The sequence below is a fragment of the Shewanella gelidimarina genome, assembly GCF_023283945.1.
Lineage (GTDB): Bacteria > Pseudomonadota > Gammaproteobacteria > Enterobacterales > Shewanellaceae > Shewanella > Shewanella gelidimarina.
In genome coordinates this window covers 288,357-346,027 of sequence record NZ_JAKIKW010000002.1, presented here as the reverse complement: position 1 = coordinate 346,027, position 57,671 = coordinate 288,357, and the positions used below count along the sequence as shown (strand labels likewise).

Annotated in this window: 48 protein-coding genes and 4 tRNA genes (2 of these 52 cut by a window edge); 26 read left to right on the top strand and 26 right to left on the bottom strand. The window is 42.1% G+C overall.

The window, feature by feature from the left end:
• Together L2729_RS03405 and L2729_RS03400 are read left to right on the top strand one after the other, a co-directional pair.
• Nucleotides 1-129 carry the 3' end of an RsmB/NOP family class I SAM-dependent RNA methyltransferase gene (locus L2729_RS03405; RefSeq protein ID WP_248986981.1) on the top strand. 1,224 nt of this gene lie to the left of the window's left edge, so 129 of the gene's 1,353 nt are visible here — the last part of the coding sequence; the start codon falls outside the window, past its left edge; it ends in the stop codon at nucleotides 127-129.
• A gap of 190 nt (nucleotides 130-319) precedes the next feature.
• On the top strand, nucleotides 320-547 hold the full coding sequence (locus L2729_RS03400) for a hypothetical protein (protein WP_248986980.1): 228 nt from the start codon (nucleotides 320-322) through the stop codon (nucleotides 545-547).
• A 72-nt stretch (nucleotides 548-619) separates the two neighbouring features.
• Here the strand turns inward: L2729_RS03400 and L2729_RS03395 are convergent, their stop codons facing one another.
• On the bottom strand, nucleotides 620-2,305 hold the full coding sequence (locus L2729_RS03395) for a 7TM diverse intracellular signaling domain-containing protein (protein WP_248986979.1): 1,686 nt from the start codon (nucleotides 2,303-2,305) through the stop codon (nucleotides 620-622).
• 228 nt (nucleotides 2,306-2,533) lie between these two features.
• Complete coding sequence (locus tag L2729_RS03390) at nucleotides 2,534-3,073, bottom strand: YfaZ family outer membrane protein (RefSeq protein ID WP_248986978.1); 540 nt, start codon at nucleotides 3,071-3,073, stop codon at nucleotides 2,534-2,536.
• 407 nt (nucleotides 3,074-3,480) lie between these two features.
• On the opposite strand from L2729_RS03390, the gene L2729_RS03385 reads away from it, so the two are divergent.
• Entirely contained in the window at nucleotides 3,481-4,566 is a 1,086-nt protein-coding gene (locus L2729_RS03385) for a DUF4382 domain-containing protein (RefSeq protein ID WP_248986977.1), read from the top strand.
• 201 nt (nucleotides 4,567-4,767) lie between these two features.
• A complete protein-coding gene (locus L2729_RS03380) occupies nucleotides 4,768-5,250 on the top strand; it encodes a glutathione peroxidase (RefSeq protein ID WP_248986976.1) in 483 nt (160 codons plus the stop codon).
• A gap of 2,421 nt (nucleotides 5,251-7,671) precedes the next feature.
• Here L2729_RS03380 and L2729_RS03375 read toward each other — a convergent pair.
• Complete coding sequence (locus L2729_RS03375; protein ID WP_248986975.1) at nucleotides 7,672-9,462, bottom strand: M1 family metallopeptidase; 1,791 nt, start codon at nucleotides 9,460-9,462, stop codon at nucleotides 7,672-7,674.
• A gap of 138 nt (nucleotides 9,463-9,600) precedes the next feature.
• On the opposite strand from L2729_RS03375, the gene L2729_RS03370 reads away from it, so the two are divergent.
• Nucleotides 9,601-10,485, top strand: a complete 885-nt coding sequence (locus L2729_RS03370) for a collagenase (protein WP_248986974.1) — start codon at nucleotides 9,601-9,603, stop codon at nucleotides 10,483-10,485.
• Between the two features lie 77 nt (nucleotides 10,486-10,562).
• Here the strand turns inward: L2729_RS03370 and L2729_RS03365 are convergent, their stop codons facing one another.
• The 4 genes from L2729_RS03365 to L2729_RS03350 all read right to left on the bottom strand — a co-directional run bounded on the left by L2729_RS03365 (nucleotide 10,563) and on the right by L2729_RS03350 (nucleotide 14,930).
• The gene (locus L2729_RS03365; protein ID WP_248986973.1) at nucleotides 10,563-11,534 is read right to left on the bottom strand and encodes a PstS family phosphate ABC transporter substrate-binding protein; all 972 of its coding nucleotides are present in this window, start codon (nucleotides 11,532-11,534) and stop codon (nucleotides 10,563-10,565) included.
• 180 nt (nucleotides 11,535-11,714) lie between these two features.
• A complete protein-coding gene (gene phoR / locus L2729_RS03360; protein WP_248986972.1) occupies nucleotides 11,715-13,037 on the bottom strand; it encodes a phosphate regulon sensor histidine kinase PhoR in 1,323 nt (440 codons plus the stop codon).
• Nucleotides 13,038-13,106: 69 nt separating this feature from the next.
• Nucleotides 13,107-13,796 carry a phosphate regulon transcriptional regulator PhoB gene (phoB, locus tag L2729_RS03355; RefSeq protein ID WP_101090388.1) on the bottom strand — a complete coding sequence of 230 codons (690 nt, stop codon included), beginning with the start codon at nucleotides 13,794-13,796 and terminating at the stop codon, nucleotides 13,107-13,109.
• Nucleotides 13,797-13,979: 183 nt separating this feature from the next.
• Complete coding sequence (locus L2729_RS03350; protein WP_248986971.1) at nucleotides 13,980-14,930, bottom strand: porin; 951 nt, start codon at nucleotides 14,928-14,930, stop codon at nucleotides 13,980-13,982.
• A gap of 290 nt (nucleotides 14,931-15,220) precedes the next feature.
• Here L2729_RS03350 and rdgC point away from each other — a divergent pair, with 290 nt between their 5' ends.
• Entirely contained in the window at nucleotides 15,221-16,132 is a 912-nt protein-coding gene (rdgC, locus tag L2729_RS03345; protein WP_248986970.1) for a recombination-associated protein RdgC, read from the top strand.
• Nucleotides 16,133-16,202: 70 nt separating this feature from the next.
• Here rdgC and L2729_RS03340 read toward each other — a convergent pair whose 3' ends face one another.
• Entirely contained in the window at nucleotides 16,203-18,008 is a 1,806-nt protein-coding gene (locus L2729_RS03340; RefSeq protein WP_248986969.1) for a M61 family metallopeptidase, read from the bottom strand.
• A gap of 129 nt (nucleotides 18,009-18,137) precedes the next feature.
• Between L2729_RS03340 and L2729_RS03335 the strand changes: the two genes are divergently transcribed.
• The 5 genes from L2729_RS03335 to L2729_RS03315 all read left to right on the top strand — a co-directional run bounded on the left by L2729_RS03335 (nucleotide 18,138) and on the right by L2729_RS03315 (nucleotide 24,673).
• Nucleotides 18,138-20,306 carry a tetratricopeptide repeat protein gene (locus tag L2729_RS03335; RefSeq protein ID WP_248986968.1) on the top strand — a complete coding sequence of 723 codons (2,169 nt, stop codon included), beginning with the start codon at nucleotides 18,138-18,140 and terminating at the stop codon, nucleotides 20,304-20,306.
• A gap of 118 nt (nucleotides 20,307-20,424) precedes the next feature.
• Nucleotides 20,425-21,981 (top strand): GGDEF domain-containing protein, encoded by a 1,557-nt coding sequence (locus L2729_RS03330; protein WP_248986967.1) that lies wholly within the window; start codon nucleotides 20,425-20,427, stop codon nucleotides 21,979-21,981.
• Between the two features lie 77 nt (nucleotides 21,982-22,058).
• Nucleotides 22,059-23,411: a nucleotide 5'-monophosphate nucleosidase PpnN gene (gene ppnN / locus L2729_RS03325; protein ID WP_248986966.1), complete on the top strand. Its 1,353-nt coding sequence runs from the start codon at nucleotides 22,059-22,061 to the stop codon at nucleotides 23,409-23,411.
• Nucleotides 23,408-24,172, top strand: coding sequence for a flap endonuclease Xni (xni, locus tag L2729_RS03320; RefSeq protein WP_248986965.1), 765 nt, complete (start codon nucleotides 23,408-23,410; stop codon nucleotides 24,170-24,172). Before ppnN ends, xni begins: the two co-directional genes overlap by 4 nt.
• A gap of 111 nt (nucleotides 24,173-24,283) precedes the next feature.
• Nucleotides 24,284-24,673: a DUF3192 domain-containing protein gene (locus tag L2729_RS03315; protein WP_248986964.1), complete on the top strand. Its 390-nt coding sequence runs from the start codon at nucleotides 24,284-24,286 to the stop codon at nucleotides 24,671-24,673.
• A 91-nt stretch (nucleotides 24,674-24,764) separates the two neighbouring features.
• Here the strand turns inward: L2729_RS03315 and hemH are convergent, their stop codons facing one another.
• The 3 genes from hemH to L2729_RS03300 all read right to left on the bottom strand — a co-directional run bounded on the left by hemH (nucleotide 24,765) and on the right by L2729_RS03300 (nucleotide 28,448).
• Nucleotides 24,765-25,778 (bottom strand): ferrochelatase, encoded by a 1,014-nt coding sequence (hemH, locus tag L2729_RS03310; RefSeq protein ID WP_248986963.1) that lies wholly within the window; start codon nucleotides 25,776-25,778, stop codon nucleotides 24,765-24,767.
• Between the two features lie 505 nt (nucleotides 25,779-26,283).
• Nucleotides 26,284-27,396, bottom strand: a complete 1,113-nt coding sequence (locus L2729_RS03305) for a PilT/PilU family type 4a pilus ATPase (RefSeq protein WP_248986962.1) — start codon at nucleotides 27,394-27,396, stop codon at nucleotides 26,284-26,286.
• Nucleotides 27,397-27,410: 14 nt separating this feature from the next.
• Nucleotides 27,411-28,448: a type IV pilus twitching motility protein PilT gene (locus L2729_RS03300; RefSeq protein ID WP_248986961.1), complete on the bottom strand. Its 1,038-nt coding sequence runs from the start codon at nucleotides 28,446-28,448 to the stop codon at nucleotides 27,411-27,413.
• Nucleotides 28,449-28,483: 35 nt separating this feature from the next.
• Between L2729_RS03300 and L2729_RS03295 the strand changes: the two genes are divergently transcribed.
• From L2729_RS03295 to L2729_RS03260, 8 genes are all read left to right on the top strand, one after another.
• Nucleotides 28,484-29,188 (top strand): YggS family pyridoxal phosphate-dependent enzyme, encoded by a 705-nt coding sequence (locus L2729_RS03295; RefSeq protein ID WP_248986960.1) that lies wholly within the window; start codon nucleotides 28,484-28,486, stop codon nucleotides 29,186-29,188.
• 140 nt (nucleotides 29,189-29,328) lie between these two features.
• Nucleotides 29,329-30,147: a pyrroline-5-carboxylate reductase gene (gene proC, locus L2729_RS03290; protein WP_248986959.1), complete on the top strand. Its 819-nt coding sequence runs from the start codon at nucleotides 29,329-29,331 to the stop codon at nucleotides 30,145-30,147.
• A gap of 35 nt (nucleotides 30,148-30,182) precedes the next feature.
• Nucleotides 30,183-30,731, top strand: a complete 549-nt coding sequence (locus L2729_RS03285) for a YggT family protein (RefSeq protein WP_248986958.1) — start codon at nucleotides 30,183-30,185, stop codon at nucleotides 30,729-30,731.
• Nucleotides 30,731-31,018, top strand: a complete 288-nt coding sequence (gene yggU, locus L2729_RS03280; protein ID WP_248986957.1) for a DUF167 family protein YggU — start codon at nucleotides 30,731-30,733, stop codon at nucleotides 31,016-31,018. Before L2729_RS03285 ends, yggU begins: the two co-directional genes overlap by 1 nt.
• A gap of 83 nt (nucleotides 31,019-31,101) precedes the next feature.
• The gene (locus L2729_RS03275) at nucleotides 31,102-31,536 is read left to right on the top strand and encodes a DUF4426 domain-containing protein (protein ID WP_248986956.1); all 435 of its coding nucleotides are present in this window, start codon (nucleotides 31,102-31,104) and stop codon (nucleotides 31,534-31,536) included.
• A 755-nt stretch (nucleotides 31,537-32,291) separates the two neighbouring features.
• Nucleotides 32,292-32,891 carry an RdgB/HAM1 family non-canonical purine NTP pyrophosphatase gene (gene rdgB / locus L2729_RS03270; RefSeq protein ID WP_248986955.1) on the top strand — a complete coding sequence of 200 codons (600 nt, stop codon included), beginning with the start codon at nucleotides 32,292-32,294 and terminating at the stop codon, nucleotides 32,889-32,891.
• Nucleotides 32,891-34,027 carry a radical SAM family heme chaperone HemW gene (gene hemW / locus L2729_RS03265; protein ID WP_248986954.1) on the top strand — a complete coding sequence of 379 codons (1,137 nt, stop codon included), beginning with the start codon at nucleotides 32,891-32,893 and terminating at the stop codon, nucleotides 34,025-34,027. Before rdgB ends, hemW begins: the two co-directional genes overlap by 1 nt.
• Before the next feature lie 125 nt (nucleotides 34,028-34,152).
• On the top strand, nucleotides 34,153-35,997 hold the full coding sequence (locus L2729_RS03260; protein ID WP_248986953.1) for a DUF885 domain-containing protein: 1,845 nt from the start codon (nucleotides 34,153-34,155) through the stop codon (nucleotides 35,995-35,997).
• A gap of 855 nt (nucleotides 35,998-36,852) precedes the next feature.
• Here the strand turns inward: L2729_RS03260 and L2729_RS03255 are convergent.
• The 5 genes from L2729_RS03255 to trmB form a co-directional block, all read right to left on the bottom strand.
• Nucleotides 36,853-37,794 carry a LysR family transcriptional regulator gene (locus L2729_RS03255; RefSeq protein WP_248986952.1) on the bottom strand — a complete coding sequence of 314 codons (942 nt, stop codon included), beginning with the start codon at nucleotides 37,792-37,794 and terminating at the stop codon, nucleotides 36,853-36,855.
• A gap of 443 nt (nucleotides 37,795-38,237) precedes the next feature.
• Nucleotides 38,238-39,059, bottom strand: a complete 822-nt coding sequence (locus L2729_RS03250) for a YggN family protein (protein ID WP_248986951.1) — start codon at nucleotides 39,057-39,059, stop codon at nucleotides 38,238-38,240.
• Nucleotides 39,060-39,261: 202 nt separating this feature from the next.
• Nucleotides 39,262-40,176, bottom strand: a complete 915-nt coding sequence (gene glsB / locus L2729_RS03245) for a glutaminase B (protein WP_248986950.1) — start codon at nucleotides 40,174-40,176, stop codon at nucleotides 39,262-39,264.
• Entirely contained in the window at nucleotides 40,176-40,502 is a 327-nt protein-coding gene (locus tag L2729_RS03240; protein ID WP_248986949.1) for a 50S ribosome-binding protein YggL, read from the bottom strand. Before L2729_RS03240 ends, glsB begins: the two co-directional genes overlap by 1 nt.
• A gap of 55 nt (nucleotides 40,503-40,557) precedes the next feature.
• Nucleotides 40,558-41,271: a tRNA (guanosine(46)-N7)-methyltransferase TrmB gene (gene trmB, locus L2729_RS03235; RefSeq protein ID WP_248986948.1), complete on the bottom strand. Its 714-nt coding sequence runs from the start codon at nucleotides 41,269-41,271 to the stop codon at nucleotides 40,558-40,560.
• A gap of 266 nt (nucleotides 41,272-41,537) precedes the next feature.
• Between trmB and mutY the strand changes: the two genes are divergently transcribed.
• Nucleotides 41,538-42,602 carry an A/G-specific adenine glycosylase gene (gene mutY / locus L2729_RS03230; protein ID WP_248986947.1) on the top strand — a complete coding sequence of 355 codons (1,065 nt, stop codon included), beginning with the start codon at nucleotides 41,538-41,540 and terminating at the stop codon, nucleotides 42,600-42,602.
• Between the two features lie 2 nt (nucleotides 42,603-42,604).
• Nucleotides 42,605-42,883, top strand: coding sequence for an oxidative damage protection protein (locus tag L2729_RS03225; RefSeq protein WP_248986946.1), 279 nt, complete (start codon nucleotides 42,605-42,607; stop codon nucleotides 42,881-42,883).
• A gap of 59 nt (nucleotides 42,884-42,942) precedes the next feature.
• On the opposite strand, the gene L2729_RS03220 is transcribed toward L2729_RS03225, so the two are convergent.
• Both L2729_RS03220 and L2729_RS03215 read right to left on the bottom strand, forming a co-directional pair.
• The gene (locus L2729_RS03220; RefSeq protein ID WP_248986945.1) at nucleotides 42,943-43,518 is read right to left on the bottom strand and encodes a YceI family protein; all 576 of its coding nucleotides are present in this window, start codon (nucleotides 43,516-43,518) and stop codon (nucleotides 42,943-42,945) included.
• A gap of 22 nt (nucleotides 43,519-43,540) precedes the next feature.
• On the bottom strand, nucleotides 43,541-44,092 hold the full coding sequence (locus tag L2729_RS03215) for a cytochrome b (RefSeq protein ID WP_248986944.1): 552 nt from the start codon (nucleotides 44,090-44,092) through the stop codon (nucleotides 43,541-43,543).
• Between the two features lie 379 nt (nucleotides 44,093-44,471).
• Here L2729_RS03215 and L2729_RS03210 point away from each other — a divergent pair.
• The 4 genes from L2729_RS03210 to L2729_RS03195 all read left to right on the top strand — a co-directional run bounded on the left by L2729_RS03210 (nucleotide 44,472) and on the right by L2729_RS03195 (nucleotide 45,353).
• Nucleotides 44,472-44,547: transfer RNA gene (locus L2729_RS03210), tRNA-Phe, on the top strand.
• Between the two features lie 52 nt (nucleotides 44,548-44,599).
• Nucleotides 44,600-44,675: transfer RNA gene (locus L2729_RS03205), tRNA-Thr, on the top strand.
• A gap of 474 nt (nucleotides 44,676-45,149) precedes the next feature.
• Nucleotides 45,150-45,225: transfer RNA gene (locus tag L2729_RS03200), tRNA-Phe, on the top strand.
• Between the two features lie 52 nt (nucleotides 45,226-45,277).
• Nucleotides 45,278-45,353 (top strand) — tRNA-Thr (locus L2729_RS03195).
• 863 nt (nucleotides 45,354-46,216) lie between these two features.
• On the opposite strand, the gene L2729_RS03190 is transcribed toward L2729_RS03195, so the two are convergent.
• The 7 genes from L2729_RS03190 to L2729_RS03160 form a co-directional block, all read right to left on the bottom strand.
• Nucleotides 46,217-47,530 (bottom strand): sugar MFS transporter, encoded by a 1,314-nt coding sequence (locus L2729_RS03190; RefSeq protein WP_248986943.1) that lies wholly within the window; start codon nucleotides 47,528-47,530, stop codon nucleotides 46,217-46,219.
• A gap of 262 nt (nucleotides 47,531-47,792) precedes the next feature.
• The gene (nagX, locus tag L2729_RS03185; protein WP_428848218.1) at nucleotides 47,793-48,947 is read right to left on the bottom strand and encodes a transmembrane glucosamine N-acetyltransferase NagX; all 1,155 of its coding nucleotides are present in this window, start codon (nucleotides 48,945-48,947) and stop codon (nucleotides 47,793-47,795) included.
• 104 nt (nucleotides 48,948-49,051) lie between these two features.
• Complete coding sequence (nagA, locus tag L2729_RS03180) at nucleotides 49,052-50,188, bottom strand: N-acetylglucosamine-6-phosphate deacetylase (protein WP_248986941.1); 1,137 nt, start codon at nucleotides 50,186-50,188, stop codon at nucleotides 49,052-49,054.
• A gap of 53 nt (nucleotides 50,189-50,241) precedes the next feature.
• Nucleotides 50,242-51,144 (bottom strand): N-acetylglucosamine kinase, encoded by a 903-nt coding sequence (gene nagK, locus L2729_RS03175; protein ID WP_248986940.1) that lies wholly within the window; start codon nucleotides 51,142-51,144, stop codon nucleotides 50,242-50,244.
• A gap of 223 nt (nucleotides 51,145-51,367) precedes the next feature.
• Nucleotides 51,368-54,031 carry a family 20 glycosylhydrolase gene (locus L2729_RS03170; RefSeq protein ID WP_248986939.1) on the bottom strand — a complete coding sequence of 888 codons (2,664 nt, stop codon included), beginning with the start codon at nucleotides 54,029-54,031 and terminating at the stop codon, nucleotides 51,368-51,370.
• A gap of 134 nt (nucleotides 54,032-54,165) precedes the next feature.
• Complete coding sequence (locus tag L2729_RS03165; RefSeq protein ID WP_248986938.1) at nucleotides 54,166-54,348, bottom strand: hypothetical protein; 183 nt, start codon at nucleotides 54,346-54,348, stop codon at nucleotides 54,166-54,168.
• 203 nt (nucleotides 54,349-54,551) lie between these two features.
• On the bottom strand, nucleotides 54,552-55,046 hold the full coding sequence (locus L2729_RS03160) for a hypothetical protein (protein ID WP_248986937.1): 495 nt from the start codon (nucleotides 55,044-55,046) through the stop codon (nucleotides 54,552-54,554).
• A gap of 1,221 nt (nucleotides 55,047-56,267) precedes the next feature.
• Here L2729_RS03160 and L2729_RS03155 point away from each other — a divergent pair.
• Nucleotides 56,268-56,990: a SapC family protein gene (locus L2729_RS03155; RefSeq protein WP_248986936.1), complete on the top strand. Its 723-nt coding sequence runs from the start codon at nucleotides 56,268-56,270 to the stop codon at nucleotides 56,988-56,990.
• Between the two features lie 64 nt (nucleotides 56,991-57,054).
• Here L2729_RS03155 and L2729_RS03150 read toward each other — a convergent pair whose 3' ends face one another.
• On the bottom strand, nucleotides 57,055-57,671 hold the final stretch of the coding sequence (locus L2729_RS03150) for a tryptophan halogenase family protein (RefSeq protein WP_248986935.1). Its footprint extends 910 nt past the window's final position; only the last 617 of its 1,527 coding nucleotides appear in the window; the start codon falls outside the window, past its right edge; its stop codon occupies nucleotides 57,055-57,057.

Here is a 57,671-nt window from a genome sequence, read left to right as displayed (position 1 = left end):
CACCCACAGTTTGCATTGCAGCAACTGAGTCACCCGTTTACAGGGCAACCAGCAGAAATGCTCACAGTATGGCCGCAAGATGCAGACACTGATGGTATGTTCGTGGCTAAAATGTGCCGAAAAAGCTAATTCGATATTAACCACCATTTAGATAAAAACGCCGTGCAATGCACGGCGTTTTTTTGCTTCAACCTCATTTCTTAACTTCCTAGCCGCTTTGTCATTCTGTTGTCATGTTCTGTTTTTATTATCCAGGGGTAAGCCAGCAAAGTTCAATGTGCAAAACGCACGAATAATCGAAAATGTTAGGATTAAGGCGATGAGAAATACATACGAGTTTGATCAACATGTAGAGCGGGACAATAGTTTAGAGAATAGTTTCGACAACAATTTATCTTACGAAAATGATGTCGACGATAACCTCACTGAAGACAGTAAAAGTAACCGCCAAAAGTTGCGACGAAAAGAGCAGCGTAGCCACAATAAGCGAGCGCCAATAGAAGCATTTTCTGAAGAACATTTTGTGAGTGAGAGTAAAAGGCGTTGATATTTTGGAATTTTATCATAAAGTAAGAGGTTAACATGGTTTCAACCTCTTACTCTTTATACTGACTAAACCTCACACATCTACATCAAGCGTACTGTTTAACCGCTGCGCATATAGTTGACGACGCTTAACGCTCTTATTGGCATACAAATTTTGATCTGCATTACGCAACCATTCATGATTATTCTGTACATCGGTATTCAAACACCGACCAACATGAAGACTTGCATCGCTAAAGCCTTTTTCACTAAAATGAGACTCTATCTGAGCTGTTGCCAGTGCAATCTCTTCGATACACTCTTTATTAATAAACAGCACAAAATCATTTACACCTATTCGGAAAATACTTTCTTGGTTACGGCGATTTGTCCGTCGACCTAATTGCGTAGCAACAAAACAAATGAGCTTATCTCCCTCTCCGAGACCCAATTTTTTATTGACCAGTGACAAGCCCTCTATCGTGACCAGTACTAAGTAACATTCTGAGATAGCCGATGATCCGATAGGTTGCTCTTGACGCATAAACTCATCAAATGCAAAACGGTTAGCGGTTTTCGTTAACTCATCAATACGGGCATTTTTCCAGGCGATATCGAGCGTTTCAATATAGCGCTGCTTTTCATCCGACAACATGCGAATTTTATGTGCCAGTGCTAGCGATAATAATAACGCATCGGCAGTGCCACCTATCAAAGTCGCTAACTCGGCGTTGTCAAAAAAGTCAGGCGTTAATCCCATATTTCCGGGGAGTATTAATACCGCGGGAAGCAACAAACAGGTGAATGCAAAGATGAAGTATCGGGCAGGGTAAAAGCCTTTTAACAAGCACACATTGCCACAGGTAATCGCTAAAGCGATCCACAGCATAATCAAAATAGAAGCGATGATAGCAGTGTAAGAGATTAAATAAATACTGGTTGGCAAGGCAATAATACATGCCCACATTAGGTATTTACTTAATTTCCATAATTTGGGTGACAGTTCTGGTAATTGCAAAAAATGCTTATAAAAAAGAATGTTAAATATGGGTAAACCAATAAAGAACAGATGGTGCAACGGCAAGCCATGAAACCCAAAGAGGTGTGCCGGAATATGGAATGTTAACGCCCAACCAAAGAAATAAGTTAACACGTAAAATCCATAATATAAAAAGGCTTTATCTTTAATGGATACATAAATAAGTAGATTATAAAAAGCAATTGAGGCAAGTGCCCCCAAGCACAGCACAATAAACATTGCACTAAAGTCAGAATCAAGACGGTGCTGCTCGTAGGGTTGCACTTGAAGCTTGGGCTGTGAGGAGTAATAACGGCTGTTTATTCGGGTTACTAGCCAGTAATTAGTTGCCTTTTTTAGCTCAGCTTTTCGTGCATAGTCGAATAAAAATTCGTATGGCGCATAGTAACCGCTGTGGAAATACTGCTTCGAACCATCTTCGCCAATGATCCAGTAGTCGATAGATTCAATAATGGCATTTTTGACATTAACGCTCCACAAGCCTTCATCTGCTGAGATAACAAAAGCGCTTGCCATCCAATAATCACCGCCCGCCAATGAGACTTTATTCAGCTGAGAATGTGATTTTATCCAAGGCGTAATTGCCATAAAATCTTGCGGGAAGCTTTCATCTTCAGAGGCTTCAAAAAGAAAAGTATGATCAAAAACGGCACTTGCATGAACACTTTCATTACTGCCAAAGAGAGACAATATCAACAAAGTGATTATTATTATTTTTATGTGCATGGGGGATAAATTCATTTCCTAAAGCCACATCGAACCAAAATCAACGTGACAAAGTTCACGCATTCGGCAATATTTTGACTTAAGTCTACATGAAACAGGCATTTATCAACAATTTAAAAGCACACTTTGTTATCCCGAGGAGGTACTTTAGACGTAGGTAAAATAAAGAAAAATAGACATGCAACCAATAGCGGATGTTGTAAACGCACTATTAGCTGCACAAAGCAGCATAAAAAAAAGTCGCTAGAACGTTGCTCTGCCACCTAAATAAAAGCCTGATTCAAAGGTTGCATTTGGAGCGTCATCATATTGAAAACGGATATCTCTATAACCCACAAATAATGCCAATGCAGGGTTAAGCTGATATTGAACCTTACCGTCTACCTGCCAAGAGCCATCAATATTACCAAATGACAGCACTGACGGTGAATAGTAACCAGAACCATGAACCGAAATATTAGAGCCTAACTGCATGGCATAACGCCCGCCAACGCCAACAACATTACCATTCTGACTTTTCTTAGACCAAAGCTGACTAAACTTAGCGCCAATCTCAATATGGTGTATACCCGCATCATGAGCAATATGCAGTGCACCGGATAGCATCTGTCCGCCATTTTCAGAATAAATATACTCTGCAGACGCATTAACATCCTTATTCAAATCAACCTGTAGGTCGGTTAAAAAGGTGTCATCATTTAAACTAACACTAGCATCTGTTGCCAGAGCTGAAACACTGACCAAATAGAGCGAAGCCACGCCCACTAACACTTTAATTTTCATTCATCGTCCCGACACATATTTAATTTACGAGGAGCATACACAAAACTCATCTCAATTTTTATCTAAACCGTGATGCTCTGTTCGCATTTCAATAAAGCCCAACAAAAAGCAAGCAACTAACCAACAATAGCAACACCAGGTTCACTTGAGTGGCAGTGAATATCGATTAAATGCTGACATTGAACAATGCAAATGGTTGATTTAAAACTGAAGAATAAGTAACCGCAGATTATTACTAATAGAGCTCACTTTTAAGAGCAACAACCCTTCTTCTACTCCCTTATACTTAACCACGCCAAAGCTACTATTTATCTAGGTTACAGGCTTTGGCATACCCAATTTAAGCATCACCAAAATGGTTACAACAACTATAATGAATATCCTGAGTGATATGATTTGGAGCAAGTATGAAACACCTAAAACTCACATCTTTAAGTATCGCGATCGCTACCAGCATGATGCTATCGGGCTGTGGTTCTGATTCTGACACTGACTCATCACCAGAAATTGAATTTGGTCAGTTCACTCTTGGCGTATCAGATAATCCAGCCGATGCAAATATCGTTAATATTGCTTTTAAACAGGTTGTATTAAAAAATAGCGATGGTGCTCTATCCTTCGATGTCTCGGTCGGAGATGATGGTTTACAACACGTCGACTTGCTCAGTGTACAAGGGCAAAATGTAGCTACACTTGTTAGTGGTCAGTCTGTCGCTGTTGGTGAATACCAAATGTGTATCTATATGCAAAATAACCAAATATCAGATACAGACAGCTCTTATGTGCTTTCTGGTGCAACTAAAGACACCAATGGCGACTATGTAGGTGGGGTTGTTGAAGGGTTAATGACTAACAGTAACGGCTCTTGTGGTGGGACGGGTGCTGATGAAGATAATACCGGTCGCTTATTTTTCAATAAAGCATTTACTATCGCAGCGGGTAATAATTCATTTGTGGCCGAATTCAATTTATCGAAAGGCCTCCAAGGTCCTCATGGCAATAAAGAATATTGGACCTTAAAACCAACATCGGTCCAATTGGTGAATAGTGCCGATGTTGGCGCAATAGCCGGGGAAATAAGTACTGAGACGATGAGTAATTGTGAAAGCAATGCTAACGGCTCAGTGTTTTCTCCAGCGGTATACCTTTATCCTAGCAGTACAGCATTAGATAATATGGCAGACTTTAGAACGGGTGAAAATGTGCTAACTCAAGTTGCCCCGATCACCTCCGCTAGAGTTAACCCTATTGAAGACAGTGAAGGAAACACCTCAGGTTATAAATATGAGTTTGGCTTTGTTGTCGCCGACACATATAGCTTAGGTTATACCTGTCTTGCACAAAATGATGATCCTGAAGCATCCAATGTTCGTGATCCTCAGGATGGAACAGCGGCTTTTTTCATCGACTCTGCCGAGCAGGACGTTACTGTTGTCGTTGATGAAACAACAACACGTCATTTCCCAGAATCATTTGTACCAAGTGACTCGTAAACAACCTCGAGTTTAACACCGCGCTACGGAATAAAAGGCACGATTTAGCGCGTGCCTTTTATTCATCAAAAATACCATCCCATAAATTTGATATCTTCTACATTTGGTTGCCAAATATGTCACATCAAAATAAATTGCGCGCAATGATATTGCTAGCAATTATAAATGAGAGTAAGGTATCTGCAGAAAAAGGAGCACATTATGTCATCTTCAATTTACGGGTTTTCAGTAACAAATATTCAAGGGCAAGATACCTCTCTCGAGGACTACAAAGGAAAAGTGGTTTTAATTGTTAATACTGCGAGTGAATGTGGCTTTACTCCGCAGTACAAGGAGCTTGAAGAGCTTTATAAGAAGTACCAGTCACAAGGCTTAGCGATCCTCGGATTCCCTTGTAACCAGTTTGGTGCTCAAGAAAAAGGTAATAGCGCAGAGATAAGTTCATTTTGCGAGCTTAACTTTGGCGTCACCTTCCCTCTATTTGAAAAAATAGAGGTCAATGGGGAAAATACAGCCCCTTTATATCGTCACTTAAAAGCTGAAGCAAAAGGCCTATTTGGCTCCGAGCGGATAAAGTGGAATTTCACAAAGTTCCTGGTTAACAAACAAGGTAAAGTTGAAAAGCGCTTCGCTTCAACAACCAAACCAATGGCTATTGAAAATGATATTTTAAAGTTACTGTAAATAATAATCTAAAAAAAACAGTGCATTAAGTATTGAGTAAAAAAAGTTTAAATATATCTGTCTATTTTTTGAACTTTCACGAAACAACGCCCTCTAATCTCTTGAGCATTGAATTTGTTTTCATGTTCATCATCTCCCTGGGACTTCTAGCGCAGTCCCCTTGATCTCTAAGTAGGTCAATCAGGCAACCCATTGGGTTGCCCTTTTTTTTATCCTAAATTATCAAAAACAGTCAAATTCAACGGCAAAAACAAAAAGTAAGCAAAAAAATTCTAAGCTTTGGGAACTAAGTTGAAATAAGTGACTCTGACTATATGAACCGATTCTCGTTAAGTGAACTTCATCAGTTGGCTTAACTTTTAGTTTCATTGTTCATCATCATTCCCTTGGGCACTCCTGTTGAGGTTTGCCGTTGGAGTTAACAGTTTCGCTAGCGCATTGACTTGTTTAACTCCTGAGAAACATATTGTATGGCAACCCATTTGGGTTGCCATTTTTTTTGCCCGCTTTCTCATTATCACCAATAAGCAACACTCTAGCTATGAACGATAATTTAAGATAAAAGAAGCACATAGACTTTATGTTGAGTTTAAACTGAGAGAAAGAAGTGAAATAAAATGTAATAAAGCGCCCTCATTTGGGAACTAAATTGAAATAGAGGACTCTGACTATATGAACCGATTCTGGTTAAGTGAATTTCATCAGTTGGCTTAGCTTTTAGTTTCATTGTTCATCATCATTCCCTTGGGCACTCCTGTTGAGGTTTGCCATTGGAGTTAACAGTCTCGCTAGCGCACTGACTTGTTTAACTCCTAAGAAACATATTGTATGGCAACCTATTTGGGTTGCCATTTTTTTTGCCCGCTTTTACTCGATACTTTTTTACTTGATACTATTTTACTTGAGAATTAATCGCGGTTCTTATCCTGGTTAACAAAGCTCAAACAATAGAATTTAAGATAAAAGAAGCATATAGACTTTATGTTGAGTTTAAGCCGAGAGAAAGAAGTGAAATAAATGCGATAAAACTCCCTCATTTGGGAACTAAATTGAAATAAAGGACTCTGACTATATGAACCGATTCTGGTTAAGTGAATTTCATCAGTTGGCTTAACTTTTAGTTTCATTGTTCATCATCATTCCCTTGGGCACTCCTGTTGAGGTTTGCCATTGGAGTTAACAGTCTCGCTAGCGCACTGACTTGTTTAACTCCTAAGAAACATATTGTATGGCAACCCATTTGGGTTGCCATTTTTTTTGCCCGCTTTCTCATTATCACCAATAAGCAACACTCTAGCTATGAACGATAATTTAAGATAAAAGAAGCACATAGACTTTATGTTGAGTTTAAACTGAGAGAAAGAAGTGAAATAAAATGCAATAAAGCGCCCTCATTTGGGAACTAAATTGAAATAGAGGACTCTGATTATATGAACCGATTCTGGTTAAGTGAATTTCATCAGTTGGCTTAGCTTTTAGTTTCATTGTTCATCATCATTCCCTTGGGCACTCCTGTTGAGGTTTGCCATTGGAGTTAACAGTTTCGCTAGCGCACTGACTTGTTTAACTCCTAAGAAACATATTGTATGGCAACCTATTTGGGTTGCCATTTTTTTTGCCCGCTTTTACTCGATACTTTTTTACTTGATACTATTTTACTTGAGACTTAATCGCGGTTCTTATCCTGGTTAACAAAGCTCAAACAATAGAATTTAAGATAAAAGAAGCACATAGACTTTATGTTGAGTTTAAGCCGAGAGAAAGAAGTGAAATAAATGCGATAAAACTCCCTCATTTGGGAACTAAATTGAAATAAAGGACTCTGACTATATGAACCGATTCTCGTTAAGTGAATTTCATCAGTTGGCTTAACTTTTAGTTTCATTGTTCATCATCATTCCCTTGGGCACTCCTGTTGAGGTCTGCCATTGGAGTTAACGGTTTCGCTAGCGCACTGACTTGTTAACTCTTAAGAAACATATTTTATGGCAACCTATTTGGGTTGCCATTTTTTTTGCCCGCTTTTACTCGATACTTTTTTACTTGATACTATTTTACTTGAGACTTAATCGCGGTTCATATCCTGGTTAACAAAGCTCAAACAATAGAATTTAAGATAAAAGAAGCACATAGACTTTATGTTGAGTTTAAGCTGAGAGACAGAAGTGAAATAAAATGCAATAAAGCGCCCTCATTTGGGAACTAAATTGAAATAGAGGACTCTGACTATGTGAACCGATTCTCGTTAAGTGAATTTCATCAGTTGGCTTAGCTTTTAGTTTCATTGTTCATCATCATTCCCTTGGGCACTCCTGTTGAGGTCTGCCATTGGAGTTAACGGTTTCGCTAGCGCACTGACTTGTTAACTCTTAAGAAACATATTTTATGGCAATCCATTTGGATTGCCATTTTTTTTTCCTATTAAAGAACGCCCTCAAGCTGAATATCTAGCATCACTGCTATTGACGGATGATAACCATCACGCGCTAGCGCGTAGATATTTTTAATCTCAGCCACAAATCCCGCTTTGAGTAATTCAGCATAGAGAGGCTTAACAAGTTTACCCCGGCCGATTTTAACGAGGTAGTCACTTACCGCTGGCAGTACCGCTGTATAGCCGTTGCGAATAGCGACCTTATACCAATCACATGCGATCTCTGCATTAGTCGAAACCGTCAATGAAAAGACGTTATCAAGATCGCTCAGTTGCGTGTGTGTCATCACCAACGGTAGGTTAGCCAAAAAGTACTGCCAATGGTGTACTAACCAGCCAAGGGTATTTAACTCTGTCGCAAGACAACCCGATGTGAATGCAGCGAGTGCAACGTTCACTTTGTCTAGGCTATTTGAGGTGGGCGCGGTAAACCATTCCGGCATACCTTCGCCGTAAATCCAACCCAATAACTCAGCTTTAGTGATTGTATCTGCATGCTCAACCAATAAGGTCTTTTTAGCATACTCGACAAAGGTTTCTGTCGTTATCGCTTCAAAAGCAAACGCTTGCACATAATTATAAAGAAATGTATCAAAAGACTCACGACCGAGCCTTTTCTCTAAGTCGTGTACAAACATCGATGCTTTGTCATAAGTGAAGCGATTGAAGGCTTCGTTTGGATCTTGGTTTTGCATATTGGCAGGTAAAGTTTGTGCCTGCATTGGAGTCGACTCAATGGCTTCTTTTAGTCGGCCGTACTCAAGCACAACTTCAAGTTCAGCTAATTCTTTACCAAAGACTTTTTCGACGATACGGTTAGTGAAGTATGTGGTGAAGCCCTCGTTTAGCCATAAGTCACGCCAAGTCGCATTACTGACCAGATTACCGGTCCAAGAGTGCGCTAACTCATGAGCAACGGTAGACACTAGGCTCTTATCACCAGCGATTAACGTTGGCGTCATAAAAGCGAGTCGTGGATTCTCCATTCCACCAAATGGGAAACTGGGTGGCAGAACGAGCATGTCATAACGGCCCCAAGGATAGGGGCCAAGCAAAGACTCTGCCACTTCAACCATGCTTTCAGTGTCTTCAAATTCTGCGATTGCCGATTCGACAACCTCAGGCTCGGCATACACTCCGGTACGTGCTCCTAATCGACCAAAAGCCAGATCACCAACGGCGATGGCAAGCAGATGAGTTGGCATCGCTTTTTCCATGGTAAAGCTAAAACAACCATCAAGCGCTGCGGTGGCATCATTCATGGCGCTCATGACTGCTCGCATGCCCTTAGGTGCATTGATCACCGCATCAAAGGTAATTCTAGCCTTAGGTGTATCTTGGAGTGGTATCCAGCTACGGGCATTAATTGGCTGCGATTGACTAAAAAGAAACGGCTGTTGCTTGCCGCTTGTTTGAGCGGGCGTTAGCCACTGCAAACCTTGCGCCTCTGGAGAGGTAGCATAATGTATTTTGACACTGCTGACAGACGAGTCTAATTTGACGCATAAGCGTTGACCTAAGATCTCATCTTCCTTGTCGATGGCGTATTCTAAGTGTTGATCTGTGCCTGAGGTCACATTGAAAATAGTGAGATCACGCAGGTCGAGCATCAACTCACGCGCATCTTTATTTAAAAATGTAAGGTCAAGCTCCACCAGACCAGTCAGTTTTCTCGAGGCAAAGTCCACATCTAACATCAATGATAAATGCTTAACACAAACTTGATCTGTATTGGCGAATGAATGGTAGTCACGGCTATTATCCCACGGCTCTAACACGGCACATCCTTTTTAGTCACTGAATTTATGAGGCTATTTTAGCCATCGTTCATCGATATTGATGAGATTGACTTGAATAAGTTTAAATGAAACACTTGTGGATATTGTATGCAACTATAAAAATAAGAGAAACCCTCCATGAAAAATAAATATCTTAATATTACTTTATTGCTCAGTCCTCTACTTATAGCACCGCAGCTTACTGCTGCCGAGTCGGCCCAAGACCTTAATACTGTACTCAGCCAAAATTATGCCTGTAGTGACACTATCATAATTCGTTCTCAAGCATTAACGTCACAACAAATTGAGTCTGCATGCTTATTACTGCAAACACAGGAAGCTAAGTTTCACCTTTTGTTCGGCACATTGAATAAGCCTGTAACCAACGATAACAACCACAGTATGCGGGCCAATGTTTACCATTCCAGAGAAGACTATATAGCCAATGTGACCGCTCACTTTGATGTTCCTAGTGATAACGGCGGCATGTACCTAGAGGGCTTTCCTTGGGTAGATGGTAATCAAGCAGAGTTTGTTGCCTATGAAAAAAAGGGACAGGTTTGGAATCTCGCTCATGAATATGTGCATTACCTCGATGGCCGCTTTAACCTATACGGCGATTTTTGTGCATCATTGCATGACTCACATAGCGCACCAGAATACTGCCCAAAACCCGCTCCTTTGTATCCTCATACTGTTTGGTGGAGCGAAGGCATTGCCGAATACATCTCTCTTGGGGATGACAACCCAAAGGCCATCAAGGTCATAGGCGATAAAAACTTAGTCTTAAGTGATTTGTTTAATACCAGTTATGAGAGTAATGGCGGCGGCGATAGAGTGTACCGTTGGGGCTATCTCGCGGTACGCTTTATGATTGAGAACCATAAAAACAAAATTGATGAGATGCTGACTTTTACGCGCAAAGGCGATTACCCAAGATATCAAGCATTAGTGAATCAATGGGGAACCAGTATGGATGCTGAGTTTCAAGTGTGGTTAACAGACCTAACAGTCAAAAACTAATCACGATTACCGTTTATATCACCATCAAAAAAGGCCTCTTATGAGGCCTTTTTGGGTCTATCTTGCTAGATTAGCGTTTAAAGACGGATACCGGCTTTCTCTAAATCTTTAGCAATAACGCTTCTTGGAAGTGCAACATAACCGTCTTTCTCTACGATTTGCTGCCCTTGCATTGACAATACATAGCGGATGAACTCACGATCCATTGGCGCAAGTGCTTTGTTAGGATGCTTGTTCACATAAACATATAAGTAACGTGATAGTGGGTACTTACCGCTTGCCGCATTTTCAGATGAAGCAGCGATGTAATTGGTGCCTTTCTTAGAAATCGCAACCGCTTTTACGCCCGCAGTTTTATAACCGATACCAGAGTAGCCAATCGCATTTAGTGATTGAGATACCGACTGAACGACTGAAGCAGAACCGGGTTGCTCATTGACGTTAGCTTTGAAGTCGCCTTTACAAAGCGCTTTCTTTTTGAAGTAACCGTAAGTACCTGATACTGAGTTACGACCATATAATTGTACGTCACGTGCAGACCAGCTGCCCGTTAGGCCAACATCACCCCAACGCTTAACATCATCACCGCCACACTTTTTAGTAGAAGAGAAGATACCGTCGATCTGCTCCATGCTCATGCCTTTGATTGGGTTATCTTTATGCACAAACACTGCTAACGCATCGATGGCAACACGAATCGCAGTTGGCTGGTAGCCGTAATGCTTTTCGAATGCTTCAACTTCATTTGGCTTCATCTTACGGCTCATAGGGCCGAACTGAGAAGTACCTTCAGTCAATGCTGGCGGCGCAGTAGAAGAACCCGCTGCTTGAATTTGAATATTCACGTTAGGGTACAGTTGTTTAAAATCTTCAGCCCATAACGTCATCATGTTAGCCAAAGTATCTGAACCAACAGACGATAAGTTACCAGACACACCACTTGTTTTTTCATAAGTTGGTAAAGACTGGTCGATTGCAGCCATTGATGCTGCAGAAAATACAGTCGCTGCAGTTAAGCTTACTGCGCCAACAAGTTGTTTCAATTTCATTCTTTGCTCCAGTGTTTAAATATCATGGTTTCTTAAAACGCTGTCAGTATTAACTTCTATGATGACAAGTCTATTACTAAAACGTGACACTTAAATGACAACGCGAGATATAGGTGGCGCGAATATAAAAAAACAGGCTAAGCGCCTGTTTTTATGTTATCTATTTTTAACCTCTCGCCATTATTCGGCTGAGGTTAGCGCCTCAGGGACCGTAAACTCAATCAGGTTGGGCGGAATAACAAAACTAAATGTACTGCCCTTACCTAACTGGCTTGATACCATAAGCTCGCTCTGGTGATGATTCAGCGCATGTTTCGTAATCGCAAGGCCTAAACCTGTACCGCCACTTTGTCTTGAGCGCGCACTATCAACCCGATAGAAGCGTTCCGTTAAGCGGCTAATATGTTGCGCTGCGATACCTTCGCCACTGTCACTCACACTAAATTGCCCACCAGAGGCTATCTTTCGCCAGCTAATATCGATAGTGCCACCAGCCTCTGTATAGCGAATCGCATTGGAGATAAGGTTAGTGCAAGCACTTCGTAGCTGTACCTCATTACCATACATATCAAGCCCAGGCTCACAATAAAGACTGACCTGATACTGATCTTGTGCTAACGCGAGCGCCTCGTCATGCAGTATGTCCATCATCGATGACATGTTCACTTTAACTTCGAGGTTTACATCCCCGGCATCTTCAATTCTTGATAACGCGAGTAACTGCTCAACCATAGAGCGCATACGCGTGGTTTGCTGTTGCATCTGCTCCATCGCTTTAATATTGGGAGAGTCTGGCTCCGCCATGGACTGCATCATTTCCAAATAGCCCTGCAGTACCGTCAAAGGGGTCTTTAGTTCGTGTGACACATTTGCGACAAACTCTTTACGCATCCCCTCCAGTTGACGCACACGAGTAATATCTCGTGCAATCAGCAGTAATTGGCCAGAGCCATAGCCCATGATCCGAATCTCTAATAAGCGCCCTTCAGACAATGGGGACGCTAATTCTAAAGGCTCTTGGTATTCAGCATCTTTTAAGTAATTAGAAAAATCAGGATGGCGGATCAGGTTATCAATTCGCTGGCCATTATCTTGCGGCCAGACAAAACCTAATAACAGCTGCGCGAGTTTATTACACCAGAGTATATTGTGCTCAGCATCGAGCACGACGGCAGCATCAGGAAGTGCTTCAGCGCCCTGCCTGAAGCGGCCGAGTAGAAATGCGAGTTGAGATACGCGTTTACGGTTTTTTCCCTGTAAGCGATAGATACCGTTAAATACCCCTTCCCAACTACCGCTGCCGTTCGGCGGTGTTAAGCGGCGGTCATGCCACAGCCAATAGTTAAGCCGTGAAAGCTGACGGTAATTCCAAAACAGTAAACAGATACAACCGAGTAAAAGTATCCAAAAGACTTCACTAACCAGTAAACCAACCACTAAACAAAGCAGTAGATAGATCACCAATCGAGAAATTAGACGATACCCAGAATATGAATCAAACATAGACCGACCATATGGGAGAACTGAGCATAAGATAACGGAAAAGCTATCTTATGCCTATGAGATGTTTAACTAAAGTCTCGTTGAGAAACGGTAGCCAGCGCCACGAACAGTTTGAATAAGACGATCATGCCCAGATTCAGTCACCGCTTTGCGTAAACGCCTGATATGCACATCAACCGTTCTATCTTCAACATATACGTTGGTGCCCCAAACATTATCAAGCAGCTGTTCACGACTGTAAACACGCTCCGGGTGGGTCATAAAGAAATGTAATAAACGAAACTCTGTCGGGCCCATGTCTAATACTTGTTCACCGACGGTGACACGATGACTTACAGGGTCCAATTGTAAACCTTGCACATCGATGGGGTCTTCAAGACATGTTGGCGCAGCACGGCGCAATACGGCCTTAATGCGAGCAACTAGCTCTTTAGGAGAAAAAGGTTTAGTAATAAAGTCATCAGCGCCCACTTCAAGGCCCCTCACTTTATCTTCTTCTTCACCACGAGCCGTCAGCATGATAATTGGAATATGACGGGTAAATTCATCTTGGCGTAATCGCTTAGCTAATTGAATACCACTGCCACCTGGGAACATCCAATCAAGCAACACAAGATCGGGATAGGGCTCTGTTAACATATCCAGTGCTGAGTCGTAATCTTCAGCCGACGTTGTGGTAAAGCCATGTTGCTCTAACACGAAAGTTAGCATCTCGCGAATCGCCAACTCATCTTCAACTATCAGTATCCTTGCTGTCATAATCGATCTTCTGTCAGTGAATTTCTATGGGCCTATTATTGGTCAGTTTTATTACATTAATATTAAATGACATGACATTTTGCCATAATAAAGTAAATTATTGTCATAAAGCTAAACGATTTCGTTATCTTTAAGACACAAAAAGGAGGCCGAAGCCTCCTTTTCAAAAAACCTAAGCGTGACTTAGAACTTATGTTCTAGTCCAACACCAAAGTATTTGTCATCATTTTCAACTTTTTCATATGAACGATTAGTGTAAAAAGCAAATAGTTTTGTCGGTTTACCTAGTTTGTAATCACCGCCTAAAGACCATGAATCACCTTTATCTTCCATATCTTGATACTGTGCTTTTAATACCACTGCATCGATAGTATACGCTGCGCTAAAGAGGTAACCAGTTTTGCTTTCGCCGCCAACGGTTGGAGTACCGTCTTTCTCATAAGTCTCTTCTTGCTGCTGATACATACCGCCTAACTTAAAGCCAGCGATTTTACCTTGTACTGTCGCACGAACAACTTCGTAACCTTTTACATCTGAATCATAAGCTACAGAGGCATAAACCGGTGACTTTTTAAGTTTTGCATCACCGTACATAGCCGCAACACTGAATCCATCTTGAGCATACTGTGAACTAGCGCCTTCAGCAGCGTAAGTCACACCCATTTTAAAGCCACTGAAAGAAGGCGTTACATAAGTTGCTGTTTGTTCGATACGGTTTTCGCCTTTGAACAAGTTTTTCAAATCACCTGAAAGGTCATTGAACTGGTCAACTTTACCTTGAGAGACTTTAAGCATGGTGTCGTTACGACCAACAGAGAAAGCACCAAAGCTGCCTTTAAGACCCACAAATTGGTTACGTGCTTTGAAGTTTTCCTTAACGTCATCGCCTGTATCTACTTCATATTCTACGGTGTAGAAAGCTTCAAGGTCACTGCTGAGTTCGAAAGCACCTTTAACACCAAAACGAGAAGCATTAGATTGAATCGTAGTCGTGGCTTCATCATTTACATCATTAGACTGTGCAGTAACATTTAGCTTGCCGTAAACAGTTAATGGGTCTGCAGCGTGGGCAGAAGCAAGAGTGGCAGTCGCTAGAGCAGAAGCCAGTAGAGTTTTACAAAAAACGTTCATCATTTAATCCTTTCGACGTTTATGCGTCTTGGTTATTGGTTTGGACGAGCGTCATAATGAAGATAGTTTGTTGCATTTTTATTTCAGCAAATGCTAAATCGAATTGAAATTGTTTGATAAATGTTAACTCGACGAGGGCGAGCCCCTAGAATTGGGGCTTTCAGGAGCAAAAGGAGAAATATGACAGTTTGGTTAAATGTGACAAAGCTGCCGAATAAGAACATGCCTAGGCGGTTTACCAGAACCTGACAATGGCTTACACTGCGGCTTTAATTTTGACTGAGCATTTATCTATGTGGTTTAAAAATCTAACTGTATACCGCTTTAACAAGCCTTTCTCTGTTGACACTGAATCAATGGAAAAATCACTGGAAGACTTCACCTTCTCTCCATGCTCAAGCCAAGATGTCAGTAAGTTTGGTTTCTCTAATGCCCTCGGCAAGCATGGCGACACTTTGGTCCATACTGCTGCAGACAGACACCTTATCTGCGCGACTAAAGAGGAGAAAATTCTACCTGCTCAAGTGATTAAAGAAGCCTTAGAAGATAAAGTGGCTCTGCTTGAATCTGAAGATGGTCGCAAGCTTGCCAAAAAAGAAAAAGATTCGCTAAAAGATGAGATCATCATGACTCTTTTACCAAGAGCCTTTTCTCGTCGTAGCCAAATTCGCGCGCTTATATTGCCTGAAATCCAGATGGTTTTGGTCGACAGTTCAAGCGCAGCTAAATCAGAAGAGCTTATGGCTTTGCTTCGTAAGGCCATTGGCACTTTACCTATCATTCCAATCAGCTTTAAAACGCCAATTGAAACACAGTTAACAGAGTGGTTAAAAGAGGGTAAAACACCTGCCGCTTTCGAAATGCAAGATGAAGCCGAGTTAAAGAGTGATTCTGACGAGGGCGGCATTGTTCGCTTTAAGCAGCAAGATTTAACTGAAAATGAAGTATTAGCGCATATCGAAGTCGGTAAGCAAGTACATAAGCTAGCACTGCATTTTGGTCAATCCATCGCCTTTCTTCTTCAATCAGATGCTGCTATTAAGCGTCTTAAATTCTCTGAAGAGTTTAGAGCAGGCAATGATGATGTTGGTGATGAAGATCCGATGGCGCGTCTTGATGCCGATTTTGCCTTAATGAGTAGCGAGTTAATCGCCTTAGTTAATTCTGTCGTCGATTCCCTCGGTGGACTCGAAGACAGTATTTAAGTTAACGACTGATATTGCGGTAACAAAAAGGCGCCTAAGGCGCCTTTTTACTCTTTAAATATAGTTGCTATTACTCAGCAGTCTTTAATTTACCCTCTTTATCAAACGGCCAATCAATGCCCAACCAAGCTTTGAAAAAGGCTTTTTGAGAACGGCTCGGTTTTTCAACACTACTTATCGCCAATTTACCGCTCTGTTGTTCACCGAGCGTAAGCTCTATCTCTTTAAGCCTGTCATTACTAAACAGCGTTACGTTTATTTTGCCAGCCGCTTTAAAGTCCTTAATACGAGACTCAAACCCTGCGGCGGTAACTTTTAAGCCATTGATAGCCACAATTTCATCGCCAAGCACAATACCAGCGTTCCATGCGGGTCCATTACGCAGTACGCGTGAAAGCACTAAGCTATTAGATTCAAGTGTCACGCCAACAAAAGGTTCAGACTTTGCATCATCTCCATAACCCACCGTTAAACCTGCTTGGTCTAACAGAGTGTCGAAATCTAAACTAATAGGTGAGTTAACATGCTCCTGCCACCACTTTTCGTAGCTCGTTCCCGAGACATTTTTCAAAATGGCTTTTACATCGGCAATGTTATAGCCCGCTGGAATGCGGTGCGACTGATAGAGCTCACGATGCACGTCGCGATATGAACTATCCAGTTTGGTCTCCTCGAGTAAAGAGAAATCCAGTGCCAGCGAGGTTAAATAGCCTTCAGAGTATATGTTAGTACTATGGTTTACGGCATAATCTCCGCCGGTACTTGCCCATTGATTGGCACTAGCACTTGCAACAGACTGCACTTCTCGACCCGGGGTTTTCTCGCTTTGTGCAACACGCTTCGCCAAATCTTCGAAGAACTCCTTCGCGGTCATCACGCCAGCACGGAGTAACAATTGGCTTTGAAAGTAACTTGTTGAGCCCTCTGCTATCCAAAGTAGCTGAGTAATCCCCTCTTCCTGATAGTCATAGGGAACTAACCCTTCAGGACGGTATGCTTTTACATTCCAAGTATGAATAAACTCGTGCGAAGCCGTCTTTATAAAACCAAGATAGTCCTTACGATCACGATAACTAAAACGTGGACGTTGAATAATGGTCGAGTTCAAATGCTCGGTTGCACCACGAGCGCCACTAGTGGCATGCACCATATAAACGTAACGTTCGAAGGGATAATCATCCCAAATGGCCTCGGCTTGGCCGCTTAGTTTAGTTAAATCATCAACCATCTTGTCGATGTCGTAATTACCTTCACCCCAAATGACTAACTCATATTGCTTGCCATCTGCCTTAAACTCTCGGTATTCACTGATCCCGGTTTCGATAGGAGAGTCGACTAATATATCGTAATTAGCCGCCGTAAAGCTGTGGTTCGTTGGTCCACTATCCATACCAGAATAACTATTCCAAGCAGAAGGAACTGCTAGGCTGACATGGATAGGCTCATCCCTAAACTGCGGGCTATAAACAAAAGTGCCACTAGCATCGAGGAAAGCATGAGAAGCATCAATATGATTGACCCGTTGCCCAAGCTTATTGGCGTAGAGCTGATATGAAACCGTGACGGCTGTTGGTTTATCAAGTGCAACGGTCCACTCACCACTTGCCGTTCTGCTCCAAGGCAGTGTATCGCCAGCGGCGTCTTTTGCAGTGAAAAGTCGCACCGAATCAGCAAGTGGCAGCACTTCATATTTACCAGTACGCCAAACGGGTAAATTAACGACTAAGGCTGATGACTTTGTTGCAGGAAAAACCACCTCCACTTTGGCTAAGTGGTGCTGTGGATTTGATAAATCTATTGAGTAATCAACGTCTGCAATGGCTACTGGAGAAATTAATGCGCTAAAAGTTAAGATTAGGGGAACTACTGGTTTCACTCTCGCTTCCTTCTGTTATTATTGTTTTCATTAAGTCGAAAAGTATAACATTTGACTCGATTACACCAATTAAAATAACAAAAAGATATAGCTCTTGAACTTAAGCTTAGAGCAAGGAATGACCTACCCATGCGCAGTGTGTTGACCCTTTTATTGATTATATTGTTCAGTTGTATAAGCAACTGCGCTCATGCGATAGCCAGAAATGACGTTGATACAGAACATAAGTTTAGAGAATCTCCCAATAGTTTACGCCAATCAATCAATAATAATTTACCCACACTCCCAGATTTCACCAACAAAGAAGCGCTTAATCGTTATGCGATGAAAAATGGACTCTCGCTTGCCGAACTTAAATTTGAGCTGCAATTGTTAGCAAGACTATCGTTAGATTTATCAACCAAAAATGACGACCGTTACACAGTGGCTAGAACATTAATCGACCAATTAGAACTTGTTGCAGACAATGACTTTGATAAAAGTTATATCCTCATGCTTAACGGCCGCTATATAGGAAAAACTAAACAAGATTTCAAATCAGCTATCGCTTTTTATCAACAAGCAATCACAACACTTTCCGCCAACCAGAGTGTGAAAGTACAAGTATTACGGTTTACCCTGCATGAAAACATTGGTGTTATGCAGATGATGTTACGAGAAGACGAATCTGCACTCGCCCACCTCAAAAGCGCTCAAGCCGTTGCACTTGAGATTGCAGACCCCTACATGATCGCTCATGCAGAATCAGTGCTGGGGAAGTATTACTATAAAAAAGGTCAGTATGGAAAATCACTTTCGCATTACTCTGAAGCGATAAAACATACCAAGGCAGATGAAAACCCAACTCAAGATGCGCATATTCAAATGCAATTAGCACGGGTCTATCGTTCACTCAAATCTTGGGATGATGCCTTACGCTACGCCACCGCAGCCTCGGCGATTTACCAACGCCTCGGTAAAGAAGTTTATGTCGCCGCCAGCATGACGGTGATAGCAATGACCTATGGTGAACAAGAGCAATGGTATAAAGCGATTGATTACTACTTAAATGCCCAACAAATTGATGCCAAACTCGGCAATTATATAGGCCAAGCGCTCACGTTACATAATCTAGGTGAAGCCTATTTTAAAATTGGGGATACCAAAACATCCATTTCTAATCTACTACGTGCAAGCGCCATTTTTAGCTCTCGTAATAGCGATCACTATTTAGTTTATAATCATCTTTTACTCGCCGAGGTGTTTAACAGTATCTCCGATTGGGAGCCTGGACTAAAGTACGCCGAATCAGCGACTCGCATAGCAGAACAAATGAAGCTTGATGATGAACTTATACAAGCCCTTACGTTAAGTTCAGCCGCGCAACAGCACCTTGGGCAGTTTGAAAAGGCTTATCACAATATTAACAAGATCCTTAATTTGCGTTCCAAAGACGGCAATGAGGTCAACGATGACCAGCAAGTTAAGCTATTATTTCAATTACAAACGGCAAAACTTGAACTTAACCAAAAAGATAACGATTTACAGAGAGAAGAAGGCTTGCTATCAACTAATCGATTAATGTTGATTTTCTGTTTATTGGCACTCGCGTTAACATCAATTATGTCTATTTATCTGTGGCGAATTAAGAACAATTTAACAGCGAAATGCACTAAATTGGTACAAATCAGCAGTTTGAATCCATTCACTAAAACAAGCAATTATTCTGCTTATATTCAAGATTTTACTTATTACAGCAATACATTTAAAACACTCGCCTTAATATCGTTAACAGATCAGCTAAATTCAGATCTGGCCCAAGGTTATTCATGTAATGCAAAAATGAATAAGCAACAGATAGACTCACTGTCCGGCGCTTTAAATTGCCAAGTCTACATTATTCGACCAGGGCTTTTTCTCTTGAGCTTTGACATAAAAGTTGCCCCCGACACACTACTGAGCAACATAAAAAGCGCTTTAAATGATAACTATGGTGATACTTGTTTGCACATGGGGCTGCTTAGCCTGCCTTTGCTCGCCGATCCAGCACTCAAAATTTCAGCTCAGCAGCACTTCGGTACGTTACAGATGATGCTGTCGGCGGCGATCACCTTAGGTAACCAACAAAATTACTATGTCACTCTAAAGCCGCTCAATTTTGCATCTTCAGGTATCTTTGAACCGCCGCTATATCTCAATATTGAAAAAAGCATTATCCGTGGCATCATCAAAATAGAGACCAACGGCATCAAGGGTGATATTGTTTGGCCAAGGTGGAAGAGCCATCAAAATGTCGATTTGACCGCCGAGTTGAGCTAACACCAAAATGAATCTCATATTCGGCTGATGTTAATTTTGCTTTAGGCTAACTGCAGTTAAAGTCAGTACTAAAGTCATCGTCTCTTTTGTACGTGTTGATAAAGGAAAATCTAAATAAATGAAGGATGCCGTCGCCAGCACGTCACAGCTAAGCGTATTACAGCAAAAGCTCTATTCAGCAAGGCAAGCCCTTGATGATATGAGTGAAGACCAAAATAAAAAGCTTCAGCTCCTTCTGCAGTTTATTGGCCAGCTAAGCTTAGCGTGCAAAGGCCAGAACATTGAATTAGACAACAAACTCGCTAAACTTCGGCATAAATTAAGTCGCTTTAGTCAGATTGATAACGCCATAACGGACCTAAACGACGTTGAAGGCGTATTAAAGCAACAATATCACCGCGTCATGTTGCAGCTTGAAGAGAGTCGTAACTCGTTATCTAATATCGTCAGCCAAATTCAACGAATTGAGTCTCTGCCAGCAAAACTTAAGAAAGAGATCTCCTATTTCAAAAAAGAGCTCGTAAAACCATTTCATACCTATTGGGATTACATTCCAAAAGTAGAAAAAATTGTCCAGTTCTACGATGAAATCCTTAACGAGCAGCTCCGTCTTGGCGAACAATTTGAAGTGTTACCAAGACATCGTCAATCAGCCCATGAGCTGGCACTGATGCTATCGGAAATAGAGTTTAGAAAAGAGCAACGAGAACAAATTTCGTCGATCAAGCTGTCATTAACTGAAGACTTTGAACTCGACACCTTATTAAACGCTTATCAAGTTGTACTTAGCCTATTACTCGATAATATCGCGAAAGAAAAAACGGCATCGCAAGAGTTTTTATACATACTCAACGGTGCATTAAGTAATGTTCGCGAGGTAGTAACAGACTCTTACACCCATTCAGTAAAAAGCTTTCAAGTGGCTAAAAAACTGAACGGTGAGATCAGTAATCAAGTCGATAATATTGACGAGTCGGTTGCTGAAACTAATGATATCGATCACCTAAAAACACAAGTAACAGAGCAACTATTAGCATTACGAACCGCGCTCAGCCGTAAAGAGGCATTAGAGAACAGAGAGCAGATCCAATTACGACAATCTGTTGAAGCGCTGCGCCGCGAGCTAAACGAGCTAAGTAAAGAAACCGAAACCTATAAAAAGCGCTTGTTTGAGCAGCAGAAGCTGAATCTGCTCGACTCACTCACTCAACTGCCCAACCGTGCAGCACTTGAAGAACGCATGGACATTGAGTATCGTAATTACAAACGCACTCAACAACGACTATGGGTCGCTGTTGCCGATATAGATCACTTCAAAACAATCAACGATAGTTTTGGCCACAGCACGGGTGATAAAACACTGCAAGTGATTGCTATGGCGCTAAAAAGCTCTTTAAGAGAGACTGAATTTGTTGCCCGTTACGGGGGTGAGGAATTCGTATTTTTACTCCCGGATATTGGTGAGAATGACATTAAGCCTTTACTTGACCGAGTAAGAGAAAAAGTAAAAAGTATTCCTTTTAAGTTTAAAAATCAGAGAATTACAGTTACAGTATCTATAGGCGCTGCACAAATTATTGAAAATGAGCTCATCAGCGAAACCTTTGAACGAGCTGACGCTGCGCTGTATAAAGCTAAACATGAAAGCAGAGATAGAGTCATTATTGACTCATAAACTGTCCTCGGCGAGAGGTATTTTTATCGCCATTTTTCTTTAAAGGACAGTTAATCTATCACTGCTAAGGAGCTGCTATGATAGTGAAAATTAGTCCCCGAGGAAGCTTAGATCAGCTTTCACAACTCGAAGTCGACAGACTCAAACAGAACGCCAAAAGTGAGCTTTACCAGCTCTACCGCAGTTGCTCGCTTGCAGTGTTAGCCTCTGGCTTGCAAAGCGACAATGCGGAAAGTCTTTTCAATCAGTTCAGCGATTTTAATATTAATGTCTTAAGGCGAGAGCGCGGCATTAAAATTGAATTGACCAATCCGCCACAAGAAGCCTTTGTCGATGGCGAAATCATCTCAGGTATACAAGAGCACCTATTTTCAGTGCTACGCGATATCGTCTATATCTATGATAAATACGACAACCTAAAGCACATCAACTTAACCAACGCGAGTCACATCACTAACGTGGTTTTTGACATTTTACGTAATGCCCGCACAATGCCGATGCTCGACCCCAATATTGTTGTCTGTTGGGGAGGACATAGCATCAATCCGATTGAATACCAATATACCCGTGAAGTGGGCTATGAGCTTGGATTACGTAAGTTAGATATTTGTACAGGTTGTGGCCCTGGTGCAATGGAAGGCCCGATGAAAGGCGCTGCCATTGGCCATGCAAAGCAAAGAGTAAACCACGCTCGATACATAGGTCTTACAGAGCCGAGTATTATTGCTGCTGAACCCCCAAATCAAATCGTCAACGAGTTGGTCATTCTGCCTGACATTGAAAAACGGCTCGAAGCGTTTGTTAGGCTGGGGCACGGGATCATTATTTTTCCTGGCGGAGCGGGTACCGCAGAAGAGCTGCTCTATTTACTGGGCATTTTGCTCAATAAACATAATCAAGATATCCCCTTCCCACTCGTGTTAACAGGGCCAAAAGAGAGTGAAGAATATTTCTTACGCATTGATGAATTTATTGCGGCAACGCTAGGACCCGAAGCACAAAGTAAGTATCAAATTGTGATTGATGATCCATCGAAGGTTGCTCGCATTCAAAAAGAAGCCATGGAGAAAATTAAGATTTTCCGTAAAGATAACGGCGACTCCTATCAATATCAATGGTCTTTGAAAATCGAACCTGAATTTCAACTGCCTTTTGAACCGACGCATGAAATGATGAGTAATTTAGATTTACACGACCAATCGAACAAAGCAGAACTGGCAGCAAATTTGAGAAAGGCTTTTTCAGGTATTGTTGCCGGTAATGTCAAAATGGAAACGATCAAGATAATTGATCAACGCGGTCCCTTTGAAATTAAAGGGGATCCAAAACTCATGGCGTTAATGGATAATCTACTTAACGCTTTTGTTTCACAACAACGAATGAAGTTACCGGGAAGTGCTTATATTCCCTGTTATAAAATAATGAAATGAATAAATTTTTAATTATAGATGGTATGAACTTAGTGCGGCGGATCCACGCCGCTCAACCCAACGAATCAGATATCAACGGCCTAAAAGAGCGCGTTAATGGCGCCTGTAAAAAGCTAGTAAAGTATCACCAGCCAACTCACGTAGCGATAGTATGGGACGGTAATGCATTATCATGGCGCAAAGCGCTATACGAAGGCTATAAAAAGGGCCGTAAGCCAATGCCTGAAGCATTGTCCAACGGTCTTGCCGATATAAAAGCGTTTCTTGCGGAACATAACATCGCCTCACTTGATGCTAAATCGGAGGCAGATGATGTGATTGCCACCCTGGCGACTAAGCTCGTTAGCATTGGCGGCGAAGCCATTATAGTGTCGACAGACAAAGGTTTTTGCCAATTAAATCATCCCAATATCAAGCAATGGGATCACTTCAATCAAACATACATGACGGTTGAAGCCATGGAACAAAAGCTCGGAGTCGAGCACAAGCAATTTATTGATTATCTGGCGCTTGCGGGTGACAGTGGCAATAAAATTCCTGGAGTGCCAGGTATTGGGCCTAAGTCCGCCGTTGAGTTGCTAAAGATATTTCGTTCACTGGCTAATATATATAGCTCAATCGAACAGGTTGGCACTAAACAAGCGAAAAAGCTTGAAGACGGCAAAGAGATGGCCCGACTAAGCTATAAACTAGTGCAACTTCAATTAGATATGCCATTAAATGCAAACCTAAAGCAATTTAGACTGCCGAAAACTAATTAGCTAAAACTTACAACTGTTAACAAAAAGTTACCTTATTAGCATTTACGCCCATTACTTTGCATAGTATCGTATTACGTTATTGGAATTGCCTATCAAGGAACCCGAGTACAGATGAAATCCAAAGTCCCCGTAATCATTGGATCTATTTTTGTTGCCTACATTGCCTTTGTTGCGGTCATTATGGTGTCTTATGACCCAACTCCAGATGAAATGGATTGGGAAGATAGGCAAGCTTACAATAGAGCTAAAATGACAGAGATCACTATCGGACAAAGTATTGCTGAAGTTAAAAGCATCTTTGGTAAAGCTGATTTTAGTGAAGCTAAAATCTCTAATGAGCAGAATCTACAGATCTTATTTTACCGCACTCAACATAAAGAGTCAGACGGTGAAACAACCAAAGATGAGTGTACTCCTCTACTGTTTAAGCAAGGACAGCTTGTTGCTTGGGGTGAAGAGACTTACCAGCAATATCTGACCAGCCAAGTAGATAGTTTATAAAATCGTTTTAATACATCACGACTGCAAGAATATCATCGGCAAGTTCCTTTCGGAACTTGCCGATGTGATAATGAGTCCTTAATAGAGAGCCTTAAAGGTAAGGTTTAACAATATTAGCCATCATGTGAATATGGTCATCATTATCATTAAGTGCTGCAATATACCTAAACTGCTCCCCTCCCGCGTCCTTAAATATGTGTTTATTCTCTCCCGCGATCTCTTCCAGCGTTTCAAGGCAATCAGCACTAAAAGCCGGACATACTACCGCGATATCTGTAACGCCTTTAGCGGGTAAAGACGCCATAGTGGCATCAGTATATGGCGTTAGCCATTTAGCCTTACCAAATCGCGATTGGAACGTCGTAATGTACTGATCTTCAGTCAAGCCGAGCTTTTCGACTAACAACTTGCTGGTAACCATACAAAAACAGTAGTAAGGGTCGCCAAGATGAAGATTACGTTCAGGCATGCCATGGTAAGACAAGACGAGCTTTTGCGGTTGACCGTTAAGCTCAAAGTCACGAGTTATAGAAGCTGCTAACGCATCAATAAAGTCAGGGTTGTCATGGTAGGTATTAATAAAGTGCAACGCTGGCAAGTAGCGCCAAGTCATCAGCTCTTTAGCTATAGCATCAAAAGCAGATGCCGTGGTTGGCGCAGCATACTGTGGGTATAGCGGCAACACCACCAACTTATCTACGCCGTCTTTATGCATTTGTTGTAATGTTGTCGATACCGAAGGTTGTCCATAACGCATGCAGAACTGCACCGAGACATCTTCGCCAGCTTGCTCAAAATACTGAGACAATTTTTGTGTTTGACGTTTAGTGATATCCATCAATGGTGAACCATCTTTGGTCCAAACCTGTTGGTATAAAGCGGCTGACTTAGCAGGCCTTACACGCAAAATAATACCATGCAGAATAATCATCCAAACCAATCTTGGGATCTCCACCACTCGAGGATCAGCTAAAAACTCTGCTAAGTAACGTCTTACTGCTGAAGCTGTTGGCTCATCAGGTGTTCCTAGGTTCATTAACAACACACCCGTTTTTCCGCGCTTCTTATGACCTACATCCTTGGTTAATCCTGAAAACTTTGCCAAGAGAACTCCTTAAACCTTGATTGTGAAAATGTGAATAGACGATATTACTGACTGGGGGCTGTTGACCTTTCACGGTTGTTTTTGCCGCTGTTTATTGGCTATTTTAACAAGGCGGAGGCTATGTCGTTTAGTCATTCTCGACAAATAGCCTACAACACCGTAAAAATAGCCAAGAAGCGCGGCCCTTAGGGTTCGTTTCAATGCTGTTATTTTTTTTACTACAAGCGTGCGTTACGAGCTTATTTAACACGCTTAAATATCATCGCTCAAGCCTTGTACTAAAATCATTATTCCTTATGGTAAAAAATCGAACAAAAACTAAGCTCGAAAGTTCAACAGCCCTTAATATTTTGCCCTTGGAACAGCGGTTATACCCGATTGAGTAACTAGTACGTTCAAGCCAACTTATAGATCAGTGTTTTGCATAAAAAAGCTGCTAATACAAACTATTGCCAGCTTAATCTTAGACAAACGTTAATGAGGTAAAAAACTCAAACCCTATCAATTAATCTAGGTTGAGTGTTACGCCATCCATTGAGCTTGAGCTGGTTGTATCCGAACTTTGCAACTTAATCATTAAGCGTAAGTCATTGGGTGAATCAGCATGATGCAGTGCATCAGCATAGCTAATTTCACCATCACTATAGAGCTTCAACAATGCCTGGTCGAACGTCTGCATGCCCTGCTCATTCGACTTGGACATGGTATCCTTTAATAAGTGCAGCTCATTCTTAGCAATCAAACTGGCCACTCGCGGCGTGTTAATGAGTACCTCAATCGCAGCTCGGCGGCCGGAACCATCACTCTTAGGCACGAGTTGCTGGGCAACAATTCCGCGTAAATTAAGCGACAAATCGAACAACAATTGATGATGTTTGCTCTCTGGTACCAAGTGCATAATACGGTCGAGGGCTTGGTTAGCATTGTTGGCGTGCAATGTTGCCATACACAAGTGACCGGTTTCGGCAAAGGACAATGCAAATTCCATTGTTTCTTGACTACGGATCTCGCCAATCAAAATAACATCTGGCGCTTGGCGTAATGAGCTCTTAAGCGCCGCGTCAAACGATTCGGTATCGATGCCAACTTCACGTTGAGTGATAATACTTTTGCGGTGATCGTGAACAAATTCAACCGGATCTTCAATGGTTAAGATATGCCCGCGAGCATGGGCATTTCGATAACCGACAAGCGCGGCGAGAGACGTTGACTTACCGGTACCCGTTCCACCAACCATAATCACTAAGCCACGCTTACCCATAACCAAATCTTTTAGAATTGGCGGTAACATTAAGTCATCCATGTCAGGAATTTGTGTCTCAATACGACGCATGACACAACCCGGAGCTTCTCTTTGCCAAAAGGCGCTAACACGAAAGCGGCCTAGATCTTTAACAGCGAAAGCGAAGTTACACTCGCGAGATTGATGAAACTCCCCTTTTTGCACATCAGTCATTAATGACTCAACAAAATCTAATGCCTGCGCCGGACTAAATTTGTTCTCGCTCAATGGACGTAATTCGCCATCAATTTTTGCACTGGGTGGAAAGCCTGCCGTAATGAACAGATCTGACGCTTTACGCTCAGTCATTGCCTTTAAAAAGGGACGCACATCCATAAGTATTTATCCGTTTAAAAATTGGTTTGCTTGTTTGAACTCTTGAGCATGGCATCTTCACGGGTGATTTGACCGCGATTAACCAAATTCTGTAAACACTGATCCAGTGTTTGCATACCATGTGCCATGCCGGTTTGAATCGCTGAGTACATTTGTGCCACTTTATCTTCGCGGATCAAGTTACGAATTGCCGGCGTCCCCATCATAATCTCATGAGCTGCCACACGGCCACCACCGACTTTTTTAATCAAAGTCTGAGAAATAACGGCTTGCAGTGATTCCGATAACATCGTCCTCACCATGCCTTTTTCTCCCTCTGGGAACACATCTACCACACGGTCAATCGTTTTAGCGGCAGAGGTGGTATGCAAGGTACCAAATACAAGGTGACCGGTTTCAGCGGCGGTCATCGCCAGTCTGATCGTTTCAAGATCTCGCATCTCACCCACTAAAATAACATCCGGATCTTCACGTAATGCACTGCGCAACGCTGCATTAAAACTGTGAGTATGACGATGCACCTCACGTTGGTTAATCAAGCATTGCTTGTTTTGATGCACAAATTCTATTGGGTCTTCAATCGTCAATATGTGGTCGTGGCGATTTTCATTCACGTAATCAACCATCGCTGCCAGCGTTGTACTCTTACCAGAGCCCGTTGGGCCTGTAACCAATACCAGTCCTCGAGGGAAATTCGATATTTGTTTGAAGATTTCAGGCGCGCCAAGTTGCTCAAGACTTAAGATATCGCTGGGGATGGTGCGGAATACTGCCGCTGAACCACGAGACTGATTAAACGCATTAACACGAAAGCGTGCAAGACCTGGGACTTCGAACGAGAAATCTATCTCAAGATGCTCTTCATAATCTTTTCGCTGCTTATCATTCATTATATCGTACACAAGACTGTGAACACCTTGATGGTCTAAAGCAGGAAGATTGATCTTCCTTACTTCACCATCAACACGGATCATAGGAGAAACCCCCGCAGAAAGGTGTAGATCTGATGCATTGTGCTTTACACTAAAGGCAAGTAATTCTGTGATTTCCATAGTTTGGGATATCCATTCAACCAAAAATATACAACATGACAACAATAACAGACAGACTAGCGCTCGCCCAGCACAGGATTAATCAGGCAGCACAAAATTCATCACGAAATCCTACAGATGTGCAGCTGTTAGCCGTGAGTAAAACCAAACCTAATAGCCAAATAATCGAGGCCTATGCTGCAGGCCAAAGACGCTTTGGTGAAAACTACGTGCAGGAAGGGGAAGCGAAGGTCAATAGCCTAAGCACGGATTGCCCCGACATAGAGTGGCACTTCATCGGCCCCTTACAATCCAATAAAACAAAAGTGGTCGCGAGTTTATTTGATTGGATGCATACCGTTGAGCGCGAAAAAATTGCGATCCGGTTAAATGAGCAGCGTCCGGCAAAGATGTCTGCGTTAAATGTCTGTATTCAGGTCAATATCAGTCAAGAGCCAAATAAGTCAGGCGTTAGCGGATCTGACGTATTCTCCCTTGCTGAACAGATCAACGCCTTACCCAATTTGAACTTACGCGGATTAATGGCGATACCGTCTGCCAATGTCGACACTAGTACCGCAACATCGGAACTCGCAGCATTAGAAAAACTATATGCATTATTGTCAGAACGATACCCAAGTGTAGATACCTTGTCAGTCGGCATGAGTAACGATTTGGAATTAGCGGTGGCTCACGGCTCAACCATGGTAAGAATTGGTAGTGCTATTTTTGGTGCTCGTGATTATCCAAAAACGGATTAAAAGCCAGACACAATAAATGAATTTTATTTAATGCACTAAAACTTGGTTTTGACATGTTTGACCCAAATATTAAGTGATGTAACCTTTAAAAGGTTGCTATAGAGAATGTGTCGTCCTAACGAAAATAAAAAGAGAACTCAATGTCACAAAAGAAAGTGTGCTTTATTGGTGCTGGTAATATGGCCCGCAGTATCATTAGTGGTTTAATTAACAGTGGTTATGCCCCAGAGAGCATTACGGCTTCAAATCCAAGTCAACCAAAGCTAGATGCGCTTAACAAGGATTTCGGCATTAAGGTGACTAACGATAATGTTGGCGCTGCTGCGACGGCCGATGTCATCGTATTGGGTGTAAAGCCTCACTTAATGCAGCAGGTGGGCGAGCAATTAAGTGGCCTCGATCTTTCAACTAAATTAATTATTACTATTGCAGCAGGCGTAACAGCCAAGCGTTATAGTGACTTTTTCAAGCAAGAGATCAAATTAATACGCACTATGCCTAATACCCCAACTCAGATAGGTGTAGGCTTAACGGGTTTGTTTGCTGGCAATGATATCTCTGCCGACAACAAAAGCTTGTGCGAGTCGCTCATGGCAACCGGTGGCGAGGTTATTTGGGTAGACAAAGAAGATGATTTAAATCAGGTGATAGCATTAGCTGGAAGCTCACCGGCATACTTCTTTCTATTTTTAGAATCTATGGTTGCAAGCGCAGTAAAGGGAGGAATGCCGGAAGCTAGCGCGAGAGAAATGGCGCAACAAGCAGCATTAGGTGCTGCATTGATGGCCAAACAAAATCCCGACTTAAGTTTGGCGCAATTACGAGAGAATGTAACTTCAAAAGGTGGCACAACCGCGCAGGCTGTGGCAACGTTTGAAGAGGGAAATTTAAGAGCGCTAGTCGATAATGCAATGACAAATTGTATTGCGCGAGCTCAAGAGATGGCAAAACAGTATTAATTCCTTTTATTTAACGTAAAAAGTAGAGTAAACAAATGAATGCATTTAGTTTTCTAGTAAGTACAGTATTCGATTTATACCTGATGGTGGTCATTTTACGGCTCTGGCTACAATTCGCTCGGGCCGATTTTTATAACCCCTTTAGCCAGTTTATTGTTAAAGCCACTCACCCCATTGTTGGTCCACTAAGACGCGTGATCCCATCGTTCGGCAATTTTGATAGCGCATCATTTGTACTGGCTATCACGGTCGTCATCTTGAAATTTGTGTTGCTAACCTTAATGGCAGGCGCAGCGTTAGACGTACCTAGTATTTTACTTATCTCTTTAGTGTCGGTGTTTAAAGAAGCTGGTGTGTTGCTATTTTGGATGCTGATTCTACGGGCAATATTAAGCTGGGTAAGCCAGGGGCAAAATCCAATTGAGATGGTAATGAGCCAGCTTACGGAACCTCTATTGGCCCCTATACGCCGTATGCTGCCGCAAATGGGTGGATTAGATCTTTCATTACTAGTGATGATGGTAGTGCTTAATTTCCTCAATATCTTGCTCGCCCAATATGTACCATACTGGGCCAGCGTATAGTGGTAGCAGTAACGATGCAGCAGGGAAACCTGCTGCTTCAGCTTTATATCCAACCTAAAGCGAGTCGCGATCAAATTGTAGGGCTTCATGGTGAAGAGCTCAAAATAGCAATTACCGCACCTCCTGTTGACGGAAAAGCCAACGCGCACCTAACCAAGTACCTCTCTAAAGCATTCAAAGTGCCTAAGGGCGATATAACAATACTCAAAGGCCAGATGGGCCGACACAAGCAAGTTTTAATCCACTCTCCTAGGCTGATACCACCAGCAATACAAAACCTTTTGTAACCGTATACTTATAAGAAGTTTAAGGCGTTTATCACACTTAAGTTCTATACTAGTAGCAAAGCTATCACCTAAGGAAAGCCCATATGTTCCGCTCTCTAACAGCCATTTTATTGCTAAGTTTGTGCCTCATCAGTAGCGCATTTGCTGAGCAAAAACAAAAGGTCGGCAACTACGATATTCATTACGTAGCCCTAAGTAGCACCTTTTTAACACCCAGTATTGCCAAGTCTTACGGTATTAAGCGCAGTAGCTATACTGGGATCTTAAATATTTCGGTGTTAGATACGAGTGTAGGCGGTAACCCTGCGGTGCCCGTTGAAATTACCGGTATAGCCAATAACCTACTTGATGCACGTGTTGAGTTAAAATTTAGAGAGATACGTGAAGGCGACTCTATCTACTATATTGCAGAAGTCCCCTACCGAGATGATCAAGAGATCAACTTCAACATTGCCTTAAAACATGGCTCAAAACTCAATACTCAGCTTAAATTTAAGCAAAAGTTTTATGTAGAGTAACGTTAATATGAGGGTGCAAATGCCCTCATTATTTCAACGCCCATGCATACAGCTATAGCGCACCGCTACATTTTCTATACTTAAACGACTTCAACCTGCTCGTTTCAGCGTGTTCTTAGAACAAGACAAGAAGCAACATTTGTCTAAATACATTCTTGATAAAGACCACCACAGACCGTGGATATATCGTGAATGCTGCGGTCATTAACGGCCTAGAACGCGGTCATGTCTCTACATACTCAATCCTGCTGCTTGAAGTTATTTAGCTATATAACCTTGGGCAGTTTTAGTCATATCAGCATCGATAGCTTAATTTCTGGATTCTACCGATACCTTTATACCTTTTGCAACAGAGTCAATCTGTGGCAATGGCAAAATGGTCTTAGGGGCTGTTGATCTTTCGAGCTTAGTTTTTGTTCGATTATTTCCCGTAAAGAAGAATGATTTTAGTACAAGGCTTGAGCGATGATGCTTAAGCGTGTGAAATAAGCTCGTAACGCACGCTTGTAGTAAAAAATAAAAGTATTGAAACGATCCCGAAGGGCCGCGCTTCTTGGCTATTTTTACAGTGTTGTAGGCTATTTGTGGAGAATGACTAAACGACATAGACTCCGCCTTGTCAAAATAGCCAATAAACGGCGGCAAAAACAACCGTGAAAGATCTACAGCCCCTAGTATCACCACATATATAATGCAATTAATGGCTCGGTTCGCTATTATTGCCGCCATATTTTCAGACACCTTAAAGGTCTTCCATGAATCAAATCGTCCTTGCTAGTGGCAATAAAGGTAAGCTCAAAGAATTTTCAGAATTAATGGTTGATTACGGTGTAGAGATCCTCGCCCAAAGCGAGTTTAACGTCTCAGAAGTTGCAGAAACCGGCACCACTTTTGTTGAGAATGCGATCATTAAGGCACGCCATGCAGCAGAAATAACAGGCCATGCCGCTATCGCTGATGACTCTGGTTTAGAAGTTGATTTTCTACAAGGGGCACCTGGGATCTATTCAGCGCGTTATGCCGGTGAAGGTGCGAAAGATCAGCAAAATTACACCAAGTTACTTAACGCACTAGAAAACCAGTCACTGCGCGGCGCTCGCTTTCAATGTGTATTGGTCTATATGCGTCATGCAAAAGACCCGACACCCATTATTTGCCAAGCATCATGGGAAGGCACTATCGGCTTTGCTCCACAGGGTGAAAATGGCCATGGGTACGACCCTATTTTTATCCCCGCTGACCACCAATCTAGCGCCGCCGAGCTTAGCAGTGATGAGAAAAACCAGTTAAGCCATCGCGGTAAAGCGCTCGTTTTGCTTATTGCAGCGATGAAACAACAAGGTATCTTTAACTAATGTTAATCCTGCCACCATTAAGCCTATACATTCATATTCCTTGGTGTGTACAAAAATGCCCCTACTGTGATTTTAACTCTCATGGTCAGAATGGCGAGTTGCCACAAACTGAATATGTAGACGCGCTTATCGCCGACTTAAAACAAGATCTTCAGTATGTTCAAGGTCGACAGCTACACACTATTTTTATTGGTGGCGGCACGCCCTCTTTGTTTGATGCGGCGCAAATACAACGCCTTCTCGTTGAAGTTGATAAGCTGATTAAGTTTAAAGACAACATAGAGATCACTATGGAGGCTAACCCTGGCACCTTAGAGCATGATGATTTTATTGCCTACCGCAAAGCTGGGATCACGCGCTTGTCTATCGGGGTGCAGAGCTTTTCCAGCGACAAGCTGAATTTACTCGGGCGGATCCATGATAAGACAGAAGCTGAAGTTGCTGCACAAAAAGCAAAAGTATCGGGTTACCAAAGCTTTAATTTAGATCTAATGCATGGCCTACCGAACCAGAGCTTTGATGAGGCATTGGCCGATATTGAAACCGCTGCCGCATTGGCACCGCCACATCTATCTTGGTATCAACTGACTATAGAGCCCAATACGCTGTTTCATTCTAAGCCACCTCAACTGCCTGACGATGAAAAACTATGGCAGATTTACGAGCAAGGGCAAAAAAGGCTCGCAGAGCTTGGCTATATCCAATATGAAATATCTGCATATGCTAAAGAAGGCTTCCAATGTCAGCATAACCTTAACTACTGGCAGTTTGGCGACTACTTAGGCATAGGATGTGGCGCACACGGTAAAATTACTCAACCGAATGAAAATCAAATTTTGCGTACCGTTAAGATTAAGCACCCCAAAGGTTACCTTGCTGCAGATGATTACACCTCCGATGTCACTATCGTGGCAGAGGAAGACAGACCGCTTGAATACTTAATGAACCGTTTAAGGTTAATGACACCGATCCCTAAAGTTGAGTTTGAACAACGCACCGGATTAGATCGAAAAGTATTAACGGTTGGCATCGAGCAGGCTTGTGCTAAAGGATTGATGACCCAGAGCAGCGAATATTGGCAACTCACCCCCAAAGGCCATATGTTTGTGAATGACTTATTGTCACAATTCCTATAAGCCACTGAATATATTAGTTATAACTAAACAAAATAGTTTGATAGACACATTTTCTAACACTTAGATCAAAACATTAACTCTAGGCTTCTTTAGGATAACAATCATAATTCTAAGGAAGTCTAAAAATGCCCATAAAAACAAAAATAAGTTTCATTGCCCTGTCCCTTTCAGTTTGCTTAAGTTCCGCGGTATATGCAGCACCAACATCAATCAATTATGCAAGTCCAAGTGAACCCGTCGCTCAAAAAGCTAATAGTGAATCCGAAAAAGCCAATGCGCTGTTTGAAAGTATTTTCATGGAAAACGTATTAGCCAGCCCTATATCACAAACCTATTTAGGCATAAAAACAGATTACGATAAATGGGATGAAATGAGCGACGCAGCAACTGATGCTGACTTAGCGCGTACTAAAAAGCATTTAACCCAACTAAAAATGCTCAAAGTAGCTAAGCTTGATAGGCAGACAAAGCTTAGCTACCAGCTACTAACACAAAAGCTTGAGCAAGAGATAAAAGACGATCAATGGCGTTACCATAGTTACCCCGTCAATCAGATGTATGGTGGCCATTCACAGATAGCTTCCTTCCTCATAAACCAACATCAGATCAGCGATATAAAGGACGCTAAAGCCTATATTAGCCGCTTAAATGGCGTGTCAAAGCGTCTTGCTCAACTGCAAACCGCATTAGAAATACGTGCAGATAAAGGTATTATCGCGCCTAAATTTGTATTCCCGTATGTCATTTCCGATAGCAAAAACATCGTCAAAGGTGCACCTTTTGATGAAGGCCAAGACAGTGCTTTATGGGCTGACTTCAAGCGTAAAGTCAATGCGTTGTCGATTAGTTCTGCTGAACAACAACAGCTACTCTCTGCAGCAAAAAGGGCATTAGTCGGTGAGGTAAAACCGGCATACGACAAACTTATCAGTTACCTGGCTAAGCTTGAAACCAAAGCAGATACTCGCGATGGTGCTTGGAAATTACCTCAAGGTGAAACTTACTATAACAATGCTTTAGAGCGCACTACGACGACGCATATGAGTGCTAATGAGATTCATGAGTTGGGACTTTCTGAAGTCGCTCGAATTCAGAATGAAATGCGTGACATTATGAAAAAGGTTAATTTTGAAGGTAGCTTACAAGCATTCTTTACCTTCATGCGTGACGATCAACAATTCTATTATGCCGATACAGATCAAGGCCGTCAGGCTTACTTACAAGAAGCTATTTCACTCATTGATACCATGAGTAGCCGTCTTGATGAAGTGTTTAAAGTAAAACCTAAAGCACCAATGATCGTTAAGCAGGTCGAAGCATTTAGAGAAAAATCTGCCGGTAAAGCCTTCTATAACAATCCTTCACCAGACGGAAGTCGTCCGGGCACGTACTACGCTAACCTTTATGATATGAAGGCGATGCCAAAATACCAGATGGAAGCTCTCGCTTACCATGAGGGAACCCCTGGTCATCATATGCAGATAGCTATCGCTCAGGAGCTTGAGGGTGTGCCTAAGTTCCGTAAATATGGCGGCTATACAGCTTACATTGAAGGATGGGGCCTATACAGTGAGTACTTCCCTAAAGAGATGGGCATGTATGCAGATCCATATTCTGATTTTGGTCGACTAGCGATGGAACTCTGGCGCGCTTGTCGCCTCGTGGTTGATACAGGCATTCATGCTAAGAAGTGGTCACGTGAAGAGTCAATAAACTACTACGTGTCGAACACACCCAACGCCGAGTCTGACGCAGTTAAAATGGTCGAAAGGCATATTGTGATGCCATCACAAGCAACCGCCTATAAAGTCGGCATGCTGAAGTTACTTGAACTGAGAACCAAGGCGCAAACAGCGCTAGGCGATAAATTCGATATCAGAGATTTCCATACTGTAGTATTGCAAAATGGTCCAGTGCCACTTGATGTACTAGAAAGTGAAATCAACCTTTGGATAGAGCAGAGTAGCTAACACTAAGGGGTTACTGTGGTAAGCACAGTAATCTATTTCAATTAGGGGCTGTTGATCTTTCACGGTTGTTTTTGCCGCCGTTTATTGGCTATTTTGACAAGGTGGAGGCTATGTCGTTTAGTCATTCTCCACAAATAACCTACAACACAGTAAAAATAGCCAAGAAGCGCGGCCCTTCGGGTTCGTTTCAATGCTTTTAGTCTTTTACAACTAGAGTGCGTTACGAGCTTATTTAACACGCTTAAATATCATCGCTCAAGCCTTGTACTAAAATCATTATTCTTTACGGGAAAGAGTCGAACAAAAACTAAGCTCGAAAGATCAACAGCCCCTAGAAGCACGCATTAAAAAAGCCACTTATTATAGTGGCTTTTTTATGTCATCTAGTTTGATAAGCATTATCTAACGGCATTCAAACTTTCACTTATACTAGTCAACGGCATTAAATTGTAGGCTGCAGATATAATTGAACCGCTTAACAGAAAAATACCCCGGTAAAAGCCGGGGTAAACCAAAACTAGGATGATGGTTTGAAGGCTAGCATTGTTTTAGTTCTTACACTTCTGCCAGCATTGAATCAAAACTGCGTTAAGCTGATCTGTATAGCACAATAAAGAGGGGTCATTCTCAACTCTGCGATAGGACTCAAATCATTTTGAACCAACTGGCTCCAATTGTATTAAATTGAGAACAAACTGCAACCTAAACAGTAAAAACCAGCATTAGTAGGCACTAAATTGGCACAGACTAAACAATAACAAAAACCACCCAAGAAACTGATTTAAATAACTTTATAGACCTTTATATCTAACAAGAAAAAACATTGTTCAAAATATAAAACAATGTTTCCTATATTTACTTACGTTTTGCATACAATTCTTTATATGGGTCATCCCAATAAGGCGGGCTACCAATATGATCTTTAATGAAATCGATGAATGCGCTGACCTTTGGAGCTAGGTGTTTACGTCTTGGATATACAGCTTGTAAAGGCAGATGATTGGTCAATTGCCACTCATCAAGTAATGGCACTAACGTGCCCTGAGCAATTTCATCCTCCAATAAATAACTGGCAAGATAAACCACACCTAAGCCACTCACTGCTGCTGTTTTTAGCGCAGGTGCATTATCGACTCTAAAGTTACCCGATACGCCAATCTCACAATAATCATCGCCTTGCTTAAACTGCCATACACTATGTTCATGCCACTCACCTTGATAAACAAGGCAGTTGTGATCGACCAGCTGTTCTGGCCGGTTTGGCGTACCATGTTGCTCAATATATGAAGGGGATGCTGCCAGTAAGAACTGACATTTCATCAGTGGTCTTGCAACCATGCCAAGAGGTAACTGCTCTGACATCGTCAGTAATAGATCTAAGCCTTCACTAACAACATCGACCTTGTGGTCGAGCAAGCTGACTTGCAGTTCAAGCTCCGGGTGTCTTGCCATAAATTCTGGTAAAGCAGGAATAATATGCATAGTACCAAAAGATTGTGAGATACCCACCTTCAAGACACCACGAGTAGCATCATTTAGGTTATGTACACTGGCAACAGCCTGATCTGCATCTCTTAACAGCTCTTCACCTTGCACATAGAGCAAATGACCGGCTTCAGTCAAACTTAAACTACGAGTGGTACGCTGAATGAGTTGGACACCAAGCTTATGCTCAAGATCTGCAACCTGAGTACTTACTTTTGACTTAGATATTCCTAACTTTCGTGCCGCAGCGCTAAAACTGCCCGCTCGAGCTACATGAGTAAAAATTGCGATTGGTTCTAAAAGTTCTAACATGTAAATCGCCTTAAGGTGTTTACGAGAGTAATAGTACTTCCATCGCTAAGATAAGCCACCAAGGCCAACAATACCTTATAGAGCAATACCTTAAGAGAATATATGTACGCTAGCGTAGAGTGATTATTATTCAACCAAAAAGAGGTTTTTGTTTTTATTTTTAGAAGTATACCAAAAAAAACTTAGAACTCATCATATATGTACTTTTGTACTAGCATTTGGTGAGCAGGCATACAGAACAATAGGATAGGGTTAGATAAGAGGATACAGAGTCAGTTTGGCTTGTTGCTATCGATTTAAAGCACGATCAGTTAATACGCTAACATAGGATGAAAACGAAAACCCCTGCACAAAGGTGGGATGCAGGGGTTGTTGCAATTTAGCTCTGCAACACAAGAACTATTTTTCCAAGGAGTCTTGAATCTAAAAATAACGATTAATGTTTACTCACGCATTTCTTTGCTTGCCGTCGCTATCAAAGAGTACTTTGCTAATTCTGGTATTTGAGTGTGTAGCTCTTTCTCTAATACCACTAAAGACTTAAACCTTTTACAGAGCTTTTCACCACGAATTTCAAGATCTTGTGCTTGTCCTTCCATTTGCAGCTCTATGTCATCGCCGATTGATTCCATTTTGGTTGAAAATGACTCCATTTTCTGCTCAAACGAACCGCCTTCACCCGACATCATTTCGCTTCCTAGCGTCATTACCATAGTGCCGATAGAGTTTTGCGCTAACTGCTCCATCTCTTGGTCAAACTCTTCTCCAAAGGCATTTTCAAGCGAAGACTCGGTTGCACCAAGGTAAAATTTGTCACCATGCTGATAAGCCACATTTTCAATTCGCTGTTGCAAACCATCCATCATTTCATCAATCTTAGCGCCCGTAGCATCACCTAACAGAGGCGTCAATGCCATACTCACCGCTGTCGAAGCCATTGCTACGGCATCATTAACAAGCTCGATAACCTCAGGAACTTGAGCAGAAACCTCTTCGGCGTATTGATTTACCAGTGCTTGTTGCTGTTTGTTAAGCGGTACTTGTTCACCATTGACAAAAAGCTTATTCATTTCAATTCTGTACTGTTCTTTACCGACTTCACTTACGGTCAATTTTTTCGGCTCAACGGTAACATCGTAATTTAACGATACTTCACATTCATTATTAAAGTGCTTATCTGAATCTTCATTCGCATTAACTATTTGCACACTAGAGGCTGACAGTAGTACAGCGGATACACCAACAGAGGTAAGTAGTCTTTTCATTGCTTTAGTCCTTTATCGCTTTGTTAATATCATGTTATATAGACTAGATAATGCACGTAGTATGCCAAAGACAATAAGTCATTGTTATGAAAGGACTAGTAAATTTAATATTGTGGTTTTGTTGATAATAGGATAGGAAGAATTAGCCAATACTACGAACTATTGGCTAAATATTACATTAGCAGATGAGTAAAGCAGGAAATTAAAAAATTGAACGACCAAGCGTTTGACAAAGTGTCTCTAGCGCGGCAGTTCCAGCAAGAGAGTTACCATTAGCATCGAGTTCCGGTGACCATACACAAACTGACATATCCCCCGGAATAACGGCAATAATACCTCCACCGACGCCACTTTTTCCTGGCATACCAACGCGATAAGCAAACTCACCTGCGCCGTCATATAAACCAGAGGTGGCTAACAAAGCATTTAACTGCCGAGTTTGCACCGGTGTGATCAGTTGTTTTCCAGCGAGATTCTTACCTCGGTTAGCGAGGTATAACATTGCTTTAGACAGATCTGCACAACTCATTCTCAAAGAGCAATAATGAAAATAACTCTTAAGAACGGTATTAACGTCATTATTGAAGTTACCGAACGACTTCATCAAATAAGCGATAGCAGCATTACGCGCACTGTGTTGATATTCAGAATTCGCAACGACTTTGTCGTAACCCACTCTAGGGTTGTCACTTAGCTCACGTACAATTTCTAACATTCGCTGCTTTGGCGCTCCTAACCGACCTTGCAACAGGTCAGCAATGACCAAGGCACCCGCATTAATAAATGGGTTTCTCGGTAGCCCTTTTTCTAACTCAACTTGCACTAGAGAATTAAAAGATTGCCCTGATGGCTCTTTACCAACACGTGACCAAATTTCAGGCTCTTCGTAGTGCATTAACGCCAGTGTTAAGCTAAATACTTTTGAAATACTTTGAATTGAAAAGGGCTCGAGATAATCCCCAGCCCCTATCGTGACACCATCTCTGGTGGTCACGGCTATACCCAGTTTATTAGCATTTACCTCAGCAAGAGCAGGAATGTAATCTGCAACTTTACCCTTACCTAAAAGAGGTCGTACTTTCTCCACGACCTCCTCAAGTAATGCCAATTCAGGCATTAGCTCCACCAAATATCGTATAGCTCACCGATTTCGACATCAGCAACAGGTTGGCCTTCGAAGAAGGTTTTAACTGCAGCTCGGTCTTCATCTGTACATTTACCGATATCTTGAGTAGCAATAATACCTTCCCACTCTTTATGTCCGCCGCCATGGAACCCAAGATCTCTAGGTTCAATAATGGTCTCGATGAACAGATCAACGATTGAATCAATCTGCTCTTCTGTTACAGACTCATTGAAAGTCCAATTGGTATCGAATCCAAACTCTTGAAACTCATCAACGCGTAACTTTTTACGTAAACGACGACTGCGATTAGCTGCCATGGTGGAACTCCTCAATGGTGATAAACAAAAACTAAATTAACGAACTATATAACGCTTAGACACGCTCAAACATAAGGTCCCAAACGCCATGACCTAAGCGATGACCACGTGCTTCGAACTTTGTTAGCGGACGATGTTCAGGACGCTCAACAACATCACCTGTCACCGATTGGTTTTTATAACCTGGCGCACTGTTCATGACTTCTAACATGTGCTCGCTGTAGTTTTCCCAATCTGTCGCCAGATGGAACACGCCACCCACTTTAAGTTTGTTGCGGATAAGCTCAGCAAAAGGTGCCTGTACTATTCTACGCTTATGGTGACGTGTTTTGTGCCACGGATCAGGGAAGAATAACTGCAACCTTGCCAAACTTGCATCGGCAAGGCTGTTTTCTAACACTTCAAGTGCATCATGATGATACACGCGCAGGTTAGTCACCCCAGCTTCTGCCGCGACAGATAAACAGGCGCCAACACCCGGCTTATGGACTTCAATACCGATAAAGTTTAACTCTGGAGCCGCTTTAGCCATTTCAACTAATGAAGCGCCCATACCGAAACCGATCTCAAGCACGGTGTCAGCTTCACGACCAAAAACCTCGACTAAATCGATAGGTTCAGGCGTATAATCTAGGCCCATTGCTGGCCATTGTTGCTCCAACGCTTGTGCTTGCCCTTTTGTAAGGCGGCCTTCTCTTAATACAAAGCTTCTTACTTTGCGAAGGTATTTACCTTCTTCATTGAATTCAGCGGTTGTTACTTCGCTCATTTTCGCCCTCGCTTAAGATAGCTATTAATTTTAAAAGAAAGGCATTATCCAAAGTTAGACCTTTAGCGCAAGCCTTATTGACGCAAAATTATACCCATTATTTCAGTTTGTGCGAGTTACAGAGCTACTTTTACAAAAAATACTCGATTAACGGCTCAATCTAGCGCTATTTCGCCTGGTTCCCTCACGTTGAAAGCAAAACGGGCTCCCTCATCAATGAACAACTGCAACTTGTTTAAATTACTACTGGTGGTTACACTGCGCCGATGAAAACTACCCCACTCTTTTCAGACCGAATTATTAGTTGGTACGATGTCCATGGTCGTAAGCAACTCCCCTGGCAACAAAGTAAAACCCCATATAAAGTATGGATATCAGAGATTATGTTGCAGCAGACTCAAGTTGCCACGGTTATTCCTTACTTTGAAAAATTTATCGATCGCTTCCCAAACATCGACACTTTAGCCGCTGCAGAGCAAGATGAAGTGCTGCATCACTGGACTGGCTTAGGTTATTACGCCAGAGCACGTAACCTTCATAAAGCCGCCCAACAAATAGTTGAGCAACATCAAGGTATTTTCCCCGTCGACTTTGATGATGTACTGGCATTGCCTGGTATAGGTCGCTCTACAGCCGGGGCTGTTCTGTCTTTATCGCTTGGATTAAATCATCCTATCCTTGATGGCAACGTAAAACGTGTGCTTGCAAGGCATGGCATTATCGAAGGTTGGCCAGGTAAAAAACCGGTAGAAGATAAACTTTGGCTGCTTACGCAACAATTAACGCCAAACGTAGATATTCAAAAGTATAATCAAGCAATGATGGATATCGGCGCAACGGTATGCACTCGATCTAAACCCAATTGCCCTGCTTGCCCCGTTGCTATTGACTGCCAAGCTCAACTATCAGGCCGCCAGCTGGAATATCCAGGTAAGAAGCCTAAAAAAGTTATTCCGGTAAAAGCTGCATGGCTACTGGTATTAGAGCAGCAAAATAATGTTCATTTGCAAAAACGCCCACCGAGTGGCATTTGGGGCGGGCTTTGGTGTTTTGCTCAATTTGCAACTAAAGAAGAATTAGACGAGCACCTAAGCAATCAAGCGTACGATATTAGTCATCGCGAGGATTTGGTTGGCTTTAGACACACATTTAGCCATTTCCACCTCGATATTCAACCCGTTTTAGTATCAATAAACAAGATTAGCGATAACCAGATCATGGAACAAGACTCCTCTGTCTGGTATAACTTACCTCATCCACCTAAAGTTGGTTTAGCCTCAGCGACTGAGCGGATTCTAGCGAGTTTAGGTTCTGTATTAAATAAGGAGTAATCATGGCTCGCACAGTAAATTGCGTATATTTTAAAAAAGAAGCTGAAGGCTTAGGATTTCAGCTTTACCCTGGTGATTTAGGCAAGCGTATTTTCGACAATGTGGGGAAAGAGGCATGGGCGCTTTGGCAGTCAAAGCAAACGATGCTTATCAATGAAAAGAAACTCAACATGATGAATGTCGATGACCGAAAATTCCTAGAAGTGCAGATGGTGAACTTTCTGTTTGAAGGAAAAGATGTCGAAATCGAAGGCTTTGTTCCTCAAAAAGATGACGAATAACACATATTAAAAAAGCGCCGAAAGGCGCTTTTTTTATGGTTTACAACGTAACAATACGATTACTTACGCATACCTTCAACTACCAGGTTTAAGCTAACGTGAGAAGATGCAGGACCTAAATCCATTTTAATGTCGTAATCTTTTAGCGCAAATTCAGTGCTTCCAGTAAATCCAGCACGATACCCGCCCCAAGGGTCACTTCCCTCTCCAATCGCTTTTGCATCTATTGCTAATGGTTTAGTCACACCGTTTAAGGTGAAATTACCCTTTAGTACAAAGTTACCATCACCTTTATCATCAACCGAAGTAGATTCAAACGTCGCAGTAGGAAATTTTGCAGTATTTAAAAAGTCCGGGCTGCGTAAATGCTTATCACGTTCAGCGTGGTTTGAATCGATGCTGGTGGTATTAATGGTGACATTGACTTTTGAATCCGCAATCTTGCTTTGATCAAATGAGAAGTCCCCTTCAAAAGTATTAAAACGACCTGCTACGAAACTATAACCCAGATGGCTTACCCTAAATTCTATAGAGGCATGAGCACCTTCGGTGTCGATGACATAATCAGCTGCTTGTGCCGTACTCGCCATCATCAACGTTGTTGCCAATGCCGTAGCCAATAAACCCTTTTTCATTGTTATTTTCTCCATATAAAAATTAGTCATGTTTAATTTTGATTATTCTGAGTAGTGTTGAATCTTTATCAATAAAGTGATGTTTCAATGCACCGAGTGCATGGATCAGTACTAAACCGATTAAACTGTATGCTGCATATTGGTGGATCATGCCGGCGATATCGGCTTGGTCTTCAATAAATGCCCCAAGGCTGGGTATTTCAAACCAATTAAATACCCATATACCTCGATCGTCAGCGGTAGAAATTAAGAAACCGCTAACCATAATGACAAGCAGAAGCAGGTATAAAACACGATGCGTCATATGGCCTGCACTTCTCTCCCATCTTTTATGACTGGCTAAACTCGTTGGATTAGGGGTGAAAATTCGCCACAATATTCTGCTAAGCGTCAGCAATAACAATATTAGCCCAACGCTTTTGTGTAGATGTGGCGCCGTTTTGTACCATTCACTGTAATAAGTTAAATCAACCATCCAAAAACCAACGGCAAATAGGCCTATAACAGCTAAAGCGGAAAGCCAATGAAAAAAGATAGCGACTAGGCCGTAAGACTTTTTTGTATTTAAGAGCATTACGCCCCCTGAATTCATAAGATGAAATCATCATACATTCTATTTTAGGATATAAAATCAGCAAATATTGACCTTTACATTCTATTCTTTCGAACGGTACTGCTTTTAACGGCATACATAAGCCTCACTATGCTGTGAGGTTTACGTTACTAGCGAATATTAACCATACATAATGTGCCTTCCGCCACACCGTCAGGAATGCAGCTATTGTTCTTTTATTTAGAACTGCACACAAACTAAGCGAACAGTCACGCTAATAACAAAAAGCCCTTGCAGGATAAATCTCTGCGCTATAATATACGCGCACTCCAAACGATACAGGCTTTCAAAGCTTAGTTTGAAGTAACAAATCTAACACATATATTTATATAGCTTAGTTGCCCGAATAGCTCAGTCGGTAGAGCAGAGGATTGAAAATCCTCGTGTCCCTGGTTCGATTCCGGGTTCGGGCACCAACATTTTATAATGAGTTTTTCGGTGTAAAGAGATAACTTATTAGCAGGATAAGCCGGCATAGCTCAGTTGGTAGAGCAACTGACTTGTAATCAGTAGGTCCCGAGTTCGACTCTTGGTGCCGGCACCATACAAACAAAAAAGCCACTCATTAGAGTGGCTTTTTTGTTTTTTAACTTTAGCTTTCTAAACGTTTATATTCTAAGCCTGTCCCGCCCTCTGATAAGTTAGCACTGTAGACGCTGATCCATCCAACCTTCAAGTACCACCAGCATAAGCATGCGCAGGCTGATGACAACAACGCATTGAATCTCTCTCCTCCACTGCTCTTTCAATTAGTCGTGATATACAAGTAGAAAAAGGCTAACTCACCTATAAACAAGCTCAAGACCACCACTGCATTGTTTTTCTAGACTAATTAATCAGCAAAATAAGAGCTTATAGTGATATTTTTAACTGTACGGCTATTTGTTAGGCAGTTATCGAAAAAAGCACTTGCGTGATTTAAAGCATCGCTATAATATACGCGCACTCCAAACGAGACAGGCTTTCAAAGCTTAGTTTGAAGTAACAAATCTAACGCTTATATTTATATAGCTTAGTTGCCCGAATAGCTCAGTCGGTAGAGCAGAGGATTGAAAATCCTCGTGTCCCTGGTTCGATTCCGGGTTCGGGCACCAACATTTTATAATGAGTTTTTCTGTCTAAAGAGATAACTTATTAGCAAGATAAGCCGGCATAGCTCAGTTGGTAGAGCAACTGACTTGTAATCAGTAGGTCCCGAGTTCGACTCTTGGTGCCGGCACCATAAAAACAAAAAAGCCACTCATTAGAGTGGCTTTTTTGTATCTGACGATTATCAGCTCAGTAACCATTATTGACGCGCCTTATAACGACTGCAGACACTGCAAATTAGATTTTACTGCCTAGCCCCTCAATTAGGTTCAACTTCCACAGCACAACCTGCTCTCAACGCTAATATTAAACATTATTGATATGGGTATATCCAAGCCCGTTGGACATTCAGGATTAAGTGGAAGTTTAATCTGCTGTAGGCAAGAACAATAGCATCCCCCTACAGCACTGACATTCACGCCATCGATGAAGATAGCTAACCTGAACTCGGGATAATGAGTGTTTAAATGTTTTGAAGTATCTTTTAAAAAAGATCTGCTTAATAATTTTGTATTTCTCATATATCTGACAGTTTTGCTCGATGCCAAAATTATTGTCTATATCAAGGCGAGGTTTCGTACGTAATAGCGGGCGATGACTAGAAAGCTCAACACCGATAGGGGCGATAATAGGGGTATTGAGCTGCACTGCTTATCCCGAGTTCAGGTTAACTAGGGTTGGTTAATGGTTACTTCCTTGGAAAAAGCAATAACGCACAATACAGTGCACTCTCGTTCCCCAGCATAAACCATCTTAAAAATAACCTGTGACAAAAATCTTTGCGCAAGCACGCTTCGTTGTTAAATTCTTTTTTGAAACGAATGTTGCAACAGAGTCTTGCAAAGGGATCTGCATTCCTACATCCACACGTCGAGTGTTGAACTTGTACAATGCCTCTTTTCCCCGTCGTTTAGATATGACGGCACTTGCCTATGTTACAAAAACAAAAAGGGAGCCAATGGCTCCCTTAAGATTAGTGGCTTTTAACAAACATATTTACCAGCTACGCATCTTATGACCCTTTAGGGCATAGAACAGAATAAAGAGGTAGCAAGGTAAGCATACCCAATAAGCGAGCTGCGTATTCTCAGCAAAGTGAGCGACCTTACCAAATATCAAAGGTAGAATGGCTCCACCTGAAATGCCCATAATCAACAACGCTGAACCTTGCGCGGTGAACTTACCTAAGCCTTCAAGTGCTAAAGGCCAGATTGACGGCCAAACTAACGCATGAGCCAGTCCCATCATAGCCACGAAAGTAACAGTATTAGGAATAACGGGGATCCCGCTCCAGCCCCATAAAACATCGGCAATCGCGGTACTTTCTGCTGAGCTCGTTGTCACGCCAATGATGCATAAGATACCGGCAATCGCCGAACCTAATAACGCTTTTTCCTGACTAATGAACCTGGGTATACAAGTGACGCCTATAATATAACCCAATACCATAAAGACCATGGTATAAGAGGTTAAAGACGCGAAGTTATTCACCCCCAAACTTGCCCCGTACAAACCAATGGTATCGCCCGCAATGACCTCAACACCCACATAAGCGAAAAGAGCTAAAGCACCTAATATCACTTGTGGAAAGTGAGTAATACTGCCTTTACTTTGATGCTCTTCAGCTGCTTCAAATTCTAATTCAGGTAACGATGAGAACTTAACTAAGCCTATTAGAAAAGTCAGTGCCACTGCCATATAAATATAGGGTGTTATCAATCTTGATGAGAGTTCGTTAATTTGCGCGGTACGTTCAACTTCGGTTAACGCCGCTAAATGATCTGCGGTAAAGTTTTCAAAACCAGACAAAACCAATGCCGTAAACAACAGCGGCACGATGACCCCTGCCCCTTTGTTAATCAAGCCCATGATGCTAATACGCATCGCAGCACTTTCTTTAGGACCAATAAGCACCACATAAGGGTTAGAAGCAGTTTGCAAGATAGTTAAGCCAGTACCTAGTACAAACAATGCGCCTAAAAACAGCATAAAGTTCGCACTCTGCGCCGCAGGAATAAACAACAGTGAACCAACGGCCATGATAGCGAGGCCAATAGCCATCGCATTTTTATAACCCGTTTTTTTAAGTATCGACGACATAGGTAATGCCATCACTGTGTAGGCAATATAGAACGCAAACGTCACAAACAACGCTTGAAATTCATTTAGCTCACAAATAATTTTAAGGAATGGGATCAAAGAGCCGTTAAGCCATGTCACAAATCCGAAGATAAAAAAGAGCACACCTATAATGAACATAGGCAGAATACTGCTCTGAGGGCTGGCTTGGGCCTGAGTCGATGCTGTCATTTATTTAACCTGCTTCTTATTGTAATTAAATTGATGATAACAGTGTGACTTGTTATCCCATCCTTCATTATATTGACTTGCCAACAACAGATTTATATCTGCTTTTAGTGTCTAGTATTGGCTTTTGTTTCATTGATGTTAAAACATTGCGACCAAAAAGACAACGCTGTCATTTGTATCCTTTACCGATTTATATCGATAGAGCCACACAGCACTATCAACGACGCTAACCACAACCGTTAAGTATCGTAATCACAACGCCTTAAACTTTAATGAAGATTGAACGTTTATACATCCAATAAAGCACCAGCCATTGCACCAGTAATAACGCTATCACAGCGATAAGACTTTGAGCAGAAACGGGGAACCATTTTATCACCCCACCAAACAAGCTATCCGCGGTGTACTGCCAATTAACAATACTTGTCGCTAAGTAGATCACAATGGCGTTACAGCCAATCACGATAAAAGGAAATGCCCATCTGCTTAGCTTCATAACATCAATAACGCCATAAAATAGCGCTAACAGCAGTAAGCTCCATCCAGAAGTCACCAGTACAAAACTACTGGTCCACAATGTTTTATTCACCGGAATAATCGGGGAAATCAGCCAGCCAATGCCTAATAGTGCCAAACCTAGTATGGTCATTACAGCGACTTTAAACCCTTCACCCTTCTCATGTAATTTAACAATAAAATGACCGACAAACACGCCAAACAATCCATTAACCACCGCCGGGATTGTCGATAAAATACCTTCAGGATCAACGGCAGCATCTTGATAAATCACGCCGGGTAGTAATAAGCTATCGATGGCCGCATTAATCGACCCCGTTGCAGTGAAGGCGCCAGAATTATCGAGGGTCAAAAAGGGGAAAAGCTGCAATAAGCTGTAACCAACCAAAATAGCGACAGTGAAGATCACTTGGGTTCTCAGGCTTGTATGCCAAACTAACAGCGCACAAAAAAACCAAGCAAAGGCAATGCGGCCCAATACACTAGCATAGCGAATATCGCCAAGTGCGATTGGGATCCCTGTACCCCAACCATGGTTGTAGACTATGCCTAGCACCAACAATAAGGCTAATCGTTTAATCGCATGCTGATAAAGCGGCATACGCTCACGCATTGGCAGTTTATCTAGGCGTTTGGGCGATAACCCAAGAGCAACACCCGATAAAAAGATAAACAATGGAAAAATCAGGTCATAAAAAGTAAAACCATGCCAAGGGCTATGGTGCATTTGCGTGTCTAACCATGTAAAGCTGCCCCAGCCTGTGAGTACCACAAGGGCTGCAAATATCGCCTCACCGCCTAAAATCCAAAACATGTCAAAACCACGCAGTGCATCAAGTGACTTAAGTCTGACCTTTTGTTTTTTCGGGGTTGAACAAGCTTGCGACTGGGTGTCATTTATTATTGTCATTCGGGACACTCTTTTAGCAGTTAATATTGGATAATAAAAAGCCTCTATAGCATGGGCTACAGAGGCTTATAAAAAGCGAAGGCTATAAATCACCGTTACACCTTTGAGTACTTTAACTGACCGGCAATAAAGGTGTGCTGTACCTTAAACTGATCATTCATCACGACTAAATCAGCCCGTTTACCGGTCGCGAGTGAGCCAAACTGCTGACTAACCCCTAAAAACGCTGCGGGATACATTGACGCCATTCTCAACGCTTCTTCTGCAGAGATATCTAACATTGAAATAGTATTTGCCACAGCGCCGGCCATATCAAGGACACAACCAGCAAGTTCACCAGTAACGGCATTTAACCTATCACCGACACGTAATACTTGCGTCCCAAATAATTCAAAACTCACCTCGCCATCAAGCCCAACGGGTGGCATAGCATCGGTGACTAACATGACTTTTCCCCGCGGCTTGGCATTAATGGCCACTTTAGCAGCAGTAGGATGTACATGATGACCATCAACAATCAGTCCACACCAAGCATCAGTACTTTCAAGCGCCGCACCGACCATTCCAGGGTTTCGAGAACCAAAAGCAGACATCGCATTAAACAAATGAGTAAAACCAGTAGCGCCTGCGTCTAATGCCGCTTTGACCGTATCATAGTCAGCATTAGAATGACCTAGACACACCTTTACATCAGCCTTAACTAACGCAGCAATGACATCCGGAGAGACATTTTCAGGCGCAAGTGTGACCACTTTAATGCCTAAGTCTTGACGGCTAAAAATATCAAGTTCGGCATCAGAAATGCGCCTAATATGCGGCTGAGGATGCACACCCTTTTTCGGTACAGATAGGTGTGGTCCTTCAAAGTGTACTCCGAGCACACCAGCACTGCCATGCTCAATGGCATCCGCGACGGCATCTGCAGCTTGCTGCATAACACTAAAATCATCGGTAATTAGCGTGGGTAAATAGGCGGTGGTGCCAAACTTTGCATGTGCTTGCCCTATCGCCTCTATCCCTTGCCTTGTCGGTGATGAATTAAATAATACGCCACCACCGCCATTAACTTGTACATCAATAAAACCTGGGGTAATGCTACCGTCAACCCGCGACTCTTTTGCGCCTTTTACGGTATCAAAAGCAAGAATATGTCCATCTTCAAAGGTGACAGGTAGATCATGATGAAACTGCTGACCATCAAAAATACGGTCTGCGATTAATGTTTGCTTCATTTGCAACTCACTCTATGTATTGACGATACCATCAACGAAATAAAAACAGCTTATCACGCCTTTTTTTTAGCATGCTCCTGCTGAGCATAAAATGCAGCGCCCCATTCTGGAGGCCTTAATGTGGGCGACATTCTAGCCGTGACGTCATCATCTAACCATGGTGCCAGCGGCTCAGCGAGCCCACCAATCATCGAAAATCGTGGCGGCGTGATGGCAAAGAGCTTTCTCGCGAGCTCACTAATATAACTCGCACCTTCACGTACAATATCCTGAGCCACGCCATCTTTAAGCTGTGCAGACTCAAACACCATACGCGCTAATTTGGCATAAGTACTCGAAGATTGACCCGCCAAATTCTCAACGATACCCATCGCATTATTAACATTGAAATGAGTAAATAGACGCGAGGTGAGTATGGTTTTTTCACCGAACCCGTCCAAGTCTAATAATGCTTGTTCACTGGCTTTTTGCCCAAGCCAAGCACCACTGCCTTTATCGCCTAAGCCAAAACCATGTCCGCCTAAGCAAAGCTCTTTTCCGCCAACATGAGCATAACCACAAGACCCAGTTCCAGTAATGATGACTGCGCCATCGCCACCTTTGTGCGCGCCGATACAGGCAGTATGAAGATCTGTCGTTAGATACATACCAGCAAATGGGTGCTGCCAGTCCATCACATCTTGGAACAATCTAGATACGTTAACACCCGCTAACCCCAGCCCCGCGATTAAACGTTTACTATCAGTACTTTTAAGCCCGGCGTCAGCCAATGCAAGCTGAGTAGATTCTTCAATAGATTGGAATGTTTGAGCTAAACCATGCAAGGGGTTTGCACGCCCCGCAACACCAGTGCCCACAATGCTGAAATCGCCAGTATATATTGTTGCTCGACATTTACTGCCGCCACCATCAATGCCTATATACAAGGATGCTTCTTCCGCCTGGCCTATGCCCATGACAAACCTCTTTATCGTTCTAATATTTAGTGTTGAGCTGCTCGCTGCTCTTTACTAAGAAAGCCACTAAGTTAATCGCATGTTACAACACCAATGACAGCGTTGTCATTTACTTTTTGCATTTTCCAATTAAAAACAATAGAAATGCAGTAACACCCAATAGCGACTGCATCTCAGCTTAGTAAATACTTACACTGTGAATAAATACACAGTGTAAGTATTGTTACCTAACCGTTAACTTTCGGCCTTTTCGCACACCGTCTGCAGCAATGGCTCTTACCTCAACATCACCTTCAACCCTAACTCCCGCTTGATAGGCTTTCCATTCCTGTCCATTATCTCGATACTCAATCAATAAACCGGGGTAGATTAGGTTTGCGTATAACTGCCCCTCTTTAATAACAGCGCCAACGGTGGGTACACGGTAGGCAATATTCGCCTTATCGAGCTTTATCAGTTCTTTATGGCCTAAGGTATTTGCTATAGCTTGCCACTCTAACGCCTGTTGCTGACGCATTTCTGCCGTAAAGAAACCGCTTTGTTGATTGTAAACTGCACCTTGGTATTGATATGGGACTTCCCAGTTTGGTTGATGCCAAGCTCTCTCAGCCAACATGATCACCCGTGGGAACATTAAATACTCTGCCACTTCGTCACTGCGAACCGTTTCGCTCCACAACTGCCCTTGAATACCACTGAATTTGGCAGTCTTGGATAGCGGTCCACTCAGAACCTTACCCTTCTTATCATGTTTGATGCTGTCGTCAGCCTCAAACGGTAACCCTTCAATATCAGTCCATTGCTCTGCATTAGCAGGCAAGTTTCCGGTCATAAAGCTGTGCACGCGTTTAGTGTTATTTTCTCTTATGCCCCAGTAGTAACCAGGCTCTTTAGGGTCGGCTTCATAGGGAAAATCAAAATAGAGTACTTCAGGCTGACCCAGTACTGCATCCCACCCTAGATTAGCTTGCTGATGCGCCCGCTTGTGACCGCCATGAGCGACGATGTCCCAAACATTAGATTGCACAGACTTGGGCATTTTTTCAGGACGAGTATGGCTCATGCCATCGCTCCAGCCAGCGGCTTTAATGCCTTTACTCGCTAATATCGACGACGTTCGTTCGATAAAATAAGCGCCGAGTTCACTGACGTCTTTCACCCCTTGGTCATTGCTAGCAATAAAGGCCTTACACATTGGCGATTCAAGCCATGCCCCCGCCGTTTCATCGGCACCGATGTGATATAGCGACAGTGGAACGCCGGCAATTTTATGCAAGTTAGCAATTTCATCAATGACTTTGTCTATAAACTTAAATGTCGACTCCATACACACATTAAGCGTGTTATCGTCGTAATATTGTACCGATGAATAAACCGTACTGTCGTTGCTGTCCGACAGCAAATATTGCTCAGCTTCTGTCGTTCGTCCCGCTTTTACCAGCTTACGATACCGCGCTTCCATTGACTTAATCGCTGCGCGTGAGTGACCAGGCATATCCATTGAGGGAATGACTTGAATTTGCCGAGCCGCTGCGTATTGCAAAATCTCTATATAATCCGCTTTAGAGTAGTAACCGTTGACCTTTACATCACTAAAGGGCCCACTGCCCAACTGAGGTAATAAGCAGCTATCCTCTTTTAGATCATGACAGCGTTTACTGCCAATATCTGTCAGCTCAGGAAGCCCCTCAATCTCTAAACGCCAGCCTTCATCATCAGCCATATGTAAGTGCAGCTTGTTTAGTTTATAAGCCGCCATCTGATCTAATAGATCGAGTATCAGTTTTTTACTGTGAAAATTTCTTGATACATCAATATGCATACCACGAAAATCGTAACGTGGAGTGTCGTCCACCAGCATAGCGTTAACGGTCAATGAATCGACATCAACCAGAGATGTTAATGAAGCCACACCGTAAGAAAAACCGGCATCATCATTAGCATAAATAGTGATCTGCTGTTTATTGATCTCCAAGCGATAACCGCCCGCAATGGCTTTAATAGCCAATGGTAATAGCGTTATCGAAATACCCTTTTCAGTTTCAAGTACACCCACTCGCGCTAAACGGCTAACGGCGGCGGCAATAGACTTTGGCGCAACGTTATTATAAGTCAGCTTAATCCCTTGCTTTAAAGAAACGGGCTTATCCGTGCTACGAATTTCAACCTTAGTAGGTGTAGGTATAATGCGGTTATCAGCAAGTTGTGGGTCTGATTGAGTGGCTAAGTTATTACGATATAAAACACTTGATGTAGCCCACTCAACTTTATCGGTTTCGCGTCGTTTGTACTGTTTTTCAGCATCCGTAAAGTCACTGACATAGGGACGGGTTTCCATGCCCGTTTCGGGATCGATTTGTACCTTAGTACTCTCGATTAATGTCGGTTTTGAACCATTAGCGACTATATAGTAGTTCGGCATAGCGTCTGTTTCAGCTAGCTGCCAATTATCACCTCTAAACTGAATGGTCTTTGTTTCGCCTTTGTTCACACCTTTAAAGCCGATAGAGGGTTCAATTTTATGCAGATCACCTTTGACCCGTGAAATGGTAAATTCATCACCGACGATTGACTGAATAGGTCGCATCTGAGAAAAATAAATAGCCCAAGCTTTACTTTGAGTGTCGACGGGGAAAGTAAGATCGATCTCGGCCACAAAGCACTTTCCACCCGCGGTAGCTTTGTCGCACTTATCATCAGCAACATTGGTGATCACGCGGTAGGTCACCGCCAGTGACTGACCGATAATATCAAGTTGTTGCTGCGTCAATGCGTCAGGGGAGCTGATGCTAACGCCGCTAGCAACCACGGTTTCAATATCCTTTTGAGCACATGCAGTCGTTGCCAATACCAGGCTAACGGCCGCCACTATCAATCTTTTTTTCATTACTACCCTCTATTATATATTTTATAGGTGGAACGATTTCATCAAGCCTCGCAATTTCTCCCCCAGGTGAAATAACCGAACACTCGATACTACAAGCTTTTCACTGTCCATTGATGCTGAACCTGACACTGCGACTAACTCATCCAAACTGCTAGATATCGCTGCAGTGCATCGGTTTGCAGCTCCTTAGTGGCACTGGCTACAGCTAAGTTCATATGGTTGATATTAGATACAATTTTGGTCACGTTACCTAGCAAAAAATTAATCTCTTTAGAATGAAATACGGCGCCATTGGACAAGCTTTGTCGAGTTCGCATTCTCTAAACCGTTTCTGTCTCGCTATGCTGAAGCCGCTAGATCATCTTTTGGATCCCATCCGTTGCTTGTTGAGTAAGACTCGCCAAGATTCTGGCTTCATCGGCGGCTACAATAACCACTCTACAGACCTTGGCGATAATGACTGCTCACTCACGAGTCCGTCAGTAAGACTAACCCAGCATCAAATGGTGATTAGCTGTACTCAGCTTCCCCCAAGCATGGGAGATAAGTGCTTATTTTTATATGTGGTAACGATGGGCAGACTTGCGGCGCTAATAATATCGGCATCGGGCCAATAATAATTTTGACCGATAATAAATGCTACGAAACCCGACGTATTAGCAACAATATTAAAGTCGGCTTGAGGCTGCTTGCCAATAATGAGTAAACGATGACTCAACAAGTCTTTAAAAATAGAAGTTTTTTTCGGAAGTATTTGCTCTTTAAGTTCAGCAGAAGTCATGTTCCACAATACATCGATATTGCCTGCCAGCGACTCTTTAACTTTACGTTTTTGCTTCATCTCGATTGTCATAACTTTAGCTTGATACTGACTATCTACTCGTTTTAATCCCGACTCTAACAGCGTTAATGGCCAGCTCTGGGAAATAGCGCTCACCACCACACGTGCAGAAGCATTGCTCATCATTAACCATGACATAGTAAATAAGATCGCGATAACAACAGCATTTTGCATCTGAGTCACTCCATTAAAGGTCTAATGGATACTGAGATAGCTATCATTAGGTTAGCGCTATTATTGTTAATATATAATCGAGCCAAACGGGTCTAGCTGTCCTAAGAAAAAAATGGCCGAGCACTTATCAAGTACTCGGCCCACATTAGTTTCCGGGGAGAGACTATAGGAATAACAAACACTATTTTGTTTGTTAAAAAAACACGAACTAGGAGACCTCATCCTATCCATGAAGACCTTACAAACAACTTGCCACACAAGCAGATGACAACGCTGTCATTGGTAAACATACACAAAGAGAAACAAGATATCTACATTTTTTTGACATCTAATGCGTGGTTTTTTAAAACGAAATCATCAATGACAAATAAAATATTATTAAAACAGCAACTTAATAATATGAAAATGATTATCTGAACAGTAAAAAGCTCAATTAATAACAATTTTGATATATCCAAGCCACTGAAAAAACGGGATTCTGTAGGGGTTTAATGCAACCTAGCAAAGTAATGATTGTAAAATGAATACTGCAAAATAAATGCAGCCCTAAACGTGTAGCGTCCCTGCAACGAAGGCATGGAACAGCCCTACTTCTTGTTACCTACAGAGTGCAGCCAACGTGCGAAAGCACAACCCGGTATCTTTTCATTATTGTTGAACAGAAAATTTAAAAAGGAAATAATCACTCTGACACCAATCCCCTAAAATAGAACTTATACCCATTCTACTTGAAGATGCTCATTTCAGAGGCGGTGTGCGAGTTCAATTCTAGACGCATTAATATAGAAATGGTTATTCCCTTTTAAGTTAGTGCTACAACGAAGTGGGCTTGCACAACATCTTCAGGTAGGACGGGGATATATAAAGCCACCGAAACCAGTGTTGACTCGTCGTTTGGGCATGCTCCCCGCTAAGTTAAAGCTCTTTTTTGTAATGTGGAGTATTCACTTTGGAACAAAGGTATTGATTGATAAATAGCTACAGCGTCAATCGCTAAACCAATGATCTTAAATTCACTGCTTTCAGCTCTCACCTAAAGCAGTTAATCGTTATCATTGCACCAGCAAATTGACAGCGCTGTCAAAACACGCTACAAATGCTTCACAAGCGATAAACATCTTTAGCTTAACGATTAGGTAAATGGTACTTTTGAGCCCAAGTGTTATTCCATAATAAATAGAATAAAAAGCTATCTAAAATAGTGAAAAGGATAAATAAACAATGAGTAAAAGTATTGCCCCATTAAACTCAGACAAACACTTTAAGAGTAAGATTATCGAATCAACAGATTACCGAAGGTTTGCAGAACAACACCTTATTCCAGTGGTATTCCATGAGTTTCACCATTTAGCATCAGAGTTTCCGTTAGTTTTTGTAAAAAACACTGAAACTGGGCAGTTTATTCCGGTCGCACTAATGGGGATTAAAAACGGTGTTAACCTGTATTGTCAGCAAGATAACTGGCAGCCCATTATACGACCATTAGGTTTTAATAATGCCCCTTTGTCATTGGTAAAAACCAATGAACAGAGTGAAGATGTGATGGTTTGTATCGATGAAGACAGTGAACTGGTTGTAAGTAATGATGGTCATAGATTATTTAAAGACAATAAAGAGCAGTCTGATTACTTAAAAGCCCGCACTCAAGCCCTTTTAGATATAGCGTCATATCGCCAACAAACGGCCAATATTTGCCAATTTTTAGCGTCAAAAGAGTTATTCACGGCTAAACAACTTAGCGTTAAATTATTAAAAAATGAGCAAACCATTAATATTGATGGTGTTTATATCGTTGATGAGAAGCTGCTTAATCGTTTAAGCGATGAGGAGTTTTTAGTTTTGAAAAACAAAGGGCTTCTATCACTCATCTATGCTCATATCATCTCCTTGCAACAGCTACCTAGACTCATAGAAAAACAGAACCAGTACGATAAGAGTCAATAGGTTGATATGTCGCAGTTGAGGCTAACCCCTTCCTGCGACTAGCCATTAGCTAATATCTCAATAACTAAATCTTCTGCAATCCATATTGTTTTATTTTATCAAGTAGCTCTCTATGATTAGGTAGCTCTTGCACCAATTGGCAAGCCACCTTTTCTAACCTTTGATGCTGCATTTTAATATCGCCAAACTCATTTGATAACGTCATATTACATTCAGGCGTTTTACTCATGCCGAACAAAACATATAAATAATTTTCGAAATCAAAAACTTCGAACTTGCTAAAGAAATCTTCACGATTAGGAACAGAGTGCTGCCACAACGATAGACGCTCAATAAGCTCTGCAGACATCGTTTCTGGATCTCGATTATCTATCCAAAATTGCGAGTCAGTTCGATCTGACAGACAATAATGCAATTTAATAAAATCAACGACTCGCTCCCAAGCATACTCCATCACATGATTAAATCGATCTCTCACGGCGGTTAACTGCACTGTTGAGGTTGGAAATCGATTAGCTAGAAAACCCGCAGCAAAATCAGTTAATAAAATGGAGGTAGCCTCTAAAGGCTCTAAAAAACCTTGAGCTAAACCAAGAGCAACACAATTCTTTTCCCAAGAGCGTGCTCTATAGCCAACCGTCATTGGCAAGGTGCGATGTTGATATTCTGCTAGCTTGCCAC

Excerpts from the sequence above, each read along its gene's own strand:
- L2729_RS03400 (WP_248986980.1), top strand. The coding sequence starts at position 320 with ATGAGAAATACATACGAGTTTGATCAACATGTAGAGCGGGACAATAGT.
- L2729_RS03395 (WP_248986979.1), bottom strand. The coding sequence starts at position 2,305 with ATGAATTTATCCCCCATGCACATAAAAATAATAATAATCACTTTGTTG.
- L2729_RS03390 (WP_248986978.1), bottom strand. The coding sequence starts at position 3,073 with ATGAAAATTAAAGTGTTAGTGGGCGTGGCTTCGCTCTATTTGGTCAGT.
- L2729_RS03385 (WP_248986977.1), top strand. The coding sequence starts at position 3,481 with ATGAAACACCTAAAACTCACATCTTTAAGTATCGCGATCGCTACCAGC.
- L2729_RS03380 (WP_248986976.1), top strand. The coding sequence starts at position 4,768 with ATGTCATCTTCAATTTACGGGTTTTCAGTAACAAATATTCAAGGGCAA.
- L2729_RS03370 (WP_248986974.1), top strand. The coding sequence starts at position 9,601 with ATGAAAAATAAATATCTTAATATTACTTTATTGCTCAGTCCTCTACTT.
- L2729_RS03365 (WP_248986973.1), bottom strand. The coding sequence starts at position 11,534 with ATGAAATTGAAACAACTTGTTGGCGCAGTAAGCTTAACTGCAGCGACT.
- phoR (WP_248986972.1), bottom strand. The coding sequence starts at position 13,037 with ATGTTTGATTCATATTCTGGGTATCGTCTAATTTCTCGATTGGTGATC.
- phoB (WP_101090388.1), bottom strand. The coding sequence starts at position 13,796 with ATGACAGCAAGGATACTGATAGTTGAAGATGAGTTGGCGATTCGCGAG.
- L2729_RS03350 (WP_248986971.1), bottom strand. The coding sequence starts at position 14,930 with ATGATGAACGTTTTTTGTAAAACTCTACTGGCTTCTGCTCTAGCGACT.
- rdgC (WP_248986970.1), top strand. The coding sequence starts at position 15,221 with ATGTGGTTTAAAAATCTAACTGTATACCGCTTTAACAAGCCTTTCTCT.
- L2729_RS03335 (WP_248986968.1), top strand. The coding sequence starts at position 18,138 with ATGCGCAGTGTGTTGACCCTTTTATTGATTATATTGTTCAGTTGTATA.
- L2729_RS03330 (WP_248986967.1), top strand. The coding sequence starts at position 20,425 with ATGAAGGATGCCGTCGCCAGCACGTCACAGCTAAGCGTATTACAGCAA.
- ppnN (WP_248986966.1), top strand. The coding sequence starts at position 22,059 with ATGATAGTGAAAATTAGTCCCCGAGGAAGCTTAGATCAGCTTTCACAA.
- xni (WP_248986965.1), top strand. The coding sequence starts at position 23,408 with ATGAATAAATTTTTAATTATAGATGGTATGAACTTAGTGCGGCGGATC.
- L2729_RS03315 (WP_248986964.1), top strand. The coding sequence starts at position 24,284 with ATGAAATCCAAAGTCCCCGTAATCATTGGATCTATTTTTGTTGCCTAC.
- L2729_RS03305 (WP_248986962.1), bottom strand. The coding sequence starts at position 27,396 with ATGGATGTGCGTCCCTTTTTAAAGGCAATGACTGAGCGTAAAGCGTCA.
- L2729_RS03300 (WP_248986961.1), bottom strand. The coding sequence starts at position 28,448 with ATGGAAATCACAGAATTACTTGCCTTTAGTGTAAAGCACAATGCATCA.
- L2729_RS03295 (WP_248986960.1), top strand. The coding sequence starts at position 28,484 with ATGACAACAATAACAGACAGACTAGCGCTCGCCCAGCACAGGATTAAT.
- proC (WP_248986959.1), top strand. The coding sequence starts at position 29,329 with ATGTCACAAAAGAAAGTGTGCTTTATTGGTGCTGGTAATATGGCCCGC.
- L2729_RS03285 (WP_248986958.1), top strand. The coding sequence starts at position 30,183 with ATGAATGCATTTAGTTTTCTAGTAAGTACAGTATTCGATTTATACCTG.
- L2729_RS03275 (WP_248986956.1), top strand. The coding sequence starts at position 31,102 with ATGTTCCGCTCTCTAACAGCCATTTTATTGCTAAGTTTGTGCCTCATC.
- rdgB (WP_248986955.1), top strand. The coding sequence starts at position 32,292 with ATGAATCAAATCGTCCTTGCTAGTGGCAATAAAGGTAAGCTCAAAGAA.
- hemW (WP_248986954.1), top strand. The coding sequence starts at position 32,891 with ATGTTAATCCTGCCACCATTAAGCCTATACATTCATATTCCTTGGTGT.
- L2729_RS03260 (WP_248986953.1), top strand. The coding sequence starts at position 34,153 with ATGCCCATAAAAACAAAAATAAGTTTCATTGCCCTGTCCCTTTCAGTT.
- L2729_RS03255 (WP_248986952.1), bottom strand. The coding sequence starts at position 37,794 with ATGTTAGAACTTTTAGAACCAATCGCAATTTTTACTCATGTAGCTCGA.
- L2729_RS03250 (WP_248986951.1), bottom strand. The coding sequence starts at position 39,059 with ATGAAAAGACTACTTACCTCTGTTGGTGTATCCGCTGTACTACTGTCA.
- glsB (WP_248986950.1), bottom strand. The coding sequence starts at position 40,176 with ATGCCTGAATTGGCATTACTTGAGGAGGTCGTGGAGAAAGTACGACCT.
- L2729_RS03240 (WP_248986949.1), bottom strand. The coding sequence starts at position 40,502 with ATGGCAGCTAATCGCAGTCGTCGTTTACGTAAAAAGTTACGCGTTGAT.
- trmB (WP_248986948.1), bottom strand. The coding sequence starts at position 41,271 with ATGAGCGAAGTAACAACCGCTGAATTCAATGAAGAAGGTAAATACCTT.
- mutY (WP_248986947.1), top strand. The coding sequence starts at position 41,538 with ATGAAAACTACCCCACTCTTTTCAGACCGAATTATTAGTTGGTACGAT.
- L2729_RS03225 (WP_248986946.1), top strand. The coding sequence starts at position 42,605 with ATGGCTCGCACAGTAAATTGCGTATATTTTAAAAAAGAAGCTGAAGGC.
- L2729_RS03220 (WP_248986945.1), bottom strand. The coding sequence starts at position 43,518 with ATGAAAAAGGGTTTATTGGCTACGGCATTGGCAACAACGTTGATGATG.
- L2729_RS03215 (WP_248986944.1), bottom strand. The coding sequence starts at position 44,092 with ATGCTCTTAAATACAAAAAAGTCTTACGGCCTAGTCGCTATCTTTTTT.
- L2729_RS03190 (WP_248986943.1), bottom strand. The coding sequence starts at position 47,530 with ATGACAGCATCGACTCAGGCCCAAGCCAGCCCTCAGAGCAGTATTCTG.
- nagA (WP_248986941.1), bottom strand. The coding sequence starts at position 50,188 with ATGAAGCAAACATTAATCGCAGACCGTATTTTTGATGGTCAGCAGTTT.
- nagK (WP_248986940.1), bottom strand. The coding sequence starts at position 51,144 with ATGGGCATAGGCCAGGCGGAAGAAGCATCCTTGTATATAGGCATTGAT.
- L2729_RS03170 (WP_248986939.1), bottom strand. The coding sequence starts at position 54,031 with ATGAAAAAAAGATTGATAGTGGCGGCCGTTAGCCTGGTATTGGCAACG.
- L2729_RS03165 (WP_248986938.1), bottom strand. The coding sequence starts at position 54,348 with ATGCGAACTCGACAAAGCTTGTCCAATGGCGCCGTATTTCATTCTAAA.
- L2729_RS03160 (WP_248986937.1), bottom strand. The coding sequence starts at position 55,046 with ATGCAAAATGCTGTTGTTATCGCGATCTTATTTACTATGTCATGGTTA.
- L2729_RS03155 (WP_248986936.1), top strand. The coding sequence starts at position 56,268 with ATGAGTAAAAGTATTGCCCCATTAAACTCAGACAAACACTTTAAGAGT.